The 54,467-nt window shown below is 71.2% G+C and carries 58 protein-coding genes (1 of these 58 running past the window's edge); 27 read left to right on the top strand and 31 right to left on the bottom strand.

Annotated features, from left to right (window positions below):
• From ABZ434_RS09280 to ABZ434_RS09270, 3 genes are all read right to left on the bottom strand, one after another.
• Window positions 1-987: the 5' portion of a MoxR family ATPase gene (locus ABZ434_RS09280; protein ID WP_359133376.1), read on the bottom strand. The gene continues 33 nt to the left of window position 1, outside the view; only the first 987 of its 1,020 coding nucleotides appear in the window; it begins with the start codon at window positions 985-987; its stop codon lies off the left edge, out of view.
• Window positions 988-1,114: 127 nt separating this feature from the next.
• A complete protein-coding gene (locus tag ABZ434_RS09275; protein ID WP_359133374.1) occupies window positions 1,115-3,199 on the bottom strand; it encodes a trypsin-like peptidase domain-containing protein in 2,085 nt (694 codons plus the stop codon).
• On the bottom strand, window positions 3,196-3,750 hold the full coding sequence (locus ABZ434_RS09270; protein ID WP_359133372.1) for a CU044_2847 family protein: 555 nt from the start codon (window positions 3,748-3,750) through the stop codon (window positions 3,196-3,198). The genes ABZ434_RS09275 and ABZ434_RS09270 overlap by 4 nt, the downstream gene beginning before the upstream one ends.
• Before the next feature lie 187 nt (window positions 3,751-3,937).
• On the opposite strand from ABZ434_RS09270, the gene ABZ434_RS09265 reads away from it, so the two are divergent.
• The gene (locus ABZ434_RS09265; RefSeq protein ID WP_018535226.1) at window positions 3,938-4,120 is read left to right on the top strand and encodes a DUF6104 family protein; all 183 of its coding nucleotides are present in this window, start codon (window positions 3,938-3,940) and stop codon (window positions 4,118-4,120) included.
• 87 nt (window positions 4,121-4,207) lie between these two features.
• Here the strand turns inward: ABZ434_RS09265 and ABZ434_RS09260 are convergent, their stop codons facing one another.
• Window positions 4,208-5,059 (bottom strand): hypothetical protein, encoded by an 852-nt coding sequence (locus ABZ434_RS09260; RefSeq protein WP_359133370.1) that lies wholly within the window; start codon window positions 5,057-5,059, stop codon window positions 4,208-4,210.
• Window positions 5,060-5,224: 165 nt separating this feature from the next.
• On the opposite strand from ABZ434_RS09260, the gene ABZ434_RS09255 reads away from it, so the two are divergent.
• Complete coding sequence (locus tag ABZ434_RS09255; protein WP_359133368.1) at window positions 5,225-6,082, top strand: DUF4097 family beta strand repeat-containing protein; 858 nt, start codon at window positions 5,225-5,227, stop codon at window positions 6,080-6,082.
• Window position 6,083: 1 nt separating this feature from the next.
• Window positions 6,084-7,082, top strand: coding sequence for a helix-turn-helix transcriptional regulator (locus tag ABZ434_RS09250; RefSeq protein WP_359133366.1), 999 nt, complete (start codon window positions 6,084-6,086; stop codon window positions 7,080-7,082).
• 58 nt (window positions 7,083-7,140) lie between these two features.
• Here ABZ434_RS09250 and ABZ434_RS09245 read toward each other — a convergent pair whose 3' ends face one another.
• The 4 genes from ABZ434_RS09245 to ABZ434_RS09230 all read right to left on the bottom strand — a co-directional run bounded on the left by ABZ434_RS09245 (window position 7,141) and on the right by ABZ434_RS09230 (window position 10,305).
• Entirely contained in the window at window positions 7,141-7,716 is a 576-nt protein-coding gene (locus ABZ434_RS09245) for a Clp protease N-terminal domain-containing protein (protein WP_359133365.1), read from the bottom strand.
• On the bottom strand, window positions 7,716-7,925 hold the full coding sequence (locus tag ABZ434_RS09240; protein WP_266782775.1) for a sigma factor-like helix-turn-helix DNA-binding protein: 210 nt from the start codon (window positions 7,923-7,925) through the stop codon (window positions 7,716-7,718). The genes ABZ434_RS09245 and ABZ434_RS09240 overlap by 1 nt, the downstream gene beginning before the upstream one ends.
• Before the next feature lie 37 nt (window positions 7,926-7,962).
• Window positions 7,963-8,928 carry a zinc-binding dehydrogenase gene (locus ABZ434_RS09235; RefSeq protein WP_359133364.1) on the bottom strand — a complete coding sequence of 322 codons (966 nt, stop codon included), beginning with the start codon at window positions 8,926-8,928 and terminating at the stop codon, window positions 7,963-7,965.
• Between the two features lie 153 nt (window positions 8,929-9,081).
• Window positions 9,082-10,305: an NADP-dependent malic enzyme gene (locus tag ABZ434_RS09230; protein ID WP_359133363.1), complete on the bottom strand. Its 1,224-nt coding sequence runs from the start codon at window positions 10,303-10,305 to the stop codon at window positions 9,082-9,084.
• 522 nt (window positions 10,306-10,827) lie between these two features.
• Here ABZ434_RS09230 and ABZ434_RS09225 point away from each other — a divergent pair.
• From ABZ434_RS09225 to ABZ434_RS09215, 3 genes are read left to right on the top strand one after another with little or no spacing between them, the layout of a single operon-like run.
• Complete coding sequence (locus ABZ434_RS09225; RefSeq protein ID WP_359133362.1) at window positions 10,828-11,802, top strand: ABC transporter substrate-binding protein; 975 nt, start codon at window positions 10,828-10,830, stop codon at window positions 11,800-11,802.
• Between the two features lie 28 nt (window positions 11,803-11,830).
• The gene (locus ABZ434_RS09220) at window positions 11,831-12,781 is read left to right on the top strand and encodes an amino acid ABC transporter permease (protein ID WP_359133361.1); all 951 of its coding nucleotides are present in this window, start codon (window positions 11,831-11,833) and stop codon (window positions 12,779-12,781) included.
• A 5-nt stretch (window positions 12,782-12,786) separates the two neighbouring features.
• Window positions 12,787-13,539 carry an amino acid ABC transporter ATP-binding protein gene (locus tag ABZ434_RS09215; protein WP_359133693.1) on the top strand — a complete coding sequence of 251 codons (753 nt, stop codon included), beginning with the start codon at window positions 12,787-12,789 and terminating at the stop codon, window positions 13,537-13,539.
• A gap of 64 nt (window positions 13,540-13,603) precedes the next feature.
• Here the strand turns inward: ABZ434_RS09215 and ABZ434_RS09210 are convergent, their stop codons facing one another.
• From ABZ434_RS09210 to ABZ434_RS09200, 3 genes are all read right to left on the bottom strand, one after another.
• Entirely contained in the window at window positions 13,604-14,374 is a 771-nt protein-coding gene (locus tag ABZ434_RS09210) for a hypothetical protein (protein ID WP_359133360.1), read from the bottom strand.
• Window positions 14,371-14,859, bottom strand: coding sequence for a SigE family RNA polymerase sigma factor (locus ABZ434_RS09205; protein WP_359133359.1), 489 nt, complete (start codon window positions 14,857-14,859; stop codon window positions 14,371-14,373). Before ABZ434_RS09205 ends, ABZ434_RS09210 begins: the two co-directional genes overlap by 4 nt.
• A 144-nt stretch (window positions 14,860-15,003) precedes the next feature.
• On the bottom strand, window positions 15,004-15,765 hold the full coding sequence (locus ABZ434_RS09200; protein ID WP_359133357.1) for a class I SAM-dependent methyltransferase: 762 nt from the start codon (window positions 15,763-15,765) through the stop codon (window positions 15,004-15,006).
• Window positions 15,766-15,855: 90 nt separating this feature from the next.
• Between ABZ434_RS09200 and ABZ434_RS09195 the strand changes: the two genes are divergently transcribed.
• Complete coding sequence (locus ABZ434_RS09195) at window positions 15,856-16,485, top strand: CGNR zinc finger domain-containing protein (RefSeq protein ID WP_359133355.1); 630 nt, start codon at window positions 15,856-15,858, stop codon at window positions 16,483-16,485.
• On the opposite strand, the gene sodX is transcribed toward ABZ434_RS09195, so the two are convergent.
• Window positions 16,389-16,847, bottom strand: a complete 459-nt coding sequence (gene sodX / locus ABZ434_RS09190; protein ID WP_359133353.1) for a nickel-type superoxide dismutase maturation protease — start codon at window positions 16,845-16,847, stop codon at window positions 16,389-16,391. The genes ABZ434_RS09195 and sodX overlap by 97 nt on opposite strands.
• A gap of 179 nt (window positions 16,848-17,026) precedes the next feature.
• On the opposite strand from sodX, the gene sodN reads away from it, so the two are divergent.
• The gene (sodN, locus tag ABZ434_RS09185) at window positions 17,027-17,422 is read left to right on the top strand and encodes a superoxide dismutase, Ni (protein WP_219567071.1); all 396 of its coding nucleotides are present in this window, start codon (window positions 17,027-17,029) and stop codon (window positions 17,420-17,422) included.
• A gap of 456 nt (window positions 17,423-17,878) precedes the next feature.
• On the opposite strand, the gene ABZ434_RS09180 is transcribed toward sodN, so the two are convergent.
• Complete coding sequence (locus tag ABZ434_RS09180) at window positions 17,879-18,589, bottom strand: MBL fold metallo-hydrolase (RefSeq protein WP_359133351.1); 711 nt, start codon at window positions 18,587-18,589, stop codon at window positions 17,879-17,881.
• A 97-nt stretch (window positions 18,590-18,686) separates the two neighbouring features.
• Here ABZ434_RS09180 and ABZ434_RS09175 point away from each other — a divergent pair, with 97 nt between their 5' ends.
• The 7 genes from ABZ434_RS09175 to ABZ434_RS09145 all read left to right on the top strand — a co-directional run bounded on the left by ABZ434_RS09175 (window position 18,687) and on the right by ABZ434_RS09145 (window position 24,237).
• Window positions 18,687-19,232 (top strand): TetR/AcrR family transcriptional regulator, encoded by a 546-nt coding sequence (locus ABZ434_RS09175; protein WP_359133349.1) that lies wholly within the window; start codon window positions 18,687-18,689, stop codon window positions 19,230-19,232.
• A gap of 152 nt (window positions 19,233-19,384) precedes the next feature.
• Entirely contained in the window at window positions 19,385-19,600 is a 216-nt protein-coding gene (locus ABZ434_RS09170) for a hypothetical protein (RefSeq protein WP_359133347.1), read from the top strand.
• An 11-nt stretch (window positions 19,601-19,611) separates the two neighbouring features.
• Window positions 19,612-19,950 carry a hypothetical protein gene (locus ABZ434_RS09165; protein ID WP_359133345.1) on the top strand — a complete coding sequence of 113 codons (339 nt, stop codon included), beginning with the start codon at window positions 19,612-19,614 and terminating at the stop codon, window positions 19,948-19,950.
• Between the two features lie 558 nt (window positions 19,951-20,508).
• Window positions 20,509-21,087, top strand: a complete 579-nt coding sequence (locus ABZ434_RS09160) for a hypothetical protein (RefSeq protein ID WP_359133343.1) — start codon at window positions 20,509-20,511, stop codon at window positions 21,085-21,087.
• Between the two features lie 8 nt (window positions 21,088-21,095).
• Window positions 21,096-22,322 (top strand): peptidoglycan-binding protein, encoded by a 1,227-nt coding sequence (locus ABZ434_RS09155; RefSeq protein WP_359133341.1) that lies wholly within the window; start codon window positions 21,096-21,098, stop codon window positions 22,320-22,322.
• On the top strand, window positions 22,319-23,023 hold the full coding sequence (locus ABZ434_RS09150; RefSeq protein ID WP_359133339.1) for an ABC transporter ATP-binding protein: 705 nt from the start codon (window positions 22,319-22,321) through the stop codon (window positions 23,021-23,023). The genes ABZ434_RS09155 and ABZ434_RS09150 overlap by 4 nt, the downstream gene beginning before the upstream one ends.
• A complete protein-coding gene (locus ABZ434_RS09145; RefSeq protein ID WP_359133337.1) occupies window positions 23,020-24,237 on the top strand; it encodes an ABC transporter permease in 1,218 nt (405 codons plus the stop codon). Before ABZ434_RS09150 ends, ABZ434_RS09145 begins: the two co-directional genes overlap by 4 nt.
• 77 nt (window positions 24,238-24,314) lie before the next feature.
• On the opposite strand, the gene ABZ434_RS09140 is transcribed toward ABZ434_RS09145, so the two are convergent.
• The 3 genes from ABZ434_RS09140 to ABZ434_RS09130 form a co-directional block, all read right to left on the bottom strand.
• Window positions 24,315-25,949, bottom strand: a complete 1,635-nt coding sequence (locus ABZ434_RS09140; protein WP_359133335.1) for a HAMP domain-containing sensor histidine kinase — start codon at window positions 25,947-25,949, stop codon at window positions 24,315-24,317.
• A complete protein-coding gene (locus ABZ434_RS09135) occupies window positions 25,946-26,668 on the bottom strand; it encodes a response regulator transcription factor (RefSeq protein WP_359133333.1) in 723 nt (240 codons plus the stop codon). Before ABZ434_RS09135 ends, ABZ434_RS09140 begins: the two co-directional genes overlap by 4 nt.
• 220 nt (window positions 26,669-26,888) lie before the next feature.
• On the bottom strand, window positions 26,889-28,358 hold the full coding sequence (locus ABZ434_RS09130; RefSeq protein ID WP_359133331.1) for an MFS transporter: 1,470 nt from the start codon (window positions 28,356-28,358) through the stop codon (window positions 26,889-26,891).
• A 101-nt stretch (window positions 28,359-28,459) separates the two neighbouring features.
• Between ABZ434_RS09130 and ABZ434_RS09125 the strand changes: the two genes are divergently transcribed.
• Window positions 28,460-29,080 (top strand): TetR/AcrR family transcriptional regulator, encoded by a 621-nt coding sequence (locus ABZ434_RS09125; RefSeq protein WP_359133329.1) that lies wholly within the window; start codon window positions 28,460-28,462, stop codon window positions 29,078-29,080.
• 2 nt (window positions 29,081-29,082) lie between these two features.
• On the opposite strand, the gene ABZ434_RS09120 is transcribed toward ABZ434_RS09125, so the two are convergent.
• The 6 genes from ABZ434_RS09120 to ABZ434_RS09095 form a co-directional block, all read right to left on the bottom strand.
• Entirely contained in the window at window positions 29,083-29,697 is a 615-nt protein-coding gene (locus tag ABZ434_RS09120) for an amino acid transporter (protein ID WP_359133327.1), read from the bottom strand.
• 83 nt (window positions 29,698-29,780) lie between these two features.
• Window positions 29,781-30,713, bottom strand: a complete 933-nt coding sequence (locus tag ABZ434_RS09115) for an SDR family oxidoreductase (protein WP_359133325.1) — start codon at window positions 30,711-30,713, stop codon at window positions 29,781-29,783.
• The gene (locus ABZ434_RS09110) at window positions 30,710-31,066 is read right to left on the bottom strand and encodes a DUF952 domain-containing protein (protein WP_359133323.1); all 357 of its coding nucleotides are present in this window, start codon (window positions 31,064-31,066) and stop codon (window positions 30,710-30,712) included. The genes ABZ434_RS09115 and ABZ434_RS09110 overlap by 4 nt, the downstream gene beginning before the upstream one ends.
• A gap of 232 nt (window positions 31,067-31,298) precedes the next feature.
• Window positions 31,299-32,645 (bottom strand): choice-of-anchor A family protein, encoded by a 1,347-nt coding sequence (locus tag ABZ434_RS09105; RefSeq protein ID WP_359133321.1) that lies wholly within the window; start codon window positions 32,643-32,645, stop codon window positions 31,299-31,301.
• A 151-nt stretch (window positions 32,646-32,796) separates the two neighbouring features.
• Complete coding sequence (locus ABZ434_RS09100; protein WP_359133319.1) at window positions 32,797-33,810, bottom strand: NAD-dependent epimerase/dehydratase family protein; 1,014 nt, start codon at window positions 33,808-33,810, stop codon at window positions 32,797-32,799.
• Window positions 33,811-33,950: 140 nt separating this feature from the next.
• Window positions 33,951-34,901, bottom strand: a complete 951-nt coding sequence (locus tag ABZ434_RS09095) for a LysR family transcriptional regulator (RefSeq protein WP_359133317.1) — start codon at window positions 34,899-34,901, stop codon at window positions 33,951-33,953.
• Between the two features lie 276 nt (window positions 34,902-35,177).
• On the opposite strand from ABZ434_RS09095, the gene snpA reads away from it, so the two are divergent.
• A complete protein-coding gene (gene snpA / locus ABZ434_RS09090; RefSeq protein ID WP_359133690.1) occupies window positions 35,178-35,837 on the top strand; it encodes a snapalysin in 660 nt (219 codons plus the stop codon).
• 85 nt (window positions 35,838-35,922) lie between these two features.
• Here snpA and ABZ434_RS09085 read toward each other — a convergent pair whose 3' ends face one another.
• The 5 genes from ABZ434_RS09085 to ABZ434_RS09065 all read right to left on the bottom strand — a co-directional run bounded on the left by ABZ434_RS09085 (window position 35,923) and on the right by ABZ434_RS09065 (window position 40,878).
• Entirely contained in the window at window positions 35,923-36,282 is a 360-nt protein-coding gene (locus tag ABZ434_RS09085) for a GntR family transcriptional regulator (protein WP_359133313.1), read from the bottom strand.
• A 2-nt stretch (window positions 36,283-36,284) separates the two neighbouring features.
• Window positions 36,285-37,283: a DUF1648 domain-containing protein gene (locus tag ABZ434_RS09080; RefSeq protein ID WP_359133312.1), complete on the bottom strand. Its 999-nt coding sequence runs from the start codon at window positions 37,281-37,283 to the stop codon at window positions 36,285-36,287.
• A gap of 195 nt (window positions 37,284-37,478) precedes the next feature.
• The gene (locus tag ABZ434_RS09075; protein WP_359133310.1) at window positions 37,479-38,147 is read right to left on the bottom strand and encodes a DUF6304 family protein; all 669 of its coding nucleotides are present in this window, start codon (window positions 38,145-38,147) and stop codon (window positions 37,479-37,481) included.
• 136 nt (window positions 38,148-38,283) lie between these two features.
• Complete coding sequence (locus ABZ434_RS09070) at window positions 38,284-39,330, bottom strand: family 2 encapsulin nanocompartment cargo protein polyprenyl transferase (protein ID WP_359133308.1); 1,047 nt, start codon at window positions 39,328-39,330, stop codon at window positions 38,284-38,286.
• Window positions 39,331-39,471: 141 nt separating this feature from the next.
• Complete coding sequence (locus tag ABZ434_RS09065; RefSeq protein WP_359133306.1) at window positions 39,472-40,878, bottom strand: family 2B encapsulin nanocompartment shell protein; 1,407 nt, start codon at window positions 40,876-40,878, stop codon at window positions 39,472-39,474.
• Between the two features lie 178 nt (window positions 40,879-41,056).
• On the opposite strand from ABZ434_RS09065, the gene ABZ434_RS09060 reads away from it, so the two are divergent.
• From ABZ434_RS09060 to ABZ434_RS09045, 4 genes are all read left to right on the top strand, one after another.
• Window positions 41,057-41,506, top strand: coding sequence for an Rrf2 family transcriptional regulator (locus tag ABZ434_RS09060; RefSeq protein ID WP_359133304.1), 450 nt, complete (start codon window positions 41,057-41,059; stop codon window positions 41,504-41,506).
• Between the two features lie 92 nt (window positions 41,507-41,598).
• Window positions 41,599-42,795, top strand: a complete 1,197-nt coding sequence (locus ABZ434_RS09055) for a globin domain-containing protein (protein ID WP_359133302.1) — start codon at window positions 41,599-41,601, stop codon at window positions 42,793-42,795.
• A 149-nt stretch (window positions 42,796-42,944) separates the two neighbouring features.
• Window positions 42,945-43,535 (top strand): N-acetylmuramoyl-L-alanine amidase, encoded by a 591-nt coding sequence (locus ABZ434_RS09050; RefSeq protein ID WP_359133301.1) that lies wholly within the window; start codon window positions 42,945-42,947, stop codon window positions 43,533-43,535.
• Between the two features lie 40 nt (window positions 43,536-43,575).
• Window positions 43,576-44,547 carry a pyridoxal-phosphate dependent enzyme gene (locus ABZ434_RS09045; RefSeq protein WP_359133299.1) on the top strand — a complete coding sequence of 324 codons (972 nt, stop codon included), beginning with the start codon at window positions 43,576-43,578 and terminating at the stop codon, window positions 44,545-44,547.
• On the opposite strand, the gene ABZ434_RS09040 is transcribed toward ABZ434_RS09045, so the two are convergent.
• Window positions 44,523-46,124, bottom strand: a complete 1,602-nt coding sequence (locus tag ABZ434_RS09040; protein WP_359133297.1) for a Na+/H+ antiporter — start codon at window positions 46,122-46,124, stop codon at window positions 44,523-44,525. The genes ABZ434_RS09045 and ABZ434_RS09040 overlap by 25 nt on opposite strands.
• A gap of 35 nt (window positions 46,125-46,159) precedes the next feature.
• On the opposite strand from ABZ434_RS09040, the gene ABZ434_RS09035 reads away from it, so the two are divergent.
• The 3 genes from ABZ434_RS09035 (at window position 46,160) to ABZ434_RS09025 (ending at window position 48,042) form a co-directional block, all read left to right on the top strand.
• Window positions 46,160-46,420, top strand: coding sequence for a UBP-type zinc finger domain-containing protein (locus tag ABZ434_RS09035; RefSeq protein WP_148020658.1), 261 nt, complete (start codon window positions 46,160-46,162; stop codon window positions 46,418-46,420).
• 231 nt (window positions 46,421-46,651) lie between these two features.
• Entirely contained in the window at window positions 46,652-47,065 is a 414-nt protein-coding gene (locus tag ABZ434_RS09030) for an anti-sigma regulatory factor (RefSeq protein WP_067163834.1), read from the top strand.
• A 23-nt stretch (window positions 47,066-47,088) separates the two neighbouring features.
• The gene (locus tag ABZ434_RS09025) at window positions 47,089-48,042 is read left to right on the top strand and encodes an RNA polymerase sigma factor SigF (protein ID WP_359133688.1); all 954 of its coding nucleotides are present in this window, start codon (window positions 47,089-47,091) and stop codon (window positions 48,040-48,042) included.
• Window positions 48,043-48,107: 65 nt separating this feature from the next.
• Here ABZ434_RS09025 and ABZ434_RS09020 read toward each other — a convergent pair whose 3' ends face one another.
• Complete coding sequence (locus ABZ434_RS09020) at window positions 48,108-48,500, bottom strand: hypothetical protein (RefSeq protein WP_359133686.1); 393 nt, start codon at window positions 48,498-48,500, stop codon at window positions 48,108-48,110.
• A gap of 244 nt (window positions 48,501-48,744) precedes the next feature.
• On the opposite strand from ABZ434_RS09020, the gene ABZ434_RS09015 reads away from it, so the two are divergent.
• Both ABZ434_RS09015 and ABZ434_RS09010 read left to right on the top strand, forming a co-directional pair.
• Entirely contained in the window at window positions 48,745-49,713 is a 969-nt protein-coding gene (locus tag ABZ434_RS09015; RefSeq protein ID WP_359133295.1) for a diacylglycerol kinase family protein, read from the top strand.
• 319 nt (window positions 49,714-50,032) lie between these two features.
• The gene (locus ABZ434_RS09010) at window positions 50,033-50,290 is read left to right on the top strand and encodes a WhiB family transcriptional regulator (RefSeq protein ID WP_003953983.1); all 258 of its coding nucleotides are present in this window, start codon (window positions 50,033-50,035) and stop codon (window positions 50,288-50,290) included.
• A 180-nt stretch (window positions 50,291-50,470) separates the two neighbouring features.
• On the opposite strand, the gene ABZ434_RS09005 is transcribed toward ABZ434_RS09010, so the two are convergent.
• Together ABZ434_RS09005 and ABZ434_RS09000 are read right to left on the bottom strand one after the other, a co-directional pair.
• Window positions 50,471-51,937: a histidine kinase N-terminal domain-containing protein gene (locus tag ABZ434_RS09005; RefSeq protein WP_359133684.1), complete on the bottom strand. Its 1,467-nt coding sequence runs from the start codon at window positions 51,935-51,937 to the stop codon at window positions 50,471-50,473.
• A 355-nt stretch (window positions 51,938-52,292) separates the two neighbouring features.
• On the bottom strand, window positions 52,293-53,363 hold the full coding sequence (locus ABZ434_RS09000; protein WP_359133293.1) for an SIS domain-containing protein: 1,071 nt from the start codon (window positions 53,361-53,363) through the stop codon (window positions 52,293-52,295).
• A gap of 218 nt (window positions 53,364-53,581) precedes the next feature.
• Between ABZ434_RS09000 and nagB the strand changes: the two genes are divergently transcribed.
• Window positions 53,582-54,367: a glucosamine-6-phosphate deaminase gene (nagB, locus tag ABZ434_RS08995; RefSeq protein ID WP_359133291.1), complete on the top strand. Its 786-nt coding sequence runs from the start codon at window positions 53,582-53,584 to the stop codon at window positions 54,365-54,367.
• Window positions 54,368-54,467 lie beyond the last annotated feature (100 nt).

The following is a 54,467-nucleotide window of genomic DNA, read 5'->3' as shown; positions in this document are numbered from 1 at the left end:
GTCGGCGAGCCGGTCACGGCCGGTCGGCGCCGCCGCCTGGGTGAGGTAGATGGCGTTCAACAGCTGGTCGGTGGCCAGGAGTTCGCTGCGCGAGCGCTCCAGGAAGAGCGTGATGAGGTCCTCGCTGGAGCGGGCGGCCTCTTCTCCCAGATGCGCCTTGACGAAGGCGGCCAGTCGCTTGTGGTCGGGACGCCCCAGTTCCAGATGGATGCAGCGACGCATCAGCGGGGCGGGGAAGTCCCGCTCCCCGTTGCTGGTGAGCACCACGAACGGGAAGGCCCGGCACTGCACCCGGCCGCCCTTGATCCGTACTTTGTTGCCGTCGTGGTCGAGTACGTCCGCCTCGCCGTCCGGCAGCCGGTCCGCGATCCGTTCCAGCTCGGGGATGGCGAACTCGCCTTCCTCCAGCACGTTGAGCAGGTCGTTCGGCAGGTCGATGTCGCTCTTGTCGAGCTCGTCGATGAGCAGCACCCGCGGCCGGTCCGAGGGCAGCAGCGCGGTACCCAGCGGGCCCAGGCGGATATAACTGCCCACGCTCTGGGCGGAGTCCGCCGACGGCCCGCCGCCGGCGGAGGCGTGCGAGGCGATCTGCACGTCCTGCAGCCGCGCGATGGCGTCGTAGTGGTAGAGGCCGTCCTGGAGGGTGGTGCGGCTGACGACGGGCCAGCGCAGCACCTTGCCGAACTCCAGCTCCCGGGCGACGGAGTGTGCCAGGGTGCTCTTGCCCGCGCCCGGATCCCCCGTGACCAGCAGCGGACGCCGCAGATACAGCGCCGCGTTGATCATTTCGAGTTCCTCGGCGCCGGGCCGGTGCTCCTCGGCGACGCGTCCGGGAATGCCGAGGCGGCGGTCGGCCGACTCGCCCCCGTCCGCTCCGCCGGACGCACCGGCGAAATCACGCCAGGGCGGAGGGGGTGGAAGCTGCGCCACCTCGTCGTGCGGTTCGCCGATTCCTCGGTAGATGAGCCACTCGCTGGGTTCACTCATAGCGTGTTCCTCGTTGTCACTCGCATGCGGGCGGCATCTGTCGAACGTGCCTTACCGTAGCGATCCGGAGTAACCGCCGTAAGAGGAAGGCTCGTTCGGCCACAAGGACCGGTTCGGACACTTCGCGTCACGGCGCCTCCAGGAACGCGTCGGATTCCGGCGGGACGCGGTTCGGATCCTCGTAGTACAGGGCGACTCCGTCGGACCAGAACATTTCCGTACGTCCCGCCCCCACCCCTCTTCTCAGCTCATGGATCGTCCACGGCAGCCGGTCCGGGGTGCGGGCGTCCGACACCGCCTCGGTCACCCGGCGGTGGAATTCCCGGCAGACCGTGTCGGCCTCCGCGGGCCTTCGCTGCAGCAGGGCGGCCCCGAAGCCGGCGTCGATCAGCCGCACCACCCCGGCCGTGGTGTCGGAGTCCGCACGGCTGCCGTAGCGGCACAGGACCGGCACGGTGTCGTGCGCCAGGGTCCGCAACCGCGTCACATCCGGTACACGTACCCGCAAATCGTCCAGGCAGTCGACCACGTCCGCACGGACCCCCGTCCACGCACCGGTCTCCCGGCCGGCCGGGCTCCCGTCGGCCGGCCCCCGGTACGAACTGCGCAGCACCACCGGACGTACGGCTCCGAGCGGCAGACCGTTCGACGGAAGCACCCACTCGTCGACGGGCAGCCCGAACAGCGCGGGCGCGACGACGACCTGGAGCATCGCCGGGCTCCCCGGCTCGTCGCACCGCCGGAAGGCCTCGGCGAGCGCGGCCACGAGCCGGTCGGGAACGGTCCCGAGCGGAACTCCGCGGCTGTCCTCGTCGATGGGCTCCGCCCCGGAGACCTGCCGGTCGACGGCGACCCGCCAGTCGTACTGGTCTCGGGCCCAGCCCTGAAGGTCCACGCTGAGCACGACACCGTCGCGATCTCCGTACCGGACGGGTTCGCTCATGGGCGTGCGCACGGCCTGCTGACGGTTCTGCTCCAGGCGCAGGCGAATGCCCGCCCACTCCATGTCGAGCTGCCGGCGCAGGTCCCGGGACAACTCGACATCGGCGATCCGCTTCACCCACCCCCACAGCGCCTTGGCGTTCGTGACGGAGAGCTGTCCGCAGGGCCGGTCCGCCGTGAGGACGCCCATGCAGTAGCGCACGATCAGTTCGAACCGGGCCTGCCGGTCGCGGACGCGGGTCTCGTACAGCACGCCGAGACCGTCACGCCAGCCGCGCGGGGCGGGCCGGTGGTCACGGGAGTAGACGCCGGGCAGGCCGTCGAGGAGGGCGAGCAGACTGCGGGTGCTGGCCGGTGGCGGGAGCTCGGCGAGCCGCCCGAGCAGAGCCGCACGCAGTCTCGGGCCGAGGATGCCGCCAGGGGGTCCCGGCAGCTCGCTCTGCACGTCGGTCCAGGTCCGCTCGGTGCCGACGGCGCTGTTGTGCCGGTCCGCGTGGTAGCGGTCGTGGGCGTGGAAGACGGCCTGGTACGTGTCGTCGGCCTCCGTCTCCAGGGGTGTGGACGGCACCTCCAGGGTGCGCAGCCGTTCGATCCCGACAGCCGTGCCGCCCTGCTGCCTGTCCAGCCGCGACTTGACCACCCCCACCACCTCGCCCCGGGCGAAGTCGATCACGGGCCCACCGGACATGCCGGGCTCCAGCCAGCCCTCGTCGAGGAGGACGACCTGTTCCACGTCGTCGGCGGCGCCGTAGGAGCCGTTCACCCGGTAGGTGCCGTTGCGCAGCTTCAGGCCGCCGCCGGGTGAGTCGACCCACCCGACGCAGCGGATGTCGTTGCCGTGGAGCAGGGCGCCGGAGCGCTCGGTGACGTACACACAGGCATGCTCGACGGGCCGCCGGAGCTGGATGAGCGCGAGGTCGGGGGCGGGCCAGGCGGCGGCCCCCGGTGGCCGGGTGCCGGGCATCGCGACGACGACCTTGCCGGGGACCTCGGCGAGTCTGCCGCTGTACCGGTCCCCCTTGAACACCACGTTCACCACGCCCCCCTCCCCCCTCATGGCCACGTGGGCGCACGTCAGGATCCAGCTCGGAGCGATGAAGAACCCGCTCCCCAGGAACTCCCCTCCCGGGGCCTCCCCGCCCGGTCCGTCTGGGGCATACCCGGAGGCCGGGCTGTGGATGCGTACGGTGGCGTCCTCCACGAGGCCCAGGAGAGCAGCGTCCGACTGTCGCCGGCCGCCCTCTGCGCCCCCGTCGGGGTCCGAGGTCATGCCCCGCCGCCGTCGGTGTCGTCCGCGCCGTCCGGGTGTGCCGGTGCGCCGGGGCCTGCACCGGCGTGCGGGAAGCCGGCGGGCGGCGCCGGGGGTACGGGGGCCGGGGGCGCGAACGGAACCGGCGGCACCGGCGGCCCGGGAGCCTGAGCGGGTACGGGCGTGGGTGCCGGTGGGGGCGGATCGATGGGTGGTCCGCCGCCGTTCCAGGTGAGCGTGATCTTGATCGCGCCCTTGGCCTCTCCGTCCGCGAGCAGTCCGACGACCTTGCCGGACTTGGCGGTGAGCTCGATCCCGAACTCGACGCTGACCTCGTCCGGCCGCACGGCTCGCAGTGGCACGGCGAGCGAGCGAGCGACGCCGGTCACCACGGAGTGCAGGCTCTCCACCCGGGCCTGCACCTGGTCGGCGAGATTCCCGAAACCGGTGTCCGTGAACGTCAGGCCCCCGGGCTCCGGACGGTCCAGCTCCTCGGCTCCCGAGATCCGCGCCCAGAGCGGTGTGCCGTCCGGCATCTCGATGCGCGTAATACGGGTCCCACTGTCGTCCATGAAGCCCCCCACTCCCCAACTACCCGCAGGTTAACGGCCGTAGGCGACCGATGCGAGGCACATGGACCATGACGCACGGCGGCTGCGGCCCGGTTCTCGGCCGGTCCGCGTGGCCCTGGCACAGCCGCCACCAGGGGTTACGGCCTTACTCGTGAGAGCAGCCGGGCCAGGTCGGTAAACTTGCGCCATGTACTTCACCGACCGCGGTATCGAGGAGCTGGAGAAGCGGCGAGGCGAGGAGGAGGTCACCTTCGAGTGGCTCGCCGAGCAGCTGCGGACCTTCGTCGACCTCAATCCCGACTTCGAGGTGCCGGTCGAGCGCCTCGCCACCTGGCTGGCCCGGCTGGACGACGAGGACGACGAGGACTGACCACCGGACCGGACAGCCGTTCGGCGATTCACCGGCTCCGCCGGTGCCGGACCTTGCGCCGGCTCACGCGGCGTACGCGGGAGACACTCAGCGCCGGTCCGGCTCCACGTCCCTGAACCGGTCGTACGCCAGGCCGAGCGCGCCGTGCACCATCAGCAGAACCCCGGCGAAGGCCCATCCGCCACTGCGCCGTCCCGCTCCCCACAGGGCGAGCGGGAGCCCCGCCGCCAGCTGGGCACCTGCCAGCGCGCGGGCCCGGGGACCACGCATCCAGGGCCCCAGACGACTGCTCTCGACCGCTTCGATTTCGGCCTTGACTGCGTCCCGCCAGCCGGTCCAGGCGATCCGCTCGGCCTCGGGCCACACGTCGGCCCCCGCGGTCAGCCGGCCGGAAGGCTCCCCGGGGTCCAGACCCGGTGGGAGCTCCAGCCCGATGCGGGTGAGTACGGCGAGCAGTCCGCGGAGCCGGGCCCGGGCATCCGTCTCCGGATCGGGGCGGGTCAGGACTTCGAGGGCCTGGACGTCCAGCACGGGATCGAGGCCGAGCCGCTCCGCGAACGTACGCATCGCCTCGTCCTCACCGGCCGGGGTCCCGTCGGCGAGCCAGACGTAGCCGACCGGGCGGCGGAATCCCGCGGCGAGTGTGTATCCGGCCCGGTCGCCGTCCCACCACAGCGCCAGGACCGGCCAGGTGGAGCCGACCGCGAGCGCGGTGGCCCATCCCCCGAGCACCCGGTCGACCGGCTCGGCGGCCTCCCCCTCAGCCGGCTGCCCGACGCGGCCCCCCTGCCAGGGTTTGCCCTCCGGCACGAGGACACTCCAGTCCCGCCCGGCGGGCGCGAGCAGCATCCGCTCACGCAGCAGATGGGCGACCGGCCGCACGCTGTCCGGTTCGGCCCGGCACAGGAGCAGTGCTCCCCCGGGTGATGTCGCGTCCATAGTCCACACCGTAGGGCAGATTGCACCTTTTTGATGGGTTTTGCATTGATCGCTGCCTCACCCCCTCCCCCACTACCCGCCTTGACTTCCCCTATCCGCGATATATCGTGTTCCACAAGAGACGCGATATGTTGCGTCATCCGCGCTCCCCAGGAGGTCAGATCCATGCCTGTGTCGACGTGGGCCATTGCCGAGCCTCGCAAGCTCACCTTCGACGAACCCGTCACCGCGCTGAGCGTGCGCATCGTCAACGGAACGGTCAACGTCGTGGGCACCGACGAGCCGACCGCCAGGCTGGAGGTCTCCGGCATCGAGGGGCCGCCGCTGATCGTCACGCAGCAGGACGGGGTCCTGACCGTCTCGTACGAGGACCTGACCTGGCAGGGCATGCTCAAGTGGCTCGACCGCAAGGGCTGGCACCGCCACGCGGTGGTCTCGCTGACGGTCCCGGCCGGTTCCGCGGTCGAGGTCGGCGTGGTCGGCGCCGGCGCGTTCGTCTCCGGGATCCGCGGCCGTACGGACGTACGCGGCGTCACCGGCGACACCACGCTCGTCGGGCTCGCCGGCCCGGTCGGCGCGGATACCGTCTCCGGCAACGTGGAGGCCCAGGCCGTCACCGGCGCTCTGCGCTTCCACTCGGTCTCCGGCGACCTGACCGTCGTCGAGGGCGCCGGGGCCTTCGTGAAGGCGGAGTCCGTCAGCGGCGACATGGTGCTCGACCTGGACCCGACCGGGAGGCCCACCGACGTCCGGCTGGCCACCGTCTCCGGCGAACTGGCCATCCGGCTGCCGCACCCGGCTGACGCGAAGGTCGAGGCGAACACCGCGAGCGGCTCCGTCTCCAACAGCTTCGAGGACCTCCGGGTCAGCGGCCAGTGGGGCGCGAAGAAGATCACCGGAACCCTGGGCTCCGGAACCGGGACACTGAGGGCGACGACGGTCTCGGGATCGATCGCCCTGTTGCGCCGCCCACCGGCCGAGGACGAACCGCACGACGCCGAGCCGACCGGAAAGGTGCTCTGACATGCCCCCCGTTTTCGCCCATGGCCGCCTGCGCCTGTACCTGCTGAAGCTGCTCGACGAGGCCCCCCGCCACGGCTACGAGGTGATCAGGCTCCTCGAAGAGCGTTTCCAGGGCCTGTACGCCCCTTCCGCCGGCACCGTCTACCCGCGCCTGGCCAAGCTGGAGGCGGAGGGCCTGGTCACTCACGCCACCGAGGGCGGTCGCAAGGTCTACTCGATCACCGACGCCGGCCGGGCCGAACTGGCGGGCCGTACCGGCGAGCTGGCCGATCTGGAGCTGGAGATCAGGGAGTCGGTCTCCGAGCTGGCCGCCGAGATCCGCGACGACGTCCGGGGTGCCGCGGGCAAGCTGCGCAGCGAGATGCGCGCCGCGGCCGACGAGTCACGGCACACGGGCTCCGCCCGGCCGGGCGGCAAAACGTCCCCGTTCGGGGGTCTCGGCGACTTCGGTGACCTGGGCGACCTGGGCGACAAGGAGGCCTGGCGCACGGCAAAGGAAGAGCTGCGCAAGGCGAAGCAGGAGTGGAAGGAGCAGGCCCGCCGGGCGAAGGACGAGTCCCGCCGTGCCCGCGAGGAGGCCCAGCAGGCCCGTCGCCAGGCCAAGGAGGCCCAGGACAGGGCGCGCGAGCAGATGCAGAACGCCGCCCGCCAGGTCCAGGACCACTTCGCCCGGGGTGACTGGCCGGCGGGTGTGCGGGAGGGGCTGGCCGAGATCACCGGCCAGCTGGGCGGTTTCGCCCGCACCGGCAACTGGCCGCCCTACGTGAAGCCGGAGGCCGCCGGCACCGACCCCGAGTGGGCCAAGGACACGGGCGGCACCGGCGACCCGGCCCGCGACCTGGACCGCCTGCTCGACCGGTTCCGCGACGACATCCGCGATGCGGCCAGGGACCGGGGTGTGACGGAGGACCAGCTCACCGAGGCCCGCCGCCATCTGTCCACCGCGGCGGCCCACATCGGGGCCCTGCTGCGCAAGGACGGCGACAACACCGCCCAGTAGGACAGGGACAGAGGGGGGCGGGCGGCCCGGGGAGCACCCCGGGCCGCCCGCCCGTCGTTCAGCTCGCCCTGCGGTCCCGGCCCCCTTCGCCGTCCCCGTACAGCGCACGGTCGACCGTCCCGTACGTGGCACCGTGCTCGGCGAGCACGTCGGCGACGACCCCGGGAGACGCGGTGAGGGCCAGCAGGAGGTGCTCCTCGCCGATGAACCGGTCACCGCGGCCGAGTGCGATCCGCAACGACTTCTCCAGGATCTTCTTGGCCCCCTTGGTGAACCCACGGTTGCCCGACCACCGGCGCCGGCCCTTGTGGTCGCCCCGTAGGGCCCCTTCACCGTGCGCCTCCTCGATGCGGGAGACGATCGCGGTGAGATCGATGCCGATGCCCGCGAGGGCGTCGGCATCGGCCTTGGTCATGCCGCCGCGCCTGCGGGCGTCGGCGAGGGCGGCCTCCAGCGAGGCCCTGCGGTCCGTGAGGCCCAGCGCGGCGACGGCGAACGACGCCCGGCTGCCCTCCTGGTCCAGCAGGGCGAGCAGCAGGTGCTCCTCGGTGACGGAGCCGGCATCGGCCCGTTCGGCGTGGGTCACGGCGCCGGTGACGGTGGCGCGGGCGCCCTTGGTGAATCGCTCGAACATCAATGCCTCCCGTACTTCTTGTGCACGGCCTGCCGGCTGACGCCCAGTTCGGCCGCGATCTCCTGCCACGACCAGCCCTGGACACGGGCGCTTCTGACTTGGACGGCTTCGAGCTGCTCCAGCAGCCGCCGCAGCGCGGCCACCGACCGCAGCCCCACCCGGGGGTCGCGGTCGCCGGCGCGCTCGGCGAGATCCGTTGCTTCGGTCATGACGTCAACTTACGTTGACAGGCGAGGGCTGTCAACCCTAGTTGACAGTGAGCACGATCTTCCCGAACTGGTCACCCGCCGCGAGCCGTTCGAATCCCTCACGGGCGCGGTCCAGCGGCAGCACCTCGTCGATGACGGGGCGCACCCCGGTGGCGGCGCAGAACGCCAGCAGGTCCTCCAGCTCGTCCTTTGACCCCATGGTCGAGCCCACGACCTTCAGTTCCAGGAAGAAGATGCGGGTCAGCTCGGCGTGCGAAGGGCGGTCGCCACTGGTGGCGCCGGAGATGACCAGCGTGCCGCCGGGGCGCAGGGACTTGACGGAGTGCGACCAGGTGGCGGCGCCGACCGTCTCGATGACCGCGTCGACCCGGTGGGGCAGCCGTGCGCCCGGTTCGTACGCCTCGATCGCACCGAGCTCGACGGCCCGCTTGCGCTTGGCCTCGTCGCGGCTGGTGGCGTAGATCCGCAGCCCGGCGGCCCGGCCGAGGACGATCGCGGCGGTCGCGACCCCGCCGCCGGCGCCCTGTACGAGGACGGAGTCACCGGGCCGCACACCGGCGTTGGTGAAGAGCATGCGGTACGCGGTCAGCCAGGCGGTGGGCAGACAGGCGGCCTGCTCGAAGGTGAGCTCCTTCGGCTTGGGCAGCACGTTCCAGCTGGGGACGGTCACCTGCTCGGCGAAGGTGCCCTGGTAGCGCTCGGTGAGGATGGAGCGGGGCTCGTCGGGGCCGACCCCGTGCCCGGTCTGGCCGATGACGGAGTGCAGGACGACCTCGTTGCCGTCCTGGTCGGTGCCCGCGGCGTCGCAGCCGAGGATCATCGGCAGCTTGTCCTCGGCGAGGCCGACACCGCGCAGGGACCAGAGGTCGTGGTGATTGAGGGAGGCGGCCCGGACGTTGACGGTGGTCCACCCGGGACGCACCTCGGGAGCCGGGCGTTCGCCCAGCTCAAGGGCGTTGAGGGGGTGGTCGCGGTCGAGGCGGGATGCGTAGGCGGCGAACATGGGCCCGACGATAGGCGGGGGCCGTGGCCGGGCGTAACCGGCTGCGGGTGTGACACGCGCCGCGCGGGATACAGCCCCTGAGGTGACCGAGAAGCGGGGGCCCGGGGCAGCGCCTCCGGAGAGGCGCCGCGCCCGAACCCCCGCTCACTCACCTCAACGCCGGGCGACACCCTCCGCCCGGGCCGCGGCGGCCACCGCGGCCGTCACCGCCGGGGCGACCCGCTCGTCGAACGGCGACGGAATCACGTAGTCGGCGGCCAGCTCGTCGCCCACCACGTCGGCCAGCGCGTTCGCCGCGGCGATCTTCATGCCCTCGGTGATCCGCGACGCCCGCACCTGGAGCGCCCCCGCGAAGATGCCGGGGAACGCCAGCACGTTGTTGATCTGGTTCGGGTAGTCCGACCGCCCGGTCGCCACGACTGCCGCGTACTTGTGCGCGACGTCGGGGTGCACCTCGGGATTCGGGTTCGCCATGGCGAAGACGAAGGCGCCGGGTGCCATGGAGGCGACGGCCGGCTCCGGGACCGTACCGCCGGAGACACCGATGAAGATGTCCGCACCGGCGAGCGCGTCCGCCAGGGATCCCGAGATCCCTGCCTTGTTGGTGAGTTCGGCCAGCTCACGCTTGACGTCGGTCAGGTCCTGGCGGTCCCGGCTGACGATGCCCTTGCGGTCGGCGACGGCGACGTCTCCGAGCCCCGCCTCCAGCAGGAACTTGGCGATGGCCACTCCGGCCGCGCCCGCGCCCGAGATGACGGCGCGCAGCTCGCCCAGGCCGCGCCCGGAGAGCTTCGCCGCGTTGCGCAGGGCCGCGAGGGTGACGACGGCCGTGCCGTGCTGGTCGTCGTGGAAGACGGGAATGTCGAGCCGCTCCTGGAGCTTGCGCTCGATCTCGAAGCAGCGCGGCGCCGAGATGTCCTCCAGGTTCACGCCGCCGAAGGACGGGGCGAGCCGGACGACGGTCTCCACGATCTCGTCCGCGTCGGTGGTCGCGAGCGCGATCGGCACCGCGTCCACACCCCCGAACTGCTTGAACAGGATCGCCTTGCCCTCCATCACGGGGAGCGAGGCCTCGGGGCCGATGTCGCCGAGTCCGAGAACGGCGGTGCCGTCCGTCACGACGGCGACCACCTGCGACTTCCAGGTGTAGTCGTGGACGAGCTCGGGATTCTCCGCGATCGCGCTGCACACCTTCGCCACACCGGGTGTGTAGGCGAGGGACAGGTCGTCCTTGTCCCGGATCGGGACGGTGGCCTGCACGGCCATCTTCCCGCCCCGGTGGAGCGCGAAGGCCGGATCGAACGGCTCGTCGGTCGCGCTGTCGGTCGTGCTGTCCGGATTGCTGTCGCTGCGAGGATTGACGATCTCCGCTGCCATGGTGTTGACCCCTTAAGTCTTCATCGTTCGAGGGTGGCCACTCCTGGTTGAGGAGGGGTGGGTGGGCACCGCGTACGTTCCCCGCGCTGGGCGAGTGGTCCGCCCCGGCAGGGAGAGATTCATACGCGCGGGCGCGCCGCACACGCGCCCTGAGCCCCGGATGAGGGGTGTAAACGTCCTTCTTACCGGACAGGCCGCACCGCGGACGAGTCGGTATCCCCACGGTGACGCGTCTCATAGTGGGACATACACACAAGTCGGCCAGGCGACATGAAAACCGCCCAGAGCAGGTCCGGGGCGGGCGATCTTCCGGCAGGAAGAAGCGATTCCAGGGAAAGGTCCGGCCTTGATGTGCCGGCCCGCTGGGTTCGGGGGTGTCCCGTTACCCGATTTTGACATGCGGTGCCCCCTGTTTGGGCTAGTCCGAATGGCAAGATGCCGTAATCACACAAGGCGGCGACACTCGACGCCGTGTGCCATACCGCCTGGCGACACCCCCTTCACCTGCCGGAGGAACCCCTCATGACCGCACGTACCACTCGTCGCACGACCGCGAAGTCCCGGATTGCCGCGGTCGGCGCCATCGCGGTCGCCGGCACCATGCTGCTGACCGCCTGTGGCGACCAGACGAAGAACAACTCCAGCGACTCGGCCTCGGCCAAGACCAGCGACGGCGCGTCCGCCGCGGCCTCCTCCGCCGCCGACCTCCTCCCCGCGGACATCAAGTCCAAGGGCGTCATCAAGGTCGGTTCGGACATCGCGTACCCGCCGGTCGAGTTCAAGGACGGCTCGGGCAAGACGGTCGGCATCGACCCCGACATCGCGGCGGCGCTGGGCAAGGAACTGGGCGTGGAGTTCCAGTTCGAGAACGGCACCTTCGACACCCTGATCACCGGTCTGCGCGCCAAGCGCTACGACCTGGCGATGTCGGCGATGACCGACACCAAGGACCGCCAGAACGGCGTCGACCCCGAGACGAAGAAGAAGGTCGGCGAAGGTGTCGACTTCATCGACTACTTCACCGCCGGTGTCTCGATCTACACCAAGAAGGGCGACGACCAGGGCATCAAGACCTGGGCCGACCTCTGCGGCAAGAAGATCGCCGTCCAGCGCAACACCGTCTCCAACGACCTGGCCAAGGCCGAGTCCAAGAAGTGCACCGGTGGCAAGACGATCGCCATCGAGTCGTACGACAACGACCTGCAGGCCCAGACCCGGCTGCGCTCCGGCGGCGCCGACGCCGGCTCCTCCGACTTCCCGGTCGCCGCGTACGCGGTGAAGACCTCGGGCGGCGGCAAGGACTTCCAGATCGTCGGCGACCAGGTCGAGGCCGCCCCGTACGGCATCGCCGTCGCCAAGGGCAACGACCAGCTCACCAAGGCCGTCAAGGCGGCCCTGGACGCGATCATCAAGAGCGGTGAGTACGAGAAGATCATCGCCAAGTGGGGCGTGGAGGCCGGCGCGGTCACCGAGGCCAAGCTGAACGGTGGATCCTGACCGGATCCGGCGCTGAAAGGCATCAGCTGTGACTGACATCGAGAAGACGGGCCCGGCCGAGCGCCTGCCCGCACCCCCCACACCACCGGCCGGGCCGGAGGCGATCAAGGCCATCCCGGTGCGGCACTACGGCCGGTACGTCTCGGCGGTCGTCGCCATCGCCGCGCTCGTCGCGATCATCTACGCCTTCAGCCAGGGAAAGATCAACTGGGGCGCCGTCCCGGACTACTTCTTCGACCACCGCATCCTCAAGGGGGTCGGTCAGACCCTGCTGCTGACCGTCCTGTCCATGGTGATCGGCGTGGTCGGCGGCATCCTGCTGGCCGTCATGCGCCTGTCGAAGAACCCGGTGACCTCGTCGATCGCCTGGTCCTACATCTGGTTCTTCCGCGGTACGCCCGTCCTGGTGCAGTTGTTCGTCTGGTTCAACCTGGGTCTGGTCTTCGAGTACATCAACCTCGGACCGATCTACAAGGACTACTGGTCGAGCTTCATGACGCCGCTGCTGACGGCGCTGCTCGGTCTGGGCCTCAACGAGGCCGCGTACATGGCGGAGATCTGCCGCGCCGGACTGCTCTCGGTCGACGAGGGCCAGACGGAGGCCTCGCACGCGCTCGGCATGAGCCACAGCAAGACGTTGCGCCGGGTCGTGATCCCCCAGGCGATGCGGGTGATCGTGCCTCCCACGGGCAACGAGGTCATCAACATGCTGAAGACCACGTCGCTGGTGGCCGCCGTGCAGTTCTACGAACTGTTCAAATACGCCCAGGACATCGGGCAGGCGTCCGGGGCCCCGGTGGAGATGTACTTCCTCGCCGCGGCCTGGTACCTGATCATGACCTCGGTGCTGAGCGTCGGGCAGTACTACCTGGAGCGGTACTACGCCCGCGGCTCCAGCCGCAGCCTGCCGCCCACCCCGATGCAGAAGATCAGGGCCAACCTGCTGTCACTGGGCCGCCCGAAGGGAGGCATGGCATGACCGCCATGGTGAAGGCCGAGGGCGTCCACAAGAGCTTCGGCGCCGCACACATCCTCAAGGGCATCGACCTGGAGGTCGCCCCGCGCGAGGTCTTCTGTCTGATCGGCCCGTCCGGTTCCGGCAAGTCGACGTTCCTGCGGTGCATCAACCACCTGGAGCAGATCAGCGCCGGCCGGCTGTCGGTCGACGGCGAGCTGGTGGGCTACCGCCAGAAGGGCGACAAGCTCTACGAGCTCAAGGACAGCGAAGTCGCCCTGAAGCGCCGGGACATCGGCATGGTCTTCCAGCGCTTCAACCTGTTCCCCCACATGACGGCGATCGAGAACGTCATGGAGGCCCCCGTCCAGGTGAAGGGCGAGTCCAAGGCCGTCGCCCGTGCCCGCGCGGAACGCCTCCTGGACCGCGTCGGCCTGTCCGACAAGGCGAAGAACTACCCCTCGCAGCTCTCCGGCGGACAGCAGCAGCGGGTGGCCATCGCCCGGGCGCTGGCCATGGAGCCGAAGCTGATGCTCTTCGACGAGCCCACCTCGGCGCTCGACCCGGAGCTGGTGGGTGACGTGCTCGACGTCATGCGCGGTCTCGCCGATGACGGCATGACGATGATCGTCGTGACCCATGAGATGGGCTTCGCCCGCGAGGTCGGCGACGCGCTGGTCTTCATGGACGACGGCGTGGTGGTCGAGTCGGGCCACCCCCGCGACGTCCTGACCAACCCGCAGCACGACCGGACGAAGTCGTTCCTGTCGAAGGTGCTGTAACTCCGCGTACGCGCGAGGGCGGTACGGGCCTCATCGGCCCGTACCGCCCTCGCGCGCGTATGCGCTACTTCTTCGGCAGCAGCTCCGGCCGCAGCACGAACTCCCGCAGCTGCGCCCGCGTGAGCGGCGGAGTCTTGAGCAGCGGCCCCAGCGCGGAGTCGGCCTCGAAGCCGGTGCTGTCGCGTACGGCCAGCATCCCGCCGTCCTGCAGCGTCAGCCGGGCCACCAGCTCCGGGCCCCACTGCGGGGTGCCGTCCCCGTAGTCCATCGCGTCGCTCCAGATGGTCAGCACCCGCCCGTCCGGCAGTTCCTCACGGACGCAGTCCGCGGGCTCGGGCTCCCCGTTCCCCCGCTTGCACAGATCGGTGGCCGCCGGGACGCCCCCGAGCTTCTTCCCGATCATCTTCCCGGTCCGCACATCGACGGTCAGGTAGCCGGCCCCGCCGTCGCGACGGACCGCGTACTGCCCGTCCAGCGGCCCGTACGGGTGCTCCTCGGCCTGCTCCGGCGTCGCGTGCTTGATGATGACGGCCAGCGACACCTGCTCGACCGAGCCGACGCCCCGGGGCAGCAGCGCGGTCAGCTGGTCGGCCCGGTCGCCGGCGGCCCTGGCCGGCGCGGCCACGGAGGACGTCCGCGGGTCCTGCTCCTGCCCGGCGGAGAGTCCGGGCACCACGAACGCGCCCGCCGCCACCGCGCAGACCGCCGCGGCCGACACCGCGACCCGGCGGCGCCTGCGCACCCGGGCCGCCCTCGCGTAGACCACCTCGGTGCTGATGACCGGCTGCCCCGCGTCCTCGGCGGCCCGCCCCAGCAGCTCACGTACGTCGTTCATACCAATTCCTCCGCCATCTCGGCGCGCAGCGCCGCCAACCCCCGAGCCGCGTGGCTCTTGACCGTGTTCTCCCGCATCCCGAGCAACTGGGCCGTGGCCTCGACGCTCAGGTCGTCCCAGTAGCGCAGCACCAGCACGGCCCGCTGCCTGGGCGTGAGCCGGGCGAGTGCCGCCCGTACCGCGAGGCCCGTGTCCGTGTCGGGTGCGTGGACCGCCCGCTCGGGCAGTTCGCCGTACGACTGCTCGCGCCGCCAGAAGCGTCGGCGGGCCGCGATGAACGTGTTGACCAGCGTCTTGCGCGCGTACGCCTCGATGTTGTCGAGCCGCCCGTACCGACGTCCGCCGAGCACCACTTTGACCAGCGTCGCCTGGACCAGGTCCTCGGCCTCGTGCCGGTCGCCGCAGAGCAGGTACGCGCTGCGGAAGAGTGCGGTACGTCTGCTCTCGACGAAGGCGTGCAGCGCCTCGTCGTCATCGCTCCGCATCGTCAGCGTCCCTCCCCGGTCCGCGGGCGCGGACCGTCTCACCCCTCCAGTGCGGTGGGACGCGGGGCGGGTTGCACCAGGGCCACAAAAGTTGGCGGGGCGGCCCGGACCGTCGCCCGAACCGCCCCGCCCCGCATGGTGCCCCTACTTGACCGCCAGCACCAGGCTGTCCGACGGCGAGGACCAGACGGGCCGTGCCTCGGCGAAGCCGGCGGCGCGCAGGGTGGCCGCATGCCAGGCCGCGGACGGCGTGTCGCCGTCGGCGTGCTCGCCGTAGATCTCGAACCGCTCGGCGGTCGGCCCGGCAAGGACCGGGTCCGCGGCGGCCAGCGCCCACCACTGCGCCCAGTCCAGGACTCCGGCGGCCTTGGCCCGGTCCATGCCGGCGTGCCGGTGGGCCCTTTCGGCGGCGTTGATCCTGGGTGTGTCCGTCTCGATCATGCGGTCGGCGTTCATGAACACGCCGCCGTCCCGGACGAGGCCGCCGATCTGCCCGTACAGCGCGGTGAGCGGCTCACTGTGCAGCCAGTGCAGGGCGGTAGCGGTGAGAACGGCGTCGTACGACTCGTGGGGCAGCCGCTCCGTCCACCGCGGGTCCTTGAGGTCGGCGGTCACGAAGGTGACGCGCTTGTCGCCGGCGAAGGTGCCGCGGGCGATGGCGAGCAGCGCGGGGTCGAGGTCGACGCCGGTGCTGGTGGCCTTCGGGAACCGCCGCAGCAGCCTGTCCGTAATACTTCCCGTACCGCACGCGAGGTCGAGCACCCGCGGTTCCGGGCCGGTGAAGGCCTCGACCATGTCGAGCATGACCCGGAAGCGCTCCTCGCGGTCGGGCAGGTACCACTCCTGTTGCCGGTCCCAGCTCTCCTGCCAGGCCTGCCAGTCGGCGCCCGTAGCTGTCTCCGTCACCCGAAACCCTCCCATGTAATACCCTGGGCCCATAGGAGCCCATTACTCCACCGTCGACCCGACCTTAGACCGACGCCGTAAGGACTACAAGTGGAACTGGCCTATTACTCGGACTACGCCGTGCGCCTGGTCAACACCGAGGAGCCGGCCCGCAACAAGGACGCCCTCACCTCGGTCGACGCGGTGCGCGAACTCTTCGGCGCCAACGGCCAGGCGGCACGGCGGGCGACGGACTCGGACGTGACCCGCTTCCGCTCCGTACGGGCCCGGCTGCGCGCGGTCTTCGACGCGGCCGACGACGGCGACGAGACGCTCGCGGTCGACCTGCTCAACTCACTGCTGCTGGAATTCCCGGTCAGCCCGCAGATCTCCGGGCACGACATCCGGGACGCGGACGGCAAGCCGGACTGGCACATGCATCTGGCCGACCACCCGTCCAATGCCACGGCGGGGTACGCGGCGATCGCGGCGATGGGCCTCGCCTTCCACGTCACCTCGTACGGCGTGGACCGGCTCGGCCTGTGCGAGGCGTCGCCGTGCCGCAACGCCTACCTCGACACCTCGACCAACCGCTCCCGCCGCTACTGCTCGGACCGCTGCGCGACGCGCGCCAACGTGGCCGCCTACCGGGCCCGGAAGCGTCTGGAGACGGAACGGGCCGTGGAGACCGGCCGCAGCGCGGAGACGGCCCAGCCCGCCACACCCCGCACCGAGCGCTGATCCTTCGTCAGCGGCCGATACCGGGCCCGGACCCTGGCCAGGACGAGCTCCTCGGGCACGGTCCCGTAGTCCGTGCTGTCCCCGCCCGCGAAGCTGTTGTCACCCAGCACCCACCAGCCACCGGCCCGCCGCTCCACGGCCCTCTTGACCACCAGCAGGTCCTGCTGGAACGGATGCCGAAGAATCACCACGTCACCGGGGCGCACCTGCGCCCCGTACTGCACGAGCAGCCAGTCCCCGTGGTGGAGCGTGGGCACCATCGAAGGCCCCGTCACCTCCACCACCTGGAACGGCACTCTCGCCGCCAGCCCCCGTCGGGGCTGGTCATCGGTCAGCTCCGGCACCTCCGGCACCTCCCGCATCTCTCCGGCACCTCCCCGGTCCGTCCAGTACACCGTCCCCACAGGGTTCCGTACATTCGGCCACTGGTCTCATCCTCACCCTGGACTTTTGACCTAAGCCCACGGGGGCACCCGCAAAAACACGCTTCTCACGGAGTAATGTCCCACCTGAGAAGACGATCACGAGGAAGGACAGCTCCATGCTTTCCCGCCTGTTTGCCCCCAAGGTGAAGGTCAGCGCCCACTGCGACCTCCCCTGCGGCGTGTACGACCCGGCCCAGGCCCGCATCGAGGCGGAGTCCGTCAAGGCCGTCCAGGAGAAGTACCAGGCCAACGAGGACCCGCACTTCCGGGCCCGCGCGGTGGTCATCAAGGAGCAGCGCGCCGAGCTCGCCAAGCACCACGTCTCGGTGCTCTGGAGCGACTACTTCAAGCCCCCGCACTTCGAGAAGTACCCGGAGCTGCACCAGCTGGTCAACGACGCCCTCAAGGCGCTGTCGGCCGCGAAGGGCTCCACGGACCCGGCCACGGGCCAGAAGGCGCTCGACCTGATCGCCGAGATCGACAAGATCTTCTGGGAGACCAAGAAGGCTTGATCGACCCGACGTCCGGCCCAGAGCCGGACGGCAGGTCAGTGCACGTACGGAAGAGGCCCGGCCGCTTTGAGCGGCCGGGCCTCTTCCGTCGTTCGTCGGCTGTGAGGGAGGCGTTCGGAGACGAGGGCCCGGAGGACCGCCGCTCCCGCCGCTCAATCCTCTGGTCCACCGCGCCTGTGGATGCCTCGCCCCGGCGAGGAGCCCGAGAAGCGCATCGGCGACATGGCTCACCGGAACCGCATGCCGGACCTGGCGGACTTCGGCGAGCCGATCCGCACACAAGTCGTTGACGTTCGACGCGGACCGCGCCAATCCTGATAGCCACCCCGAGGACCTTCATCCGTCCGAACCCCTCGCTCCCGTCGGCGCCGCTGTGATGCCCCAACATGGCGGACGGATTCTCGTCAGAGTGAGTGACATGCTGGAGGCAGTTCACTGTCCCGGAGAGGGCCGCCCTCAGTCCTTCCTGACGGCCTCGCCCACCTGCGCCGGCGACGTGCGCCAGGGGGCGCCGTGGCCGGGAAGCACCCAGGACGCCTGCAGACCGGCGATCTTGTCGAGGGAGTCGAGTGCTTCGGCCGGGTCGTCGGTGAAGGGTGCCGGCTGTGGTCCGGTGCGGCCGGTGAGGACGTGGCGGGTGGTCAGGGCGTCACCGACGAAGACCGCGTCGGCCAGGGGTACATGTACGGCCACGCTGCCCGGGGAGTGTCCCGGCATGCCCACGATCGCCGGCTTGCCGGGCAGGTCCAGGACGTCGCCGTCGTGGACCTCGGACACCTCGCCGATGTAGCGGGTCCGCAGGCCGTTCTTGCTCAGCAGCGAGTAGCCGAAGAAGCGCAGTGTGGGCCCCAGCCGCATGGGGCCGGCCGGGGTCTTGGGCTTCTTGCCGGTGCGGGCGCGGTCGGCGTCGGCGGCGTGGACGTACACCGGGACGCCGTGCTCGCGGCGGAGGCGTTCGGCGAATCCGATGTGGTCGGAGTCGCCGTGGGTCAGCACCAGACCACGGATGTCGTCAGCGGACTTGCCCAGGGAGGTCAGTTCACGCTGCAGATCTCGCCAATGGCCCGGCAGGCCCGCGTCGATGAGGGTGATGCCCTCGGGGGTGTCGATGAGGTAGCACGCCACCACGTCGTTGCCGAGGCGGTGCAGATGGGGTGCGAGTTTCATGGAGCCTCTCCTGGGATGAAGCCTGCAACCTTGGATGGCTAACGTAAATAGCTATGATGGCTAACGTCAATAGCCTTAAGCCAGGAAGGGGTGGAGCATGCCGACTCCGGAGAAGACCTCGCTCGGCCGGATCGTCGCCGCGGGCCGCGAACTGCTGGAGGCGGAGGGGCAGCAGGGGCTGACCATGCAGGGCGTCGCCGAGCGGGTGGGAGTGCGGGCTCCATCGCTGTACAAGCACGTCGGCAACCGGGCCGCTCTGCTGGCCGCCGTGGCAGAGGCCACCATCGACGACGTGACCGCCAGCCTGGAGGCGACCGACGGCACCCTTGAGGAACTGGCACGCTGCTACCGTCGGCGCGCCCAGGAACGGCCCGAAGGTTTCCGGCTCATGCACTCGGCGCACGCACCCCCCGAGGCCCTCGCCCGCATGGCCGGCCCGACACTGCGCGTCGCCCGGGAACTCGTGGGCGATCAGGAGATGCTGGAAGCCGCGCGCATGCTGACGTCCTGGGCCACCGGCTTCATCGAGATGGAACTCAACGGCGCCTTCCGGTTCGGGGGCGACATCGACGATGCCTTCGAGTACGGCCTGCGCGGCATGCGCCGCGCGCTCACCGGCGATCACCGGGATCCGTCGAACTGACGAGCCGTCGGGGCCCGTCGCCGGTCAACGGCGAAAGGCCGGGTCAGTGCCCCCCAGGGAACATCTCCGCAGGTCGCTGACCCGGTCCGCACCGCACCGCACCGCACCGCACCGCACCGGGTGACGCCGACGGTGACGGATGCCTCGGCCTCATGGGCATCAGCGCGGTCTGCACCCCGTCGCTCTACCAGGGAGCCGGCCACTGGAAGGGCTCGTTCCGCAGCGCCGAGACGACGTACGTGGCCCCTGCGGTCACGGGCTCGGCTCTCGTGTTCCGAGCGTCCGCGCGGCGCAGTCCGTGCGGGCCGACGGGCCGGGGCGGGAGCGGCATCGGCAGTGGGGTGGCGTGGCAGGGCCCCGCGCAGTAGAACTGGGGCCCATGTCCGACCAGCCGCCGGCGCGTCACCCGGCCCACGTTCCCGGTGCGTACGCCATGTACGCACCACCGCAGGCCCGCCCGGTCACCGGCTCCTACCGGCGGTGGGCCGGCATTCTCGTCCTGCTCGCCGCGCTCATCACTCTCCTCATGGCGGTTGCACTCGTGCTGAGCTTCGTCCTCCTCGCACAGGCGGACGCGAACGCGGCGAAGGCTGCGCACGGCTACGGCGCCATCTTCCTCTGGTTCGGGATCGCCGCCGCGGCGCCGGTCCTGCTCGCGGTCGGCGTCCCGGGTGTGGTCATGACACGGCGCGTGCGGCACCAGCGGCGGGCGGGATGACACCTCCGTAGGGGGCCGGTGAGGGGCCTGGCGGAGGTGGACGCAGAGCCGCTGGGTGCTGACGGCCGGGCCGAACGGAACACCACCGCGCCTGAGAGGAGCAAGCTCGCCACGGACCAGTGCCGGTCGCCGACCCGCGGGACGGCCCGTAACCCGTCGTCCACGCCCCGGCTCACGAGCACCCGGCGACAGCGCGTACCCGCTGCCGGGGGCGATCCCCGGATCGCCGGGGCGCTGGTGCCGCCCCCTGCCGATGGACGGCGCGTCACAGCTGCACCCGGACGGTGGACCGGCTCCGGCCGACGCACGGCTGCTGTGGTGGGGGACCTCACCAGGGGCTGCTCGTTCATCACGCCAAGCATTGCGGGCATCGCGTCCCAGGCCGGGCCGGCCACGCAAGCCGTTGTCCGGCCCGGGGCTGCATCCCCTGCTCACCGCCCGAAGGCGCCCGCCCCCGGCCTCACCCCATGCCGTCCACTCCGCCCCGTCGCTTTCCCGGAACAGTTCTTGATGGGTTCTTCAAGGGTTCTTCAAAGGACGACGCCAAGCTTCCCCCTCATGAAGACAAGAGCACGCATGGGATTCGGCGCGGCCTCGCTGCTGCTGGCGCTGGCCGTGACCGGTTGTGGCGGGGGCGGGGACACGGGCGACGGCGAGGTCGCGTCCGTGGGGAAGGGCGAGGAGGGCGGCAGCTCTTCGGCCGCTCCAGGGGCATCGAGCGAGCTGGCCGAATACGTCGAAGCCAAGCGGAAGTGGGTGGCCTGTCTGCGGGAGAACGGGCTCGACGCGCCCGACCCGGACGCCAAGGGGAACGTCGACCTGGGTGACACCCGCAAGGCCAAGCAGGATCCGAAGTTCCTCGATGCACAGGAGAAGTGCCAGGACCTCGTGGTGCCGGTCCCGGACAGCTTGGAGCGCGAGATGCAGCCGGCGCTCTCCGCGCAGGAGATCGAGCAGAAGAAGCGCTACGCGAAGTGCATGCAGGAGAGCGGGGCACCCGATTTCCCGGACACGGACGACAAGGGCTTCTCCGAGGAAGTCGTCTGGGACTCCACCTCCGCCGGGGCGAAGCGGGCCCAGCGCGCCTGCGGTGAGATCGCCGGCATTCCGGACGACGGTTCCAAGGCCAAGGGCTGAGCCTCGGCATGGACGACGAACGGAACACTCCCGCGCCCCGGCGCCGGCCGCGCAGGCGCACGCCTCTATGGATCGGGGTGGGAATCGTGCTGCTCGCAGGGGCGGGCACGGTCAGCGCTCTCGGACTCGGCGGCGGTGACGGGGACAGATCGGATGCGAGGCCCCCCAGGACGGACCGGACGGTCCAGGTGGAGCGGGGCACCCTGACCGAGCAGAAGGAGATCGACGGCACACTCGGGCACGGTCCCGAAGTCCCTTTCCACGTACGCGCCGAGGGGACCGTCACCTGGCTTCCGGAGACCGGAGCCCGGGTGAAGCGCGGCGAGGCCGTGCTGCGGGTCGACGACCGGCCGGTCACCCTGCTCTACGGAAGCCTGCCGATGTACCGGGAACTGACGGTGCGACAGCAGTCGAACGAGCGTCCGACAGGCACGGATGACGCTGGGAAGGCCACGGACGACTCGGCCCCCACGCCCGCACCGCGAACGTCCACGAGCGCGGTCCCGTTGCGCGGCATGGACGTCAAGCAGTTCGAGACCAACCTCAGCGCGCTGGGATACACGGGTTTCACCGTGGACGAGGAGTACACGGGACTGACGGCGACGGCCGTCAAGCGCTGGCAACGCGACCTCGGCCTCCCGCCGACCGGAAAGGTCGCTGTCGGCGACATCGTCTACGCCCCCGGAGCGGTCCGGGTCGCCCGTGCGGACGCACAGACAGGGGCCGAGGTGACCGGAAACCCGGTGACCTACACGAGTACGTCGCGCATGGTGGTCCTGGAGGCACCGGCCGCCGACCTGGGCTGGGCGCAGCGCGGCACCGAGGTCACGGTGGAGCTCCCCGACGGCCGCCGTGCCGCGGCGAAGGTCGCCGGAGTGGGCAGGGACGCCGTGGTGGGCGGTGACGGCGCAGGACGTTCCGAGGGCGGCAGCACCGGGGGGCCCACGGGCGGGGATGCCACCGTCTCCGTGGTCGTGGCCTTCGACGACCAGAACGCGGTCGGCCGGCTGGAGAGCGGACCCGTCACCGTCCGCTACGTGCTGAAGGAGAGCAAGAACGTCCTGAAGGTGCCCGTCGCGGCGCTCGTCGCGCTGGCCGAGGGCGGGTACGCCGTCGAACCGGCCGCTACGGCCGCCACCTTCGTCCCGGTCAAGACCGGCCTGTTCGCCGACGGGGTGGTCGCGGTGAGCGGCCCGGGCGTCCGCGAAGGCCTGAAGGTGAGGATCCCCGAGTGACGCCTCCCGCCTCCGTGCCGGTCGTGCTGTTCGAAGGCGTGACGAAGAGCTACCCCGGCGGTGTCACCGCTGTCGACGGCGTCGACCTGTCCATCGGTCACGGCGAACTGACCTGTGTGGTGGGCCGGTCCGGCTCCGGGAAGTCGACAATGCTGCACCTGATGGGCACCCTGGACCGGCCCTCCTCGGGCCGGGTATCCATCGACGGGTACCCGGTCGCGGACCTCTCCGACCGGGAGTTGTCCGCGCTCCGGGCCCAGCGGGTCGGCTTCATCTTCCAGCAGTTCCATCTCGCCGTGGGAGTACCCGTGCTGGACACCGTCGCCGACGGCCTGCTGTATGCGGGCGTCCCGAGACGCGAGCGCCACCGCCGTGCGGCTGTTGCCCTCGAACGGGTCGGTCTCGGGCACCGCACCGGCCACCTTCCGCACCAGCTCTCCGGTGGCGAACGCCAACGTGCGGCCGTCGCCCGCGCGGTGATCGGCGAACCGTCCCTGCTGCTCGCCGACGAGCCCACCGGCAACCTCGACTCCGCCTCCGGCGCCGCGGTACTCGCCCTCCTGCGCGATCTGCATTCCGCCGGCACCTCGGTCGTGGTGATCACCCATGACCGGCAGATGGCCCAGGCCTTCGACCGAAGGATCGAGATGCGGGACGGACGGATCATCGCCGACACCGTCCGGACGGGGGAACTGCTGTGAGAAGAACCCTTCCGGGATCGTCCGGCGCGCTTCGGCCGGCCCGGCTGCGCCCCGCCGATCTGGTCCGGCTCGGCTCGACCGGGCTGCGGACCCGCCCGCTGCGTGTGTTCCTGTCCGCCCTGGGCATCGCCATCGGGGTGGCGGCCATGGTGTCGGTCGTCGGGATCTCCAGTTCCAGCAGGGCCGAGGTGGACCGCCGACTCGACAGTCTGGGCACCAACCTGCTGCGCGTCGCCCCGGGCAAGGACGCGGAGGGGCAGCAGGTACCGCTGCCCGAGCAGGCCGTTCCCATGATCGGGCGGATCGGCCCGGTGGAGGACGTGGCCGCCACCGGCACGGTTCCCGACGCAGCGGTCTACCGCAACGAATTCATCCCCGTGGGCCGCACCGGCAGTGTGGCGGTCGCCGCCGCGGACAGCGGACTGCTGCCCGCGGTCGGCGGGACGGTGCGCAGCGGCCGCTGGCTGTCCGCAGCCACCGAGGAGTACCCCGCGGTGGTGCTCGGCGCTAAGGCCGCGCAGCGCCTCGACGTGTACACGCCCGGCACCCGACTGTGGCTGGGCGGCACGTGGTTCTCGCTGGTCGGCGTCCTCGACCCGGTACCGCTGGCGCCCGAGCTCGACAGCTCCGCGCTCGTCGGCCATCGGGCGGCCCGCAGTTACCTCCGCTACGACGGACGGCCGACGACGGTCTACGTCCGGGCCGGGGAGGACCGGGTCTCCGCCGTCCGGGACGTCCTCGCGGCCACGGCCAACCCGCAGCAATACAGCGGCGTGCTGGTGTCCCGGCCGTCGGACGCCCTCGCCGCACGGGAGGCGACACAGTCCGCGCTGACCGGGCTGCTGCTCGGCCTGGGCGGGGTGGCACTGCTGGTGGGCGGGGTCGGCGTCGGCAACACCATGGTCGTCTCGGTCCTGGAGCGGCGTCCCGAGATCGGGCTGCGGCGCTCACTCGGAGCTACCAGCGGGCAGATCCGCGGCCAGTTCGTCGCCGAGTCGTTGCTGCTCTCGGCGCTCGGCGGACTGGCCGGCACCGTCCTCGGCACGGCGATCACCGCCGGTTACGCCGCTGTCCGGGACTGGCCCACCGAGGTACCGGTCTGGGCGACGGCCGCCGGGATCGCCACCACACTGGTGATCGGAGCGCTGGCCGGCCTGTACCCAGCGGTCCGGGCCGGACGGCTCGCGCCCACGGAGGCACTGGCCGGGACCTGACCCGTGCCGGCCGGTGTGCGGCGGAACCCCGCCGCACATCCGGCCGGCCACGCACCGCTCACGGCGCGCCGACCAGCTCAGTCCCCCGGCGCGATGGGCAGCCGCACCGTGAACACCGTGCCGACGCCCACCGCACTCTCCACCTCCACCGATCCCCCGTGGTCGGTCACTATCTGCCGCACGATGGCCAGGCCGAGCCCGCTTCCGCCGGTCTGCCGGCCGCGGGCCGCATCCGCCCGCCAGAACCGGTCGAAGACGTAGGGCAGTTCCCCGGCCGTGATGCCCGAACCGGTGTCCCGCACCTCGATCACCGCGGCACCGTCCCGGCATTCCGAGGAGATCGTCACCGTTCCGCCGCTCCCGGTCGCCCGCACGGCGTTGGATACGAGATTGCCCACCACCTGACGCAGCCGGTGTGCGTCCGCCTCCACCGGCACCGGGCCGTCGCCGTGAGCCGCCAGCTGCACCCCGGCCTCCTCCGCGCGGGCGCGGTGGGCCGTGCGGCAGGCACGCAGTACTTCCCCGAGCTCGATCCGGGTCCGGTGGTAGGTGAGGGCCCCGGCCTCCGCCAACGCCAGGTCCTGCAGATCGTCCACGATGCGCTGCTGGAGCATGGCCTCCTCGTGGAGGGAGGCGAGGAGCTCCGGCGTGGGCTCGACCAGACCGTCCTGCAGCGCCTCCAGGTACCCCCGGAGATTGGCCAGAGGGGTGCGCAGTTCGTGCGCGATGTCGCCGGTGAGGCGGCGCTGCCGTTTCTCCGCCTCCTGCAGCGAGTCCGCCATGCGGTTGAAGCTGCGGCCGAGCCCCGCGATCTCGTCCCGCCCGGCCACGGGCACCCGGTGCGCCAGGTCCCCTTCGCCGAGGCCACGGGCCGCCGAAGTCAGGGCCCTGATCGGACGCAGCACGGTTCGGCCCAGCAGCAGCGCGCCGGCCACGACCACCAGCACCACTCCGCCCGCCACACCAGCGACCGGCATGACGTCGAACGTGGGCGGCGCCTCGTTCCGGGTGCCCAGCCGCACCTGCAGTTCGTCGGGTGCCACCGCGGCTGTCCGGGTGGCGAACGCCCGTTGCAGACAGTGCTGCAGGTCCTGTCGGCCCTTCTCCTCCAAGCACCCCGCGGCCGCGTCGTGATCGGGGGTGGACAGCGGGTTCGGGTCGTCGGCCGCGTCGTCGCAGTGCGGGACCCGACGGTCCGCCACCACCCGGGGCAGCCCCATGCCGTCCCCGGTCGCCGTCACCGTCGCACCTGCTCCGGTCAGACACGCGGTCCGGGCCGCCGTGGCGCGGTACCGTCCCATCGCCGTCACGGTCTGCTTCACCAGGGCGAGGCCCGGTCCGTCCCCCGGCGGAAAGCGCAGTTCCGGCTGCGCGTCGATGACGACGGGGGGCTGTTCGCTCGCAGGCCGCGGCTTCCGCCCCGCCAGCACGTCCGAGTCTGCGAGCAGCACTCCGTCACCGGTGCCGGCCTGAATGCGCTGCCCCGTACCCTCCGACAGACGGCGCACCACGTCCTCGACCCCGGTCCATGTCCCGTGGGAGAAGCCGTAGTCGCGCAACTCCTCGGTGATCCTGGCCGTGTCGGAACGGCTCGCGGACACCGATTCCTCCACCTGCCCGGTGGCGAGCCGGAGCGTCAGCCACGCCGTCGCCACCGTCGCCACCACCGCAACGAGCAGCAGCAGCCCCAGAGCCCTGAGCCGAAACGTCACCCGACTGCTCCCGGCCGGCCCGCAGCCCGGTCGGAGAGCCGGTAGCCCCGGCCGTAGACGGTCTCCACGTACTGCGTACCCGCCCCCTCCCGCCCGTGCTCCAGCTTCCGCCGGAGATTCATCACATGCGCGTCGACGGTCCGCTCCAGCACGTTCCGGTCGAACCCGAAGACGCGGTCGATGATCTGCGCCCGCGTGAACACCCTCCCCGGCTCCCCCACGAGCATCCGCAGCACCGCGAACTCCTTGCCGGTGAGCGCCACCGGCTCCCCCGCTATGCGCACCTCGAACCGGTCGGTGTCCATCACCAGATCCCCCACCGACAGCACCTCGCCCACATCGGTCCGTCCCAGCGCGCCCGACCGCCGCAGCAACGCCCGTACACGGGCGGCGAGTTCCCTGGGGCTGTACGGCTTCGTCAGGTAGTCGTCCGCCCCCAGGTCGAGGCCGAGCAGCATGTCCTCCTCCGTGCTGCGCGCCGTCAGCAACAGGATCGGCACCTGGGACTCGGACCGCAGAATGCGGCACACGTCGAGCCCGTCGACCCCCGGCATCATCACGTCCAGCACCACGAGGTCCGGCCGCCCGCTGCGAGCCCGGTCGAGCGCCGCCCGCCCGTCCCCGACGACCTGGACCTCGTTGCCCTCGCGCTCCAGGTACAGCCGCACCAGCCAGGCCTGCTTGACGTCGTCCTCGGCCACCAGAATGCGCGCCCCCACGGCGTCCCCCTCTTCTCCCCTTCGACCGATCCAGCGCCAAGGTACGCGGTCGCTCCTCGAACGAGGCGGCCTCCGGCGTCCGAAGGACACGGGAAGGTGGCGGCGGCGAACGGCTTCTGCCGCTCCGCCCCTGCCTGCGGGACCCGCACGCGAAGACGCGGGGCCGCTGCGGCCCCGCGTCTTCGGTCGGTCGTGGGCGTGCGGTGCGCGCTCCGCGCCGTCACCGCTCGGCGTCGCTCCTCGCGCGCCGGGGGCCGAGGAAGGCTCCTGCGAGCAGGGCCCCGGCCAGCACGAGTGCGGAGTTGACCAGGATCGCGAGCGAGACACCGGACAGGACGCCCCCGGGCCCCGCGTCGCCGAGTGCGGACATCCGGGCTGTCGCGATGGCGCTCATGACCGGGATGCCCATGGTGATGCCGACCTGCTGGGTCATCGTGGCGAGGCCCGTGGCCAGGCCCTGTTCGTCGTCGGGGAGGCCGGAGGTCGCGGTGACCATGAAGCCGACGATCATCAGCATGTTTCCGATGCCGCCGATGAACGTGGCGGCCAGCAGGAGCCAGATCCAGGCCCCGGAGGTGCCGAGCGCCACCAGGGAGAGCGTGGAGACGGCCTGGACGATGCCGCCGGCGACGATCGTCGTCCGGTTGCCGAAGCGGCCGACGGCCCGGCCGCCGAGCGTGCCGCCGATCACCGTTCCGACGCCCAGGACACCGAAGGCGAGGCCCGTCGCGAGCGGCGAGTAGCCGAGGACTTCCTGGAGGTAGAGCGTCAGCAGGAAGACCAGCGAGGTCTCGGTGACGAAGGCGATCAGACCGGTGGCATTGCCCCAGATGACGCTGCGGCGCTTGAGGATGCGTACGGGGACGAGCGGCGCAGCGGCCTTCTTCTCGACGAACCAGAAGGCGATGAGCAGCGCGGCGCCGGCGAGCAGGGCGGCCAGGGTGGTGGGCGCGGTCCATCCGGTCGCGCCGGCCTGGGTCAGACCGTAGACCAGGAGCAGCAGTCCGCCGGTGACGGTCGCGGCACCCGGGATGTCGAGCCGCGGGCGGCCGGCGGGGCGTGAGTCGGTGATGACGGACGGGGCGAGGGCGACGACGAGGGCTGCGACGGGGACGTTGACGAAGAAGGCCCAGCGCCAGGAGAGCAGGTCGGTGAGCAGCCCGCCGAGGATGGCGCCCGCGGTGAAGCCGGCGGACATCAGGGCACCGTTGAGGCCGAGGGCTCGTTCGCGCAGCGGGCCCTCCTTGAACGCGGTGGTCAGCAGGGCCAGTCCGGCCGGGGTGACGGCCGCCGTGGCGAGGCCCTGGAGGACCCGGGCGGTGAGCAGGACCTCGGGGGAGGTCGCCAGTCCGCCGAGCGCCGAGGAGAGGCCGAGCACGACCATGCCGCCCACGAAGAGGCGCTTGCGGCCCACGAGGTCGGCGATGCGGCCGAACAGGAGGGTGAATCCCGCGGCGGCCAGGGCGAAGGAGGTGGCGATCCACTGAAGGTCCGGGAGCGAGAAGCCGAGTCCTTCGCCGACCACGGGCAGGGCGACGTTCAGGATCGAGAAGTCCACGGCGATCATGAACTGGGCGCCCAGGAGGAGGGTCAGGACGAGCTTCTGCCGTCCGGTCATACGGGAGCCGGCCGGCGGGGCCTCGGCAGGGCCCGTGGTGGTGCGTGGTGAGGTCTGGCTGGGTGCGGACATGGTCGTCCTTCCTCGGACGGAAGTTTTAACGGGTCTGTGGTTCCGTTAAGATGGAGTGACCGTAGCAGAGAAGCACTCATTAATGGAACTGGAGACCCGTTATGACGTCGGAAAGCGCGGAGAACGTGGAACCCGGCACGGTCCGGCCCGGCGGGCGCACCGCCCGGGTCCGCGAATCCGTTCTGCGCGCCGCTGGTGACGCACTGGCCGAACAGGGCTTCGACCGGCTCGACCTCGCCGATGTCGCCCGGCGCGCGGAGGTCGGCAAGACGACCGTCTACCGGCGCTGGTCCACCACCACCGGCCTGATCGCCGACCTGCTCGACGACATGGCCGAACAGTCCTCGCCCCGGACCCGGACCGGCTCACTGGCCGAGGACCTCAAGGCCAACGCCCGGCTCGTGCTGTCGACGCTCACCGATCCGCGCCAGGGGGCCCTGTTCCGCTCCGTCATCGCGGCGGCGACCTGCGACGCGCGCACGGCACAGGCCCTGCACCGGTTCTACGCGCTCCGCATCGAGGAGTGGTCGGGATGCGTCACCGAGGCCGTCGAACGCGGCGAACTCCCCGCGGGCACCGATCCCGACGAGGTGATCCGCGCCGTCTCGGCCCCCCTCTACTACCGCCTGCTGGCCAGCGGCGACCCGCTCGACGAGGCGGCCGCCGACCGCGCCGCCGATGCCGCGGTCGTCGCGGCGAAGGCCGGTACGTACGTGGTCTGAACTCAGCCGGCCCGCAGCCTGGCCGCCCAGGGATGGCCGGCGCCCTCCGCCAGGATGAGCGTCTCCGTCAGCCAGGCACGCCCGTCCTCGCCGAGGACGGGCAGCACGGCCTCGAAGTCCTGCTCGTCCTTGGGCCGCCGGGACCTGGCCTTGTAGAGGAGCTGGACCTCGGGCGCGAGGTAGGGAACGCCGCCGTCGGAGACCCGGCCGAGCCGTTCCAGCGGGAGGCGGATCCTCGGGTCGCGCCGGAACACCCAGGCGTCGTCCACCGCGTCGTCGAGCATGAACTGCACACGCCAAGGTTCACCCGCGCCCGGCCGGCACCAGATGTCGTGGACCTGCGGCGGCAGGATCTCACCGGGGAGCCAGGGGCGCAGGGTGCCGGGCGGATCGGCTGCCCACCACTGCCCGCCCGGCAGGACCCGCTGGACGGCGAGCTGGTCGCGGCGCAGCAGGAGCACGTCGATGTCGCCGTGGTCCCGGTAGGCGCGACCCACCGCCAGTTCGACCGCGTACCCGCCCGCGATCCACCACGGCGTGCGCAGCGGGTCGAGCAGGCGCACGGCGTCGTCGAGGGACATCGGGTCCCAGGGGCCCCAGGGCGTGTTCGTGCGCATCGGATTCCCGTCGGATCGTCGGGGCATCGCGGATCGGACGTGCGGCTGCGGGCCGCCCCACCTCAGCCCGCCGGCCTGCCCGCTCAGCTTCCGGTGAGGAGGTGGCGGTAACTCTCCGGGTGCTCGCGGAGGTACGTGGCCAGGCTCATGGGCGGCCTGCCCGTGAGGGTGGCCACGGCATCCGAGACGGCTGCCATCTCCCCGGCCGCGATGGCTTCGTACGAGGTCACCCAGCCGGCCACCTCCCAGTCCGGAGCACCGTAGCCGGACCGCGAGGCGTAGGCCTCCTCCCGGGTCTCCGGCACGTAGGTGACGGCCCGTCCGGTGACCCGGCTCAGCTCGTCGGCGGCCTCGGCGAGGGTGAACGCCTCGGGCCCTGTCAGTTCGTACGTCTCCCCGTCGTGCGTCGGACCCGTGGGGTCGGTGCCCGACAGCAGAACGGCGGTCGCCGCGTCGGCGATGTCCTCGTGGGACACCGCCGCGACCCTGCCGTCACCGCCCGGCCCGCGCAGGACGCCGTCGGCACCGGTCATCGCCGGGAGGCCCGCCAGGTACCAGCTGTCGCGCAGGAAGGTGTGCCGGACGCCGGACACGCGGATGTGGGCCTCGGTGTCCCAGTGGTCCCGGGCGAAGGTGAACGTCGCATCGGGTGCGGCGCCGAGGAAGGAGACGTACACGATCCGTTCGACGCCGGCCGCGACCGCCGCGTCCACGGCCGTCGTGTGCTCGTGCACGCGGTCCGGGCTCTCGTGCGCCGAGACGAGGAACAGGGTCTGCGCCCCGGCCAGGGCGCGGCGCATGGCCTCGCCGTCCCCGTACGGGGCGGCCGGTGCGATGTCGGCGCCGGGCAGTCCGGGGAGCCTGGACGGGTCACGGCCGAGGAGGCGTACGGGGACGCCCGCCCGGGTCAGCCGCTTCGCGACCCGGCCGCCGAGCGCGCCGCTCGCTCCGGTGACGGCGGTGAGGGGACCGTTGGTGACGCCCGCGGCGTGGTCGGTGCGGTCTGTGGGGTTCATGCGGGGTTGCCTTCCTTGTGCGGCCAGGGACGCACGTCCACGACCGCCTCGACCGGAATCGGTCCGTAGACGTGCGGGAACTCCTCGCCGCCGGGCCTGAGCGACTCGTATCGCACGGGCGCGGGGAGCCGTCCGGCGTCGATGACGAGCACCACCAGGTCCTGGTCACCGGCTCCGGTCCGGCTCCCGGCGCCGTACAGCAGCTCCGCCACGGCGGCGAGCTGGTGGGGCAGCGAGCAGTGGATGAAGCCCTCTTCGCGCAGGGTGCGGCCGCGGGTGGACATCTCGTACGTCCCGGTCCCGCGGGCCGCCTCCCACAGCGGGCGTTCGGTCAGGTGCAGCAGTTCGGCCATGGGCCCAAAGCTAAGGGCAGTCCCGGCATTCCTGGTGGACCAGCGCGCGGCGTCGGATGCCGCGCATCGCAAGGCGGAGAGGCGCCCGCACACGGGACGCATTCGGGCGTTTCGACAACGGAGGGGGTCCCCCCGTGCCGTTCAGGCTACGAGGGAGAGGTGCCGTAGCTGTCGTCGTGCGCCCGCCAGGAATTGCCGGACAGCCCGTAGGGCCTCCGTGCGGAACGGATCCCTAACCGCGCCGACGCGTCCTGCGGGCCATGAGCGTGGCCGCCGTTCCGGCGATGAGCAGGGCCCCCGCGATCCCGCCGATCACCCATTCACCACCACGCGAACCCGTGTCCGGGAGCTGTCCGCCGGGGTGGGGCGGCCCGGGGGGCCGGCTGTGCGTCGGGGTGGGCCACGGGGCCGGACTCGATTCCGAGGGGGAGGGCGAAGGGGCCGGGGACTCGTCGCTCGGCGAGGGGGACGGGGAAGGTGACTCGTCCGTCGGCGAGGGCGTCGGGGACGGCGACTCGTCCGTGGGGGACGGGGAGGGCGACGGCTCCTCGCCGCAGTCCGGGAGATCACCGTCGAACGGATAGGCGTGCAGTTCCTGGCCGCCCGACTCGCCCTCCGAGGTGTGGGTGAGCGAACCCGCGCTGTAGAAGCGGCCGTTGGTGCCGCTCATCGCGAGCGTCGCCACACTGGACTGCCGGCCGATCAGCACGCTTCCCTGGAACTGGCCGGTGCCCTTGAGCCCGATCGCGGTCGCGTCCGGGAAGTTCCACATCAGGCGCTCACGGAGACCGGACTGGGGCAGCGAGCCCATGTACGTGCTGATGTTGCGCGTGCTGCCGTAGACGTTGACCAGCACGGTCGCGCCGTCCGGGACAGCCTCGAAGACGATGCCCTGCTGGCTGCCGGCGGCCGTGGTCAGGTCCGCGTCCACCGCGAAGACCTGGAGGGCGGAGGTCCCGTCACCGGTGAAGACGGTCTCGTAGCCGTTGTTCTGCGTCGTCCCGGTCGCCGGACGACGGTGGTCCTCGTCGTCGTCGTACGCGTAGCAGTGGCTGGCCGCCGTCAACTGGTCGCGCAGCGCGGTGTACGGATCGGTGGCGTCCGCGTCGTGAACCGGGTCGGGGATCACCGTCCCGCTGAGGTTCTGGGCGTAGCGGACCACCCCGCTGTTGGGCCCTTCCTCGGCGAGGAGCCGCTTGCCGCTCTGGATGGTGATGTCACCGCCCACCGTCAGGTAGTCGGAGCCGTTGGGCGGCGGCACCCGCGATCCCCCGCCGGCGACGCCGACGTTGTAGATCTCGGAGACGCCGTCGCGCTTCGTCATGTCGAACTTCCCGAGGGTGACGATCTTGCCCTCGGCCTCCGCGGCGGCCTCCCTGACGAGGTAGTCACCGCCGACGAAGATGTTGATGTTCCTGTCGTGGTAGATCACCTCGTCGCTGTTCGGCTCCGGCCACGTGGGAGGACAGTCGTCTCCGAGGCACGGGCCGAGGCCGCCGGGCAACGGGGCTGCGGCAGCGGCGGGGGCGGGGGCGAAGGCCCCCACCACGGCCGCCGCTGCCGCCACCGTCACCGCCACACGGTGTTTTTTACCGATTCTTCGATCTTTTGCTCCCATACAGCGCAATATGCAGCTTTTTTGATTGCGCATCGGTCATGCCACGCCGGTCGGCAGCCCGCATCCGCCGACTGCCGGGCGGCCCGAAGGCACCCGTCCGGCGCAGCCGCCGTCAGTCCTCCAGCAGCTTCGCCTCGATCGCCGGGTCGACGCCCTTCAGCGGCCGGTCGGCGCGTTGCGGAGCCGTACCGCCGAGTTCGGACAGCCAGGCCCAGGTGTCGGCAACCGTCTCCTCGACCGGCCGACAGTGCAGGCCCGCGGCGTACGCCCTGGCGACATCGCCCTGGTGGAGGGTGTCGTAGAGCTCCCCCGGCGGCAGCCAGACCGGCAGGTCCGTCCAGGGCTCGACGCCCGCCGCGAGGATGCGGCCGGCGTCGGTCCAGCGCAGCTCCGCGTCGGAACCGGTGGCGCGCACACAGGCGTTCAGCAGGCCGCCCATCGTGGTGTGGCCGGGACGGCTGACCGTGTTGTACGGGCCGTGCAATCCCTGACCGGAGGCGTCCAGCAGCCATTCGGCGAGGTCGCGGACATCGATGTACTGCAGGTCCAGGTCCGGTGTGCCGGGAGCGAGCACCGGGCCGCCCCGGGCGATCCGGGTCAGCCACCACGGCAGCCTGCCGACGTTCTCCCAGGGGCCGATGATCAGCCCCGCGCGGGCCAGCAGTGCCCGGTCCCCGAAGGCGTCCAGCACCGCCAGCTCGCCGCCCCGCTTCGCCTGGGCGTACGGGACGTCGCCCCCGGCGTCCGGCGAGGCCCCCGGCACCAGCGGGCCGTCCTCGGGCAGGCCCGCCGGTGCCGGGTAGTCGTACACCGACCGGCTGGAGACGTACGTGTACCGCGCGGCGCGGCCGGACAGCAGTCGGGCCGCGTCCCGTACGGCCGAGGGCGCACCGCTCCAGGTGTCGACGACCAGGTCCCACGTGTACGTCCCGTCACCGGGCTCCGCGACCCCGGCGAGCGCGGCCAGGCCGCCCTCCACGGTGCGGTCGCCGAGCAGTTCGGCCACGCCGGCCGGGGGCGCGTGTCGGCCGCGATGGAACACCGTGATGTCCCAGCCGCGCGCGAGCGCGGCCTCGGTGACGGCCCTGCCGACAAATTCCGTACCACCCAGTATCAGAAGCCTCATGCCCCCGACTCTGCCCGCCCGCGCCCCGGTCCGGGACGGTCCACGCTCTCGGCGGAATCGCTTTCGGCTGAATGACCCCGGACCGGCGCGGTGCACCGGGGTCCCGCCCGGGCCCTGGAACGGGACCGCTCACGGACCGCTCAGGAGAGGGCGAGCGGGCTGCGATGGCGCAGCAGCCACTGGTGGTAGCCGGCCGCCCGTTGGGCCGCCTCCCGGTAGGCGGCCTCCAGTTCCCCGTACACCACCGTCATGTCGGCGCCCGGCCGGGAGACCAGCAGCAGCCGGACAGCGAGCGGATCGTCGCGCAGCGGGCGGATCGCCATGTCGTCGCGCGGGCCGGAGGTGGGCTGGCACGGCGCCACCGCCTCGCCGAGGACGACGAGCGATGCGGCGGTGAGGTAGTCGCCGTGCAGCACGGTCGGCGCGACGCCGGCGGCGCCGAACACCCGGCGCAGGCCGTCCCATTCACCGTCCACCGTGGGGTCGACCATCCAGCGGTCGGCGGCGAGGTCGGCCAGGTCGACGACGGGCAGTGCGGCCGCCGGATGGTCGCGCGCCATGGAGATGAACTGCGGTTCGCGGTCCAGCAGGACACGCTGCTCCAGACCCTCGGGAACGGACAGCGGGCAGCCCTCCACCTCGTGCACGAAGGCGACGTCGAGCCGGCCGGCCCCGACCGCGCGCAGCAGCGCGCGGGCTGACACGTCGACCCGCAGGGAGATGTCCGTGCCGGGCAGGTGGATCCTCAGTCTGCGCAGCCAGCCGCCGATGACCCGGCTGGCGGTGCAGCCGATCCGCAGCCGCGGCCCGCCGCCCCTGGCGGCGTCCGCCTCCGCCTTCGCGTCGGTGACCAGCGCGCTCATGCCCTCGAGGAGGGGCCGGGCCCGGCCGATGACCGCCCGGCCGAGCAGGGTGGGGCGGCAGCCGGTGCGTTCACGGCTGAAGAGTTCGGCGCCCAGCGTGTTCTCGATCCTGCGCAACTGGGTGGTGAGCGAGGGCTGGCTGACGCCCAGCCTGCGGGCCGCCCGGTGCAGGCTGCCCGTGTCGGCGATGGCGCACAGCGCCCTGAGGTGCCTCACCTCAAGCTCCATGCTGCCGAGGGTAGGGCGGCGGAGTCGCACCGCACCAGATGTCGGAACCCCATCAAATGGCGCTAATTCAGCGGCTGTTGGTGTGATCGACATCGAGTGTGTGTCCGTGTGGCCCTGGCGGGCGATAGGGCGGTGCTATCGCCGGTTGGCATCATCCGCGCGGCGCCGCGTTACCCGACACTCGCTGCGTACCGCCCCCGTCCGTGTCCGCTGACCGGACGGGTCCCCAGGCAGGTAATCGGTAGGAGACCCCCCATGAGACACCCCAGGACCGTCATGTCGGCCGTGATCGGCCTCGGCTTCGGACTCGCCGCCGCGCTGGGCACCGCCCCCGCGATCGCCTCCGCCGCCCCGGCGCCCGCCGCTCCCCCCACGTCCGCCTCCGCCGGCCACGCGGCGTACAGCTCCCACTCCGGATCGCACGAGAGCGCCGCCGCCAACAAGGCGTTCTTCGAGGCGGTGGCGAAGTCGGTGGCCGAGAAGCGGGCCGCGCAGCCGGGCGTCCAGGCCGTCACCATCGTCTACAGCGCCGCCAACGCGCCGAGCTTCCGTTCCCAGATAGCCAGCAGCGCGCAGATCTGGAACAGCTCCGTCTCCAACGTCCGGCTTCAGGAGGGCTCCAACGCCGATTTCTCGTACTACGAGGGCAACGACCCGAGCGGCTCCTACGCGAGCACGGACGGTCACGGCAACGGGTACATCTTCCTCGACTACGCACAGAACCGGCAGTACAACTCCACCCGCGTGACGGCCCACGAGACCGGGCACGTCCTCGGCCTGCCGGACCACTACTCGGGCCCGTGCAGCGAGCTGATGTCGGGCGGGGGCCCCGGTACGTCCTGCACGAATCCCTATCCGAACTCCCGTGAGCGCAGCCAGGTGAACTACCTCTGGCAGAACGGCTTCGCGGCCACGCTCGCCCGCAGCGGTTCCTGACCACCCAGCGGCTCCCGACCGCGCCGCCAAGGGCCACCTCGCAGGACGGGGTGGCCCTTCGCCGGCCGCGGATGCCCAGCGACTGTCATCCGGCGTCGAGTTCGCCGCGGACCAGGGCCAGCACTTCGTCTTCCGTCATCCCCAGCTCACGTGCCTCGCCGACCATCTCGCGCACCCGCTCCAGCAGCCTGGCACGATGCGGGGAGGCGCCGTCGGCGACGACCGCGCCGCGGCCGCGCCGCAGTTCGATCAGCCCTTCCTCGCGCAGCCGCTGATAGCCGCGCAGGGCTGTGTGCACATTCACGCCGAGCGATTCGGCGAGCACCCGGGCGGCGGGAAGGCGTTCGCCGGGAACCACCGCCCCGTCGGCGACCGCGCGGCGCACACAGGCCGCGATCTGGTCACCGAGCGGCACGGTGGAGGTGGGGTCGACCCTGAAGAGCATGGTCAGTGTTCCGTTCGGCGCTGGTCGATCAGGGTGTTGAGGAGCGCGGCAGCCGTCACCGAGTCGTCGACCGTCACCGCGAAGTCCCGGCCGTCCGCCAACCGTGCCACGATCCCCTCACCGGAACGAATCATGATGCCGGTGCGCCCCGGCCGGATCCGGTACCCCCACCCCCCGTACTCGGCGAGCGGGCTGATGTCCCGGCTGGCCGCCGTCTCGATCCGGTCGAGCGGAACCCGGACGCGCGGCCACGGCAGCATCCCGGAAACGGTGATGCCACGCCGGTCCACCGCCACGTACGGACGGGCGAAGCTCACCAGGAGCGCTCCGACCACCAGGGCCGGTACTGCGGCGATCCAGCCCACGGTGAACAGCAGCGCGATCCCTCCCACGCAGGTCAGGGCCGCCACCGGCAGCAGCCACCGGTTCCCGGCGCTGCGCGCCCACCCCGCGACCTCCCCGGCAGACAGCGCGATCCGCTCCCCGCCCGCCGACGGTCTGCCCGCCGACAGTCCGTCCACCGGTGGCTCCTGCGGTACGGGAAGAAGCGCGGCGAGCAGCAGTCCCAGCCCGAAGGCGAGCACGGCGACCCCCGCCGCGGCAGCCAGGTGCCACATCGGGAACGAGACTCCCTGGGCGCGGCCCTGCGCGTCCTCGGCGGCGTCCACGTTGACGAGCAGGACCACCGCCATCAGGTAGCCCAGGAAGCCGGCGGCGGCATAGCCGCAGGCGATCGCCCGCTGGTACGCCCGGCCGTGGAACGCTCCCCCGGTGGCCATCAGGGCCCACAGCGCGCCTACGCCGACGAGCAGCGCCGTGGTGACGACGACGTACGCGGTCCGGCCCGCGAAATCGTCCGCGCGGCCGTCGCCCACGAAGTGGCTGGCCAGTTGAGCGGGCAGGCGGTCGCGACGCGTGGCGAAAAGGATCAGGTCGACGGCGAGGGCAAGCAGGAACGGCAGAGCGGCGAGAGCCGCGCGACCGGCGTTCTTAGGGTTCATCAAAACCTCCATTGTTTGCATGCTAGTAGAACAATGGAGCTGCGGCAACGTGGCGGTACGGCGGTACGGCGGTACGGCGGTACGGCGGTACGGCGGTACGGCGGTACGGCGCAACGACGAACCGGCCGGACGGCGTTGGGCCGTCAGGCCGGTTGAGGGGGAATCGAGGTGGACCGGGGGGCGGCCCGATGTGTGTCAGGCGGTTTCGAGCGGAAACGCGCCGCGGTGGCCGGTGCCCGCGCCCGCCTCCGGACGGAGCTCGAACTCGCCGCAGCTCCAGACCTCCTGGACGAATCCGCTGCGCCGGTCCCACAGACCGAGCAGGTCATCCTCGTCGGCCGCCCCGCGGTACGCCTCCTTGGCGCCCCGGAAGCAGGCGAGACCGCCGGAGAGCCCCCGGCCGGGCGCCGGGAAGTAGTCCGAGAAGGCGCACGCGATGCACGTCCGGAGGTGGATCCCGGGCGGGAGGGAGCGCTGAATGGTGGCGAGCGCGGCCCCGAAGTCGCTCTCGGCCCGGTGGGACCGGAAGGCCGCACCGCCGTACCGCAGCTCCAGATAGAGATACGGGTCCGGTCGACGCAGCGACAACAGGCAGCTCAGGGTGGCCTGATGGACCGCACCGTCCGCGGTGACCGGGAACGGCAGGTCCCATTCCAGGACGCAGTCGTTGAGCAACCCGTCGGCGAGGGGGAACATCCCGCTCTCCGGCGGCACGCCCGCCACCGGGCGCAGGTTGTCGAAGCTCTCGCCCTCGAAATCGACACCCCTGACGCGAAGGCGGAGTTGCTGTCCGTCGGTGGTGAGGATGACGGCATCGGAGCCCTGTCGGTCCCGGTACCACCCTGCCCACGACTCATCTGTCATGGGCAGGGACTGTAGCCCGTGGCTCGGACACTCCCCGTGCCGCCCTCCACTTCGACGCCCGACCGCTGTGACCTCGGCCGATCCCCTCCCTCCCCTTGCGTTCAGTTCACTCCGGTGCCGAGTCGTTCGGAGCCGTTCAGTGAGTTCTGCGGGTGACGAACTCCGCGAGGGCCAGGAGATCGCCCGCTGCCGACAGATCGGGTACGGCCCGGGACAGGTGGTGCACCGCTCGTGCCATCCGGTCCGCGGCGCAGACCTGGGCCCAGTCGCGGCCGCCCGCCCGGTCCACGGCGTCGGATGCGCGGCTCACCTCACGTGGCGTGTTCATGGGGCCCCGGTAGAGCGCGGCGAGCTCCGCCGCCGCCGGGGTGCCCGAGGTCAGGGCGGCGACCACGGGCAGCGACTTCTTGTGCGCGGAGAGGTCGGCGCCCACCGGCTTCCCCGTCCGTTCGGGGTCGCCCCAGATTCCGATCAGGTCGTCGATGAGCTGGAAGGCGAGTCCGGCCTCCCGGCCGAAACCGTCCATCGCACCGACGGCACGCTCGTCCACGCCCGCATAGAGCGCGCCCAGCGCACAGGCGCAGCCGAGCAGCGCCCCGGTCTTCGCCGTGGCCATGGCGAGGCACTCGTCCAACGAGACCTCGTCCGGCCCGCGTTCCTCGAAGGCGCAGTCCGCCTGCTGACCCGCGCACAACTCGATGACACAGGTGGACAGCCGGGCCGAGGCGCGGGCGGACACCGCGCGCGCGTCCTCGGCGAGGAGTCGTTGAGCGAGGGCGAGCATGGCGTCTCCCGCGATGACGGCGTCGGGGATGCCGAAGACCGTCCAGGCCGTGGCCCGGTGACGACGGGTGCGGTCCTCGTCGATGACGTCGTCGTGCAGCAGGGTGAAGTTGTGGGCCAGCTCCACGGCGACGGCCGCCCGCACGGCCTCCCTCGGGTCACCGCCCAGCGCACGGGTGGCGGCCAGGACGAGCGCGGGTCTGATCGCCTTGCCGGCACCGCCCGCGGCGGGGCTGCCGTCGGCGTGCTCCCAGCCGAAGTGGTACATCGCGACGCGCCGGATCGATCCTGGCAGGGAGGCGACCGCGGCCCGCAGATGCGGGTCGACGAGCGTCCGGGTGTACTCCAGGAGCGCCGCGGCCTCGTTGCCCTCGGTGGCGGCGGCGTCGGTATGGGTCATGGTCAATCGGTCACCCCGGTCGTTGCCGTCCACGGCCCCCGATGGCTGCCGCCCCAGGGGCCGGGGACGTGGGTGGTTGCTGTGGGTGCGCCGGCTGCGGCCGACGGGGTCCCGGACTGTCGGGTCCGGGACCCCGTGGACTCACCGCCAGCGGCTGACCTCGACGTTCTCCAGGACACCGAGGGCATCCGGGACCAGCACGGCCGCGGAGTAGTAGGCCGTCACGAGGTAGGAGATGATCGCCTGCTCGTCGATCCCCATGAAACGGACCGACAGGCTGGGCTCGATCTCGTCCGGGATGCCCGTCTGCTGGAGGCCGATGACGCCTTGTTCGGCCTCGCCGGTCCTCATGCAGATGATCGACGTGGTGCGGGCGTCCGTCACCGGGATCTTGTTCGACGGGAAGATCGGAACCCCGCGCCAGGCCGGCACGTGGTGCCCGCCGATGTCCACGCTCTCCGGCACCAGACCGCGCTTGTTGCACTCGCGGCCGAAGGCGGCGATGGCACGGGGGTGGGCGAGGAAAAGCTTCGATCCGCGGCGGCGCGACAGCAGTTCGTCCATGTCGTCGGGGCTGGGTGCGCCGTCATGGGGCTGGATCCGCTGCCCGTAGTCGCAGTTGTTGAGGAGGCCGAACTCCCGGTTGTTGATCAGCTCGTGTTCCTGGCGCTCGCGCAGCGCCTCGACCGTGAGCCGCAACTGCTGCTCGGTCTGGTTCATCGGCTGGTTGTAGAGGTCGGCGACCCTGCTGTGCACCTTCAGGACGGTCTGAGCGACGCTCAGTTCGTACTCGCGGGGCGCGGCGTCGTAGTCCACGAACGTGTGCGGGACGACGGCCTCGCCGCTGTGGCCCGCGGAGAGGTCGATCTCCGCCTCGCCGTACTTGTTCGTGCGCTGGTGCGGGATGGCGAGCAGCCCGGCGAGGTGGGTGCGCAGCGAGTCGGCGCGCTCGGCGAGGTTGAGCACATCGGCCCGCCTCAGTGTCAGGACGGTGCACGCCGTGACAGCGCGGGCCGTGTACTCCCAGAGGGCGTCGCCCTCGATCAGGGAGTGGTCCCCGAAGTAGGCCCCGTCCGCATGGACGCCGAGCACCGTCTCGTCCCCGTAGGGGCCGGTGCCGACCTTCTCGACCTTTCCGTGCGCCAGCAGGAAGACCCGGTCCGCCGCTTCGCCCGCCGTGGCCAGGAGCTGCCCGGCGGGAATGTCCCGCTGCTCGCACCGCCTGGCCAGTTCGGCGAGCACCTCTTCGTCCCCGAAGTCCCTCAGGGCCGGGAGCTCACCGAGCTCGGCGGGGATGACCGAGACCCGGTCCCCGGTCTGCACGAAGGTCACCCGGCCGTCCCCGACCGAGTAGCTCAGCCGGCGGTTGACCCGGTATGTGCCGCCCTGCACCTGGACCCACGGCAGCATCTTCAGCAGCCACCGTGAGGTGATCTCCTGCATCTGCGGAGCGGACTTGGTGGTCGTCGCGAGGTTCCGCGCGGCTGCCGTGCCGAGACTCTGCTGCGGCGGCACCTGCGCGTTCTGAACCTCTTCACCAACGGACATCTGGAGTCCTCTCGATTCATCAGCTGACCTGCGAGAAGAACCTTTCAGCATGTTGACTCGGCACGCCATTACACAAAAGAGTGTGACTAATCGGGCTTTGGGCTGGGCACAACGCTGCGCGATCCCGGGCGCCCGGTTAATTTGCATACGGAATGCAAATTCACCTACCGTGACCGCCATGCGGCTGACGAGATTCACGGACGTGGCACTGCGCGTGCTGATGCGTCTCGCCGTCGTGGAGAACGAGGACCCGCCGACCACCCGGGAGGTGGCGGCCACCATGCAGGTGCCGTACTCCCACGCCGCGAAGGTCGTCGCCCGCCTCCAGCACCTCGGCCTGGTCGAGGCCCGGCGGGGCCGCGGCGGGGGACTCGCCCTCACCCCGGCCGGTCGCACCGCATCCATCGGCGGGCTCGTCCGCGAGCTGGAGGGCCCGGGCGACGTCGTCGAGTGCGAGGGCGCCACTCCGTGCCCCCTGCGGTCGGACTGTCGGCTGCGCAACGCCCTGCGTGCGGCCTCGGAGGCCTTCTACGCCTCGCTCGACCCGCTCACCGTCGCCGAACTGGTCTCCTCGCCGACCGGTCCGCTGCTGATCGGCATCAGCAGCGGACCACCGACGGACGGCTGAACCACCCCCCGCCACACCGGGCCGACGGCCCGGTTCCTACACTGCTTTTAAATACGCATCTGAGATGCCAATTCTGATCCGAGGAGTCAACGATGCTCTCCGAGCCGTCGACCGCCACCGTCCGCGCCACCCTTCCCGCCGTCGGCGCGGCCATCGGGGACATCGCCGATCTCTTCTACCGGAAGCTGTTCGACGCCCACCCCGAGCTGCTCCGCGACCTGTTCAACCGCGGCAACCAGGCCTCCGGCGCCCAGCGTCAGGCACTCGCCGGCTCCATCGCCGCGTTCGCGACGCAGTTGGTCGAGCACCCCGGCACCCGCCCCGACGTGATGCTCGACCGCATCGCCCACAAGCACGCCTCGCTCGGCGTCACGGCCGCCCAGTACGACGTCGTGCACACCCACCTGTTCGCGGCCATCACCGAAGTGCTCGGCGACGCCGTGACCCCGGAGGTGGCAGCGGCCTGGGACGAGGTCTACTGGCTGATGGCCAACGCCCTGATCGCCATCGAGGAGCGGCTGTACGCACAGCAGGGCGTCGTCGCAGGCGACGTCTGGCGCGACTGGGAGGTGGTCTCGCGCACCGAGGAGACCGCGGACGTCGCCACCTTCCAGCTCCGCCCGGCCGACGGCGCCCCCGCTCCCGCCTTCCGCCCCGGCCAGTACGTCTCGGTGCAGGTCGAACTTCCTGACGGCGCCCGCCAGATACGCCAGTACAGCCTCTCCTGCGCCCCCGGCTCGGCGCTCCGCTCGTTCACCGTCAAGCGGGTGCACGGCGCCGGCGGCCCCGACGGTGAGGTCTCGCGGCATCTGCACGCCCAGGTCCGCGCCGGCGACCGGCTCCGGGTCTCCGCCCCGTACGGCGACCTCGTACTGAAGTCCACCGACGCCCCGCTCCTGCTCGCCTCGGCAGGCATCGGCTGCACCCCGATCCTGTCGATGCTGGAGCACCTCGCGGACACCGGGCACCGCGCCCCGGTGACCGTGGTGCACGGCGACCGCTCCCCCGCCGACCACGCCCTGCGCGCCGACCATGCCCTGTACACCGCCAAACTCCCCGACGCCGCGGCGCACTTCTGGTACGAGAACCCCGCGCAGGGTCACCCGGCGGACCGCATCGGCCTGGTCGACCTGACCGGAGTGGTGATCCCGTCCGGCACCCACGCCTACCTCTGCGGCCCGCTGCCCTTCATGCGGGCCGTGCGCACCCAGCTGCTCGCCAAGGGTGTCCCGGCGGCCGACATCCACTACGAGGTGTTCGGCCCCGACCTGTGGCTCGCCCAGGGCTGAACCGCGCCCGGTGCTCGTGGAACTGACCGGATCGGCTCGCACACCGTCCGAACAGGGCCACGGAATCTCCCCGTAACTGGTCCGGGACGCCGTCCGTCGGGTACAAGCCCTGTACGGACACACTCCCCCCACGCACGAAGGAGTCGGTCATGTCCTCACCCATGTCCGCGAGTACCTTTCTCGCCGCGCTGAAGGACGAAGGGCTCACCGTCGTCCAGGTCGGCGACTGGCGCACCCACAACCGCAACCACAAAGGCCCCTGGGGACCGGTCAACGGCGTGATGATCCATCACACCGTCACCAGGGGCACCGCCGCGACCGTCCGGATCTGCCGCGACGGTTACGCGAGCCTGCCGGGGCCGCTGTGCCACGGGGTCATCGCCAAGGACGGCCGGGTCCACCTGGTCGGCTACGGACGGGCCAACCACGCCGGGTTCGGCGACGACGACGTCCTGCGTGCCGTCATCGCCGAGAAGGGCCTGCCGTCGGACAACGAGGCCAACACCGACGGGAACCGGCACTTCTACGGCTTCGAGTGCGAGAACCTCGGCAACGGCGAGGACCCCTGGCCCGCCGTCCAGCTCGAAGCCATCGAGAAGGCCGCGGCCGCGGTCTGCCGCCACCACAACTGGACCTCCCGGTCGGTCATCGGCCACCGCGAGTGGCAGCCCGGCAAGGTCGACCCGCGCGGCTTCTCGATGACCTCCATGCGGGCGCGGATCCACGACCGCCTCAAGTAGCCGGAAGCCGCTGCGGCCGGGCCCCGGCCACAATGGGGGCATGCACTCCACGCCCTCCGACACGCCTGGTCCTGTCCGCGACTGTGGACAGGACCTGGGCCTCTCCGGGCTGCGGCCGGTGCTCCCGTCGCCCCTGGAGCCGGCCGAGGACGAACGCTTCACGCGTCACGGCGTGACGCTGCTCCTCAAGCGCGACGACCTGATCCATGCGGACCTGCCGGGCAACAAGTGGCGCAAACTCGCCCCGAACCTCCGCGCGGCGGCCGGCCGGCCCGTACTGACCTTCGGGGGTGCGTACTCCAACCACTTGCGGGCCACGGCCGCCGCGGGCCGGCTGCTGGGATTCCGCACCATCGGCGTCGTCCGCGGCGACGAACTCGCGCACCGCCCGCTCAACCCCTCGCTCGCCCGGTGCGCGGCCGACGGCATGCAGTTGCACTTCGTGGACCGCCGCACCTACCGGGACAAGGCCGATCCGCAGGTCCTGGAGGGCCTGCTGAGCGCCCACGGCGCGTGCGAGGTCATCCCGGAGGGCGGGAGCAACGCCCTGGCCGCACAGGGCTGCACAGAGCTCGGCCGCGAGCTGCGCGGAGCCGCCGATGTGGCGGCCGTGGCCTGCGGTACCGGCGGCACCCTCGCGGGGCTCGCCGCGGGCCTGGGACCGGAACAGCGCGCCCTCGGCATCCCGGTCCTGCGCGGCGGCTTCCTGGGGGACGCCGTACGGGGCCTCCAACGGGAGGCGTTCGGCGGACCGGTCGGCACATGGTCCCTCGACGACCGCTTCCACTTCGGCGGGTACGCCCGCACCACGCCCGCACTGCACGCGTTCGCCCACGACTTCGAGGACCGCCACGGGCTGCCGGTCGAGCGACTGTATGTGGCCAAACTCCTCTACGCGCTCACCGTGCTGGCCGAGGAGGGTGCGTTCCCCGCCGGGACCGCCGTCGCGGCCGTCGTCACGGGACGTCCGGACGCGCCCCTCGAGGATCAGTCGTCCGACTCCTCCCGATAGGCCGCTGCCTCCTCGAGGTCGAGGCGCCGGAGCAGGGTCCGCATCATCTCGTCGTCGATGCTGCGCTCGTCCCGCAGCCGTACGAAGACCTCCCGCTCGGCCTCGATCATCTCGCCGGCCAGACGCCGGTAGGTGTCGTCGGCCGACTCCCCCGTCACCGGGTTGGCCGCCCCGAGCCGTTCCCAGACGGCGTTGCGGCGGCGCTCCAGGACGGTGCGCAGGCGGTCGGTGAGCGGCTGGGGCAGGCAGTTGCGCCGATCCGTGAGCAACTCCTCCAGGCGCGCCTCGGCGGCCGTGGACGCCGCGCTCTGGGCCTGCGCCTCGGCGAGCGTCTCGGCCTGCCGGTCCCGGCCCGGGAGCTTCAGGACCTTCACCATGACCGGCAGCGTGAGCCCTTGGACGACCAGCGTGCCGATGACCGTGGTGAAGGTCAGGAACAGCACCAGGTTGCGTGCCGGGAACGCGTCCCCGTCACTCGTGACCAGCGGGATGGAGAAGGCGATGGCGAGCGAGACGACTCCGCGCATCCCGGCCCAGCCGACGATCAGCGGCGAGGTCCAGTTGGTCTCGGGCTCGCGTTCCCGGATGCGTTTCGAGAGCAGGCGCGGCACATAGGTCGCCGGATAGACCCAGATGAACCGGACCACCACGACCGCCAGGAACACCGCCACCGCGTACCAGAGCGCCTCGGTGACGGCGTACGTACCGAGTCCCTTCAGTACGAAGGGCAACTGGAGGCCGATCAGGGCGAAGACGGCGGACTCCAGGATGAACGCGACCATCTTCCAGACCGCGGCCTCCTGGAGCCTGGTGGCGAAGTCGACCTGCCAGGAGCGGTGTCCCAGGTAGAGCGCGACGACGACCACGGCGAGCACCCCGGAGGCGTGCACGCGTTCGGCGGCGGCGTACGCCACGAACGGGATCAGGAGCGACAGCGTGTTCTGGAGCAGGGGCTCCCTGAGGTGCGTACGGAGCCAGTGCAGCGGGACCATGAGCACCAGACCGACGCCGACACCGCCGACCGAGGCCAGCAGGAACTCGCCGATCCCGCCGCCCCAGCTCATGCCCTCGCCCACGGCCGCGGCGAGCGCCACCTTGTAGGCGGTGATCGCGGTGGCGTCGTTCACCAGGGACTCGCCCTGCAGAATCGTCGTGACCCGCGCGGGCAGACCGACCCGGCGGGCGATGGCCGCGGCGGTGACGGCGTCCGGCGGGGCGATGACGGCACCCAGCACCAGCGCCGCCGTGAGCGGCAGGTCGGGCACCAGCCGGTATGCCAGCCAGCCCACGGCGACGGTGGCGAACAGCACGTAGCCGACGGACAGCAGGGCGACGGGACGGATATTGGCCCGAAGGTCCAGGTACGAACTGTCCACGGCCGCCGTGTAGAGCAACGGTGGGAGCAGGAGCGGCAGCACGATGTGCGCGTCCAGCGTGTACGTCGGCACCCCCGGCACGTACGAGCCGATCAGCCCGAGGGCCACCAGCAGCAGGGGGGCCGGCACCGGCGTCCGGCGGGCCAGACCGGCCGTCGCCGCACTGGCCGCTACCAGTGCCACCAGTGGCAATGCGTCCATCTCACGGTCCTCGCATCCGTCGTAACCTGGCCATCATGAGCGAGTGCCCACACGTACCGGACCTGCCGCGCCCTGAGCCCGCAGCCCTCTCCGAGACCTGTCTCGAATGCCGCGCGGCGGGTACCCACCCCGTACAACTGCGACTCTGCCTGATCTGCGGCCATGTCGGCTGCTGCGATTCGTCGCCCAGGCAGCACGCCACGGGGCACTTCAAGGAGACCGGCCATCCGGTGATGCGGAGCTTCGAGGCGGGCGAGAGCTGGCGCTGGTGCTTCGAGGACGGTTCGATCGTCTGACGTCTGGGTACGTCAAACCGGCGCCTGTTGTTCGTAATTGACCGCCGCAGACCTCTAGCCACTGTGCGTGCTCATGGGCTTACCATGAGTGACAGTCATGGGATGGGGTCTCGGCGACACGGCATCATGGATCGCGATAGCGTCGCCGGACCAAGAACCGAAGACGTACCGCATGGCTCCGGGCGACCCTTCCCGGATCCTCGAAGAGTTTGTGCCACCTTGGAGGTGAGGGTGTCCCAGATCGCAGGCGAGCCCGGGAATCAGGACTTCGTAGAGGTCCGGCTGCCCGCTGCGGGTGCCTACCTGTCGGTGCTGCGTACGGCCACGGCCGGTCTCGCAGCGCGTTTGGACTTCACTCTCGACGAGATCGAGGATCTTCGCATCGCGGTCGACGAGGCCTGCGCGATCCTGCTCCAGCAGGCCGTGCCGGGTTCCGTCCTCAGCTGCGTGTTCCGCCTCGTCGACGATTCTCTCGAGGTGACGGTCTCGGCCCCGACGACGGACGGCCGGGCACCGGAGCGCGACACGTTCGCCTGGACGGTGCTCTCCGCACTGGCCGGGAAGGTCGACTCCTCGGTCGCCGATGACCGTACGGTCAGCATCAGCCTGTACAAACAGCGCGGCGCGGGACCCGGGCCGGCGTGAGCAACGGGAACGGGGACGGTCCTGTGCGGGACGAGACGATCCGACCAGGGGTGGTGCGCGCAGCAGGCATCCCGGAACAGCAGGCCCTGCCTCATCCGGTGGACGAGGCGGACCTGCCCCGTGCGGTGGACGGGGCGGAGAGGCCCGCCGGCATTACGGTCGCGGTGGAGCAGTCGCAGGCGGAGCGGGCAGGCCAGATGAGCGAGCACGGACACCACGATCCACACGACCGCAGCGGGGCGCGGGCGTTGTTCATCGAGCTGGGCAAGCTCCCGGACGGGTCGCCCGAGAAGGCGGAGCTGCGCAACCGGCTGGTGAGGATGCACCTGCCGCTGGTGGAACACCTGGCCCGGCGGTTCCGCAACCGCGGCGAGCCGCTGGACGATCTGACGCAGGTCGCCACGATCGGCCTGATCAAATCGGTCGACCGGTTCGACCCGGATCGCGGGGTCGAGTTCTCGACCTACGCGACGCCCACGGTCGTCGGCGAGATCAAGCGGCACTTCCGCGACAAGGGCTGGGCGGTGCGCGTGCCGCGCCGGCTCCAGGAACTGCGGCTCTCGCTGACCACGGCGACCGCGGAGCTCTCCCAGCAGCACGGCCGCTCGCCCACGGTGCACGAACTGGCGGAGCGGCTCGGCATCTCCGAGGAAGAGGTCCTGGAGGGCCTGGAATCGGCCAACGCGTACAGCACGCTCTCGCTGGACGTGCCGGACACGGACGACGAGTCACCCGCGGTCGCGGACACGCTCGGCTCCGAGGACGAGGCGCTTGAGGGTGTCGAGTACCGGGAGTCACTCAAACCGCTGCTGGAGGATCTGCCGCCGCGAGAGAAGCGGATTCTGCTACTCCGGTTCTTCGGCAACATGACCCAGTCGCAGATCGCCCAGGAGGTCGGCATCTCACAGATGCACGTCTCCCGGCTGCTGGCCCGCACGCTGGCCCAGCTGCGCGAGCGGCTGCTCGTCGAGGAGTAGGCGAGCACAGGGGCGGCCGGACGGCGTCCGGCCGGCCCAGGGGCTGCCGGATCGCCGCGCCGCCCTCAGGCGTCGGCGCTGTCCGTGTCGGGCGTCGCGCCGGGCCTGCGGATGTCGAGCGCCTCGACGGTCGCGGGCCTGGCCAGCTGGAAGAGCGCCGTCAGCGCCACGGCGGCGAGCACGATCCCGGCCGGGATCAGGATCCCGTGGGACCGCAGCAGGGTCCAGGCCACCGGCAGCGCGATGATCTGCGTGATGAGCGCCGGCCCACGGCTCCAGCTGCGCCGCCGGCTCAGTCCGCGGGCGGCGCAGAGCGGGATCAGCCCCAGCGCGATCACCGTCAGTCCGCCCATTTCGGCCTGCTGCGGACTGTCGGGACGGCCGAGCAGGCCCATCACCACCATGTAGACACCGCCGATGACGAGGGCCGCGCCTTCGAGGGCGTTGAGTCCGGCCACGAGCGTGAGCCTGGCCGCCTTCGGCGGATCGGCCGAGGGCGTCGACGGGGGCACGTTCTGCTGAGTACTCACTCCTGCAGGTTGGCATCCCGGGCGCACGAAAGCGAAGCCGGGGTCGGAACACCACCGGCCCCCCTCGAAAATCCATGCATGGATCGGCACCCGGCCCCCGGGTGGTCACTCAGCGTGAAGGCATCCGGTCAGGACTTCAGGCCGATACCTCGCGGTAGGTAGGCTGGCGGACATGCGCGCACTTCTTGTGGTCAATCCAGCTGCTACCACCACCAGCGCGCGGACCCGTGACGTGTTGATCCATGCACTGGCCAGCGAGATGAAGCTGGAGGCCGTGTCCACGGAGTACCGCGGACACGCCCGTGACCTGGGAAGACGGGCCGCGGACAGCGACGACATAGACCTCGTGGTCGCGCTCGGCGGTGACGGCACGGTCAACGAGGTCGTGAACGGCCTGCTCCACAACGGCCCCGACATCGACAACCTGCCGAAGCTCGCCGTGGTTCCCGGCGGCTCGACCAATGTCTTCGCGCGCGCTCTCGGCCTGCCGAACGACGCGGTGGAGGCGACCGGCGCCATCCTGGACGCGCTGGCCAACCGCACCGAGCGGACAGTGGGCCTGGGCCTGGCGGCCGGAACCCCCGGCACGGAGGACGAATCGGTCCCGGAGCGCTGGTTCACCTTCTGCGCCGGCCTCGGATTCGATGCCGGAGTGATCGGCCGCGTCGAACAACAGCGTGAGCGCGGCAAGCGTTCGACCCATGCGCTGTACGTGCGCCAGGTGATGCGCCAGTTCCTGGAGGAGCCGCACCGGCGGCAGGGGCTGATCACGCTGGAGGTGCCCGGCCAGGAGCCGGTCACCGACCTCGCGCTCTCCATAATCTGCAACACGGCCCCCTGGACCTACCTGGGCAACCGGCCGATGTACGCCTCCCCGAAGGCCTCGTTCGACACCGCCCTGGACGTCCTCGGCCTGCAGCGTCTGTCCACGGCGGCGGTCGCCAGGTACGCCACCCAGCTGCTCACTTCGAGTCCGGAAAAGGGCCCGCGCGGCAAGCACGCGGTTTCACTGCATGACCTCACGGACTTCACCTTGCATTCAAAGGCTCCACTGCCCTTCCAGATGGACGGTGACCACCTGGGGCTGCGTACAAGTGTGACGTTCACAGGCGTACGCCGTGCACTGCGTGTGATTGTGTGAGTGGAAGGGACCAAAGTCCTTTAACTCGAACGTTTGGACTGGCTTCCACCCTCTAGAAGTACGGCTGTGACCTAGCCGACACCGAGGAATCAAAAAAAACTTTCCAGAAGGGGTTGTATCCGTCGCCGAGGTTTGCGAATCTCTACATGGCGATCGGGACGGCCCGCAACAACGGCCTCCACTGAAAGCCAGAACCCCTCCTCACTGCACAGGACCACAACCAGTTCGTCTGGGCGTCGGCCCGACACTTGTGGGGGGATTCGTGAAAGCGTTCACATTCACAAGCCACAGTACGTAATACCAAGGAGAGGTAGCAGCCATGGACTGGCGTCACAACGCCGTTTGTCGTGAGGAAGACCCGGAGCTGTTCTTCCCCATCGGCAACACCGGTCCTGCGCTGCTGCAGATCGAGGAAGCCAAGGCCGTCTGCCGTCGCTGCCCCGTCATGGAGCAGTGCCTGCAGTGGGCGCTCGAGTCCGGCCAGGACTCCGGCGTCTGGGGTGGCCTCAGCGAGGACGAGCGCCGCGCAATGAAGCGCCGCGCCGCTCGCAACCGGGCGCGCAACGCCAGCGCCTGACCGACGCCACCGCTACGAGCCTCAGCCAGGCGGCGCGTACAGAGCGTACGCATCACCCCGCCCCCCGAGTCGCAGCGCGCAGTACCCCCGAAGCGCATGCTTGACCAGAGAGCCCGGACCGTTCACCCACGGTCCGGGCTCTCTGCTGTCCGCCGGCCGGAACGGCGACGGACAGCCCGTCTACTTGTCGGCGCGGACCGGGATGTCGAGAACGACCTGGGTGCCGCGTTCAGGTGCCGGCACCATGCCGAACTGGCCGCCCAGCTCGCCCTCCACCAGCGTCCGTACGATCTGGAGTCCCAGATTTCCCGCCCGCTGCGGGTCGAATCCCTCGGGCAGACCGCAGCCGTTGTCCTGCACGGTGATCAGCAACCGTGCCTCGGTGGGCGAACCACCGCGCACCGCGGAGACCTCGACCGTGCCGGACTCGGCCACGCCGAACGCGTGCTCCAGGGCGTTCTGCAGTACCTCGGTGAGGACCATCGCCAGCGGCGTGGCCACTTCGGCGTCGAGGATGCCGAAGCGTCCGGTTCGGCGGCAGGTGACCTTGCCCGGGGAGATCTCGGCGACCATGGCGATGACCCGGTCGGCGATCTCGTCGAACTCCACCCGCTCGTCCAGATTCTGGGACAGCGTCTCATGGACGATGGCGATCGAACCGACGCGCCGGACCGCCTCGTTGAGCGCCTCGCGGCCCTGCGGGGAATCCATCCGGCGGGCCTGCAGGCGCAACAGGGCGGCCACCGTCTGGAGGTTGTTCTTCACCCGGTGGTGGATCTCCCGGATGGTGGCGTCCTTGGTGATCAACTCTCGCTCGCGGCGGCGCAGTTCGGTGACGTCGCGCAGCAGGACCAGGGAGCCGATGCGGACCCCCTTGGGCTTGAGGGGGATCGCCCGGAGCTGGATCACGCCGCCCGCGCACTCGACCTCGAACTCCCGGGGTGCGTAGCCGCTGGCCAGTTTGACCAGCGCCTCGTCCACCGGGCCGCGGGAGGGCGCGAGTTCGGCGGTGATCCCGCCGAGGTGCTGTCCGACCAGGTCGGAGGCGAGGCCCAGACGGTGGTAGGCGGAGAGGCCGTTGGGGCTGGCGTACTGGACGACGCCGTCGGCGTCGAGGCGGACCAGCCCGTCGCCTACCCGCGGCGAGGCGTCCATGTCGACCTGCTGGCCGGGGAACGGGAAGGAGCCGGCCGCGATCATCTGGGCCAGGTCGGAGGCGGACTGGAGGTAGGTGAGTTCCAGCCGGGACGGCGTGCGGACCGTGAGCAGGTTGGTGTTGCGTGCGATGACACCCAGCACGCGGCCCTCCCGGCGTACGGGGATCGACTCGACCCGTACGGGAACCTCCTCGCGCCACTCGGGATCGCCCTCGCGGACGATCCGGCCCTCGTCCAGCGCCGCGTCCAGCAGCGGGCGGCGGCCGCGCGGGACCAGATGGCCGACCATGTCGTCCTGGTAGGAGGTCGGGCCGGTGTTGGGCCTCATCTGGGCGACGGACACGTAGCGGGTACCGTCGCGCGTGGGGACCCAGAGGACGAGGTCGGCGAAGGACAGGTCGGAGAGCAGTTGCCACTCCGAGACCAGCAGATGGAGCCACTCGAGGTCGGTGTCACTCAGGGCGGTGTGCTGGCGGACGAGGTCGTTCATGGAGGGCACGTGTGCGAGCGTACCTGTGGATGCGGACAGGTTCCGAACCGGACGGCCCGCCCGTACGTGCAAGAGGAAGGGCCGGAAATCGTCGTCCCCGGCGGATGGACACCGCGAGTGGTCTAGTCCACAATGCTGTAGACAGAGCCTCCGCTCTCCCCGCACAGGAGAGCGGAACGAGGTACCCGCGCTCTCTGCCCTGACTGCGCGGTGCCTCTCCCCGGCCGGGGGCACCGCACACCGCCGGCCGAGCCGATCGCCCCGTATCGGGCGGTCCTACTCCGGGCTGCGGTGCTGGTCGGGCTGAGGGTCCCGGCCCGGCGCCGCGGCCCGCGGGTGTTTTCCGGGGCCGTTCTCACCGGGTTTCGGTGACCTTCGCGAGCGCGCGCGGCGCGTCCGGGTCCTGGCCGCGGGCGATCGTCACCTCGTAGGCCAGCATCTGCAGCGGCAGGATCTCCAGGATCGGCTGGACCTCCTCGGCGACCCCGGCCGTCGGCAGCACGAAGCCCGCGGAGGCCGCTTCCACCTGGGCCTTCGGGCCGACCACGAAGAGGTCCGCCCCACGCCCGCGCAGCCGGTCGAGCACCGGCTGGAGGGCTTCGCCGCCCCGGCCGTCGGTGACCACGGCGATCACCGGCGAGATGTTGTCGACCATGGCGAGCGGGCCGTGCAGCAGGTCGGCGCCGGAGTAGGACAGAGCGGGGATGTAGCTCGTCTCCATCAGCTTCAGGGCGGCTTCTTTGGCCGTGGGATAGCCGTAGCCGCGCGAGGTGATGACCATGCGCTCGGCAAAGCGGTAGCGGGACGCCAGGGCCTTGACCTCGTCCTTGCGGGCCAGGATCGCCTCGGCGAGCTCCGGCAGGATCGCGGCCGCGGCACCGTCACCGCCGCGCAGCCCCTCCACGAGGAGGTACAGGGACAGCAGGGAGGCGGTGTACGTCTTCGTGGCGGGCAGGGCCTTCTCCGGCCCCGCCAGGATGTCGATGTGGTACTCGGAGACCGCGGCGAGCGGCGAGTCCGGACTGTTGGTCACCGCCAGCGTGACGGCACCCGCCTCCCGGGCCGCCTTGGTCGACGCCACCAGGTCCGGCGATCCGCCGGACTGGCTCACGGTGATGACGAGCACGTCCTTCAGGTCCGGCTTCGCCCCGTACGCGGTGGTCGTGGACATCGAGGCCAGGCCGCAGGGCATGCCGAGCGTGATCTCCATCAGGTACTTCGCATACAGCGCCGCGTTGTCCGAGGTGCCGCGGGCGGTGAGCAGGACGAAGCGTGGCTTCCTGGCCGCGATCTCGGCGGCCACCGCCCGGATGGCCGGCGCGCCCCGGTCGAGGATGCGCCGCAGCATCTCGGGCTGTTCCGCCATCTCGCCGGACATGATCCGGCCGGGCTGCTCGCCCTCGTCGGCCGGGTACGTGACGGACATGTCTGGTGCCTCCCGGGGTGTCGCGGTGCGTCGGACAAGTCGACCACGGGGTACCGCGGGCCCGCCAGCGGACGGCCCGGGGCGCGGGCGCGCCCGCGCGTACCGAAACGTCTTGCGTACGGGCCCCCCGGAGCCGTGTCCGGGGGCGGGAGGTCTGCTAGATTAGGATCTAGATTGGTCTATACCACACGTCTTCCCTCCAGATCGGCAGGCCCCGCGTGGAAGTTGTCATCGTCCCGGACGCCAAGGCAGGCGGCGAACTGATCGCGGGGGCCATCGGCGCCCTGCTGAGCCGTAAGCCCGACGCCCTTCTCGGCGTTGCCACCGGATCGACCCCGCTGCCCATCTACCAGGCACTGGCCGAGAAGGTCCGCTCCGGTGCGGTGGACGCTTCGCGCGCCCGCATCTGCCAGCTCGACGAGTACGTGGGGCTGCCCGCGGGCCACCCGGAGTCGTACCGCTCCGTGGTGCTGCGCGAGGTCGTCGAGCCGCTCGGGCTCTCCGAGGCGTCGTTCATGGGCCCCGACGGCTCCGCAGAGGACGTCCAGGCCGCCTGCGAGGCGTACGACAGGGCGCTCGCCGAGGCCGGCGGGGTGGACCTCCAGTTGCTCGGCATCGGCACGGACGGGCACATCGGCTTCAACGAGCCGTGCTCCTCGCTCGCCTCGCGCACCCGGATCAAGACGCTGACCGAGCAGACGCGGGTCGACAACGCGCGCTTCTTCGACGACGACATCGAGCAGGTGCCGCACCACGTCATCACCCAGGGCATCGGGACGATCCTGGAGTCCCGCCACCCGATCCTGCTCGCGACGGGCGAGGGCAAGGCGGACGCCGTGGCGCAGACGATCGAGGGACCCGTCGCCGCGATCGTGCCCGCGTCGGCGCTGCAGCTGCACCCGCACGCGACGGTCGTGGTCGACGAGGCGGCGGCGTCCAAGCTGAAGCTCGCGGACTACTTCCGCGCCACGTATGCGGCGAAGCCGCTGTGGCAGGGTATCTGAGGGCTGTCCCACAGTTCTGCCGGTACGCGAGAGGGCCGGGACACCGTGTGGTGTCCCGGCCCGAAAGCCGAACGGCCGTCCCGCGGGGGCGCGAGCTGCG

Origin of the sequence: Streptomyces sp. NPDC005761 (assembly GCF_040630635.1) — a bacterium.
GTDB lineage: Bacteria > Actinomycetota > Actinomycetes > Streptomycetales > Streptomycetaceae > Streptomyces.
This window is presented reverse-complemented; position numbering and strand designations above follow the sequence as displayed.

Coding starts and splice junctions, on each gene's coding strand:
- ABZ434_RS09115 (WP_359133325.1), bottom strand. CDS start 30,713: ATGAACCCCACAGACCGCACCGACCACGCCGCGGGCGTCACCAACGGT.
- ABZ434_RS09130 (WP_359133331.1), bottom strand. CDS start 28,358: ATGTCCGCACCCAGCCAGACCTCACCACGCACCACCACGGGCCCTGCC.
- ABZ434_RS09050 (WP_359133301.1), top strand. CDS start 42,945: ATGTCCTCACCCATGTCCGCGAGTACCTTTCTCGCCGCGCTGAAGGAC.
- ABZ434_RS09010 (WP_003953983.1), top strand. CDS start 50,033: ATGGACTGGCGTCACAACGCCGTTTGTCGTGAGGAAGACCCGGAGCTG.
- ABZ434_RS09100 (WP_359133319.1), bottom strand. CDS start 33,810: ATGAGGCTTCTGATACTGGGTGGTACGGAATTTGTCGGCAGGGCCGTC.
- ABZ434_RS09060 (WP_359133304.1), top strand. CDS start 41,057: ATGCGGCTGACGAGATTCACGGACGTGGCACTGCGCGTGCTGATGCGT.
- ABZ434_RS09230 (WP_359133363.1), bottom strand. CDS start 10,305: ATGGCAGCGGAGATCGTCAATCCTCGCAGCGACAGCAATCCGGACAGC.
- snpA (WP_359133690.1), top strand. CDS start 35,178: ATGTCGGCCGTGATCGGCCTCGGCTTCGGACTCGCCGCCGCGCTGGGC.
- ABZ434_RS09040 (WP_359133297.1), bottom strand. CDS start 46,124: ATGGACGCATTGCCACTGGTGGCACTGGTAGCGGCCAGTGCGGCGACG.
- ABZ434_RS09160 (WP_359133343.1), top strand. CDS start 20,509: ATGAAGACAAGAGCACGCATGGGATTCGGCGCGGCCTCGCTGCTGCTG.
- ABZ434_RS09005 (WP_359133684.1), bottom strand. CDS start 51,937: ATGAACGACCTCGTCCGCCAGCACACCGCCCTGAGTGACACCGACCTC.
- ABZ434_RS09205 (WP_359133359.1), bottom strand. CDS start 14,859: ATGCGGAGCGATGACGACGAGGCGCTGCACGCCTTCGTCGAGAGCAGA.
- ABZ434_RS09240 (WP_266782775.1), bottom strand. CDS start 7,925: ATGACCGAAGCAACGGATCTCGCCGAGCGCGCCGGCGACCGCGACCCC.
- ABZ434_RS09275 (WP_359133374.1), bottom strand. CDS start 3,199: ATGACCTCGGACCCCGACGGGGGCGCAGAGGGCGGCCGGCGACAGTCG.
- ABZ434_RS09155 (WP_359133341.1), top strand. CDS start 21,096: ATGGACGACGAACGGAACACTCCCGCGCCCCGGCGCCGGCCGCGCAGG.
- ABZ434_RS09180 (WP_359133351.1), bottom strand. CDS start 18,589: ATGAAACTCGCACCCCATCTGCACCGCCTCGGCAACGACGTGGTGGCG.
- ABZ434_RS09215 (WP_359133693.1), top strand. CDS start 12,787: ATGGTGAAGGCCGAGGGCGTCCACAAGAGCTTCGGCGCCGCACACATC.
- ABZ434_RS09015 (WP_359133295.1), top strand. CDS start 48,745: ATGCGCGCACTTCTTGTGGTCAATCCAGCTGCTACCACCACCAGCGCG.
- ABZ434_RS09165 (WP_359133345.1), top strand. CDS start 19,612: ATGTCCGACCAGCCGCCGGCGCGTCACCCGGCCCACGTTCCCGGTGCG.
- ABZ434_RS09085 (WP_359133313.1), bottom strand. CDS start 36,282: ATGCTCTTCAGGGTCGACCCCACCTCCACCGTGCCGCTCGGTGACCAG.
- ABZ434_RS09075 (WP_359133310.1), bottom strand. CDS start 38,147: ATGACAGATGAGTCGTGGGCAGGGTGGTACCGGGACCGACAGGGCTCC.
- sodX (WP_359133353.1), bottom strand. CDS start 16,847: ATGCGGGAGGTGCCGGAGGTGCCGGAGCTGACCGATGACCAGCCCCGA.
- ABZ434_RS09080 (WP_359133312.1), bottom strand. CDS start 37,283: ATGAACCCTAAGAACGCCGGTCGCGCGGCTCTCGCCGCTCTGCCGTTC.
- ABZ434_RS09055 (WP_359133302.1), top strand. CDS start 41,599: ATGCTCTCCGAGCCGTCGACCGCCACCGTCCGCGCCACCCTTCCCGCC.
- ABZ434_RS09245 (WP_359133365.1), bottom strand. CDS start 7,716: ATGTTCGAGCGATTCACCAAGGGCGCCCGCGCCACCGTCACCGGCGCC.
- ABZ434_RS09170 (WP_359133347.1), top strand. CDS start 19,385: ATGGGCATCAGCGCGGTCTGCACCCCGTCGCTCTACCAGGGAGCCGGC.
- ABZ434_RS09070 (WP_359133308.1), bottom strand. CDS start 39,330: ATGACCCATACCGACGCCGCCGCCACCGAGGGCAACGAGGCCGCGGCG.
- ABZ434_RS09260 (WP_359133370.1), bottom strand. CDS start 5,059: ATGGACGCGACATCACCCGGGGGAGCACTGCTCCTGTGCCGGGCCGAA.
- ABZ434_RS09225 (WP_359133362.1), top strand. CDS start 10,828: ATGACCGCACGTACCACTCGTCGCACGACCGCGAAGTCCCGGATTGCC.
- ABZ434_RS09210 (WP_359133360.1), bottom strand. CDS start 14,374: ATGAACGACGTACGTGAGCTGCTGGGGCGGGCCGCCGAGGACGCGGGG.
- ABZ434_RS09035 (WP_148020658.1), top strand. CDS start 46,160: ATGAGCGAGTGCCCACACGTACCGGACCTGCCGCGCCCTGAGCCCGCA.
- ABZ434_RS09000 (WP_359133293.1), bottom strand. CDS start 53,363: ATGTCCGTCACGTACCCGGCCGACGAGGGCGAGCAGCCCGGCCGGATC.
- ABZ434_RS09255 (WP_359133368.1), top strand. CDS start 5,225: ATGCCTGTGTCGACGTGGGCCATTGCCGAGCCTCGCAAGCTCACCTTC.
- ABZ434_RS09175 (WP_359133349.1), top strand. CDS start 18,687: ATGCCGACTCCGGAGAAGACCTCGCTCGGCCGGATCGTCGCCGCGGGC.
- ABZ434_RS09250 (WP_359133366.1), top strand. CDS start 6,084: ATGCCCCCCGTTTTCGCCCATGGCCGCCTGCGCCTGTACCTGCTGAAG.
- ABZ434_RS09110 (WP_359133323.1), bottom strand. CDS start 31,066: ATGGCCGAACTGCTGCACCTGACCGAACGCCCGCTGTGGGAGGCGGCC.
- ABZ434_RS09045 (WP_359133299.1), top strand. CDS start 43,576: ATGCACTCCACGCCCTCCGACACGCCTGGTCCTGTCCGCGACTGTGGA.
- ABZ434_RS09270 (WP_359133372.1), bottom strand. CDS start 3,750: ATGGACGACAGTGGGACCCGTATTACGCGCATCGAGATGCCGGACGGC.
- ABZ434_RS09095 (WP_359133317.1), bottom strand. CDS start 34,901: ATGGAGCTTGAGGTGAGGCACCTCAGGGCGCTGTGCGCCATCGCCGAC.
- ABZ434_RS09120 (WP_359133327.1), bottom strand. CDS start 29,697: ATGCGCACGAACACGCCCTGGGGCCCCTGGGACCCGATGTCCCTCGAC.
- ABZ434_RS09265 (WP_018535226.1), top strand. CDS start 3,938: ATGTACTTCACCGACCGCGGTATCGAGGAGCTGGAGAAGCGGCGAGGC.
- ABZ434_RS09125 (WP_359133329.1), top strand. CDS start 28,460: ATGACGTCGGAAAGCGCGGAGAACGTGGAACCCGGCACGGTCCGGCCC.
- ABZ434_RS09065 (WP_359133306.1), bottom strand. CDS start 40,878: ATGTCCGTTGGTGAAGAGGTTCAGAACGCGCAGGTGCCGCCGCAGCAG.
- sodN (WP_219567071.1), top strand. CDS start 17,027: ATGCTTTCCCGCCTGTTTGCCCCCAAGGTGAAGGTCAGCGCCCACTGC.
- ABZ434_RS09235 (WP_359133364.1), bottom strand. CDS start 8,928: ATGTTCGCCGCCTACGCATCCCGCCTCGACCGCGACCACCCCCTCAAC.